The sequence below is a fragment of the Paralcaligenes ureilyticus genome, from assembly GCF_004346225.1.
Lineage (GTDB): Bacteria > Pseudomonadota > Gammaproteobacteria > Burkholderiales > Burkholderiaceae_B > Paralcaligenes > Paralcaligenes ureilyticus.
Genome location: NZ_SMAJ01000016.1, coordinates 57672 through 105934, shown reverse-complemented (window position 1 = coordinate 105934; position 48263 = coordinate 57672). Strand labels below are relative to the sequence as shown.

The 48263-nt window shown below is 56.9% G+C and carries 42 protein-coding genes and 1 pseudogene (1 of these 43 only partly in view); 21 read left to right on the top strand and 22 right to left on the bottom strand.

Annotated features, from left to right (window positions below):
• Positions 1-168: 168 nt before the first annotated feature.
• Genes EDC26_RS16760 through EDC26_RS16740 form a run of 5 tightly spaced genes read right to left on the bottom strand, consistent with a single transcriptional unit; the run spans position 169 to position 4146 of the window.
• On the bottom strand, positions 169-768 hold the full coding sequence (locus EDC26_RS16760; protein ID WP_132584737.1) for an SCO family protein: 600 nt from the start codon (positions 766-768) through the stop codon (positions 169-171).
• Positions 769-770: 2 nt separating this feature from the next.
• Positions 771-1661 carry a heme o synthase gene (gene cyoE / locus EDC26_RS16755; RefSeq protein ID WP_132584735.1) on the bottom strand — a complete coding sequence of 297 codons (891 nt, stop codon included), beginning with the start codon at positions 1659-1661 and terminating at the stop codon, positions 771-773.
• Positions 1658-2668: a COX15/CtaA family protein gene (locus tag EDC26_RS16750; RefSeq protein WP_132584761.1), complete on the bottom strand. Its 1011-nt coding sequence runs from the start codon at positions 2666-2668 to the stop codon at positions 1658-1660. The genes cyoE and EDC26_RS16750 overlap by 4 nt, the downstream gene beginning before the upstream one ends.
• A 9-nt stretch (positions 2669-2677) precedes the next feature.
• Positions 2678-3313, bottom strand: coding sequence for an SCO family protein (locus tag EDC26_RS16745; protein ID WP_132584759.1), 636 nt, complete (start codon positions 3311-3313; stop codon positions 2678-2680).
• Positions 3314-3351: 38 nt separating this feature from the next.
• Entirely contained in the window at positions 3352-4146 is a 795-nt protein-coding gene (locus tag EDC26_RS16740; protein WP_132584733.1) for an SURF1 family protein, read from the bottom strand.
• 34 nt (positions 4147-4180) lie between these two features.
• On the opposite strand from EDC26_RS16740, the gene EDC26_RS16735 reads away from it, so the two are divergent.
• Entirely contained in the window at positions 4181-4387 is a 207-nt protein-coding gene (locus EDC26_RS16735; RefSeq protein ID WP_132584731.1) for a twin transmembrane helix small protein, read from the top strand.
• 65 nt (positions 4388-4452) lie between these two features.
• On the opposite strand, the gene EDC26_RS16730 is transcribed toward EDC26_RS16735, so the two are convergent.
• The 5 genes from EDC26_RS16730 to coxB form a co-directional block, all read right to left on the bottom strand.
• Positions 4453-5331 (bottom strand): cytochrome c oxidase subunit 3, encoded by an 879-nt coding sequence (locus tag EDC26_RS16730; protein ID WP_132584729.1) that lies wholly within the window; start codon positions 5329-5331, stop codon positions 4453-4455.
• 38 nt (positions 5332-5369) lie between these two features.
• The gene (locus EDC26_RS16725) at positions 5370-5594 is read right to left on the bottom strand and encodes a DUF2970 domain-containing protein (RefSeq protein WP_132584727.1); all 225 of its coding nucleotides are present in this window, start codon (positions 5592-5594) and stop codon (positions 5370-5372) included.
• 8 nt (positions 5595-5602) lie between these two features.
• Positions 5603-5716, bottom strand: coding sequence for a hypothetical protein (locus tag EDC26_RS20610; RefSeq protein WP_132584725.1), 114 nt, complete (start codon positions 5714-5716; stop codon positions 5603-5605).
• Between the two features lie 7 nt (positions 5717-5723).
• Entirely contained in the window at positions 5724-7328 is a 1605-nt protein-coding gene (gene ctaD / locus EDC26_RS16715; RefSeq protein ID WP_132584723.1) for a cytochrome c oxidase subunit I, read from the bottom strand.
• An 89-nt stretch (positions 7329-7417) separates the two neighbouring features.
• On the bottom strand, positions 7418-8578 hold the full coding sequence (coxB, locus tag EDC26_RS16710) for a cytochrome c oxidase subunit II (protein ID WP_132584721.1): 1161 nt from the start codon (positions 8576-8578) through the stop codon (positions 7418-7420).
• A 249-nt stretch (positions 8579-8827) separates the two neighbouring features.
• Between coxB and EDC26_RS16705 the strand changes: the two genes are divergently transcribed.
• Positions 8828-9646 carry an NUDIX hydrolase gene (locus EDC26_RS16705; RefSeq protein ID WP_132584719.1) on the top strand — a complete coding sequence of 273 codons (819 nt, stop codon included), beginning with the start codon at positions 8828-8830 and terminating at the stop codon, positions 9644-9646.
• Positions 9647-9773: 127 nt separating this feature from the next.
• Here EDC26_RS16705 and EDC26_RS16700 read toward each other — a convergent pair whose 3' ends face one another.
• Positions 9774-9998, bottom strand: coding sequence for a DUF3717 domain-containing protein (locus tag EDC26_RS16700; protein ID WP_132584717.1), 225 nt, complete (start codon positions 9996-9998; stop codon positions 9774-9776).
• Between the two features lie 79 nt (positions 9999-10077).
• Here EDC26_RS16700 and EDC26_RS16695 point away from each other — a divergent pair, with 79 nt between their 5' ends.
• From EDC26_RS16695 to EDC26_RS16680, 4 genes are all read left to right on the top strand, one after another.
• Positions 10078-10866, top strand: coding sequence for a PhaM family polyhydroxyalkanoate granule multifunctional regulatory protein (locus EDC26_RS16695; RefSeq protein ID WP_132584715.1), 789 nt, complete (start codon positions 10078-10080; stop codon positions 10864-10866).
• Between the two features lie 101 nt (positions 10867-10967).
• Positions 10968-12341 carry a bifunctional UDP-N-acetylglucosamine diphosphorylase/glucosamine-1-phosphate N-acetyltransferase GlmU gene (gene glmU / locus EDC26_RS16690; RefSeq protein ID WP_132584713.1) on the top strand — a complete coding sequence of 458 codons (1374 nt, stop codon included), beginning with the start codon at positions 10968-10970 and terminating at the stop codon, positions 12339-12341.
• 2 nt (positions 12342-12343) lie between these two features.
• Positions 12344-13735 (top strand): MFS transporter, encoded by a 1392-nt coding sequence (locus EDC26_RS16685; RefSeq protein WP_243700959.1) that lies wholly within the window; start codon positions 12344-12346, stop codon positions 13733-13735.
• Positions 13736-13741: 6 nt separating this feature from the next.
• Positions 13742-14815, top strand: coding sequence for a glycosyltransferase family 4 protein (locus EDC26_RS16680; RefSeq protein ID WP_132584711.1), 1074 nt, complete (start codon positions 13742-13744; stop codon positions 14813-14815).
• Here EDC26_RS16680 and EDC26_RS16675 read toward each other — a convergent pair.
• Complete coding sequence (locus EDC26_RS16675; protein ID WP_132584709.1) at positions 14799-15287, bottom strand: Lrp/AsnC family transcriptional regulator; 489 nt, start codon at positions 15285-15287, stop codon at positions 14799-14801. The genes EDC26_RS16680 and EDC26_RS16675 overlap by 17 nt on opposite strands.
• A 386-nt stretch (positions 15288-15673) precedes the next feature.
• Here EDC26_RS16675 and glmS point away from each other — a divergent pair, with 386 nt between their 5' ends.
• A complete protein-coding gene (gene glmS, locus EDC26_RS16670; RefSeq protein ID WP_132584707.1) occupies positions 15674-17506 on the top strand; it encodes a glutamine--fructose-6-phosphate transaminase (isomerizing) in 1833 nt (610 codons plus the stop codon).
• Positions 17507-17710: 204 nt separating this feature from the next.
• On the opposite strand, the gene EDC26_RS16665 is transcribed toward glmS, so the two are convergent.
• Positions 17711-17851, bottom strand: a complete 141-nt coding sequence (locus EDC26_RS16665) for a hypothetical protein (protein ID WP_243700958.1) — start codon at positions 17849-17851, stop codon at positions 17711-17713.
• Positions 17852-19398: 1547 nt separating this feature from the next.
• Here EDC26_RS16665 and EDC26_RS16655 point away from each other — a divergent pair.
• The 4 genes from EDC26_RS16655 to EDC26_RS16640 all read left to right on the top strand — a co-directional run bounded on the left by EDC26_RS16655 (position 19399) and on the right by EDC26_RS16640 (position 22902).
• Positions 19399-20187, top strand: a complete 789-nt coding sequence (locus EDC26_RS16655) for an ABC transporter permease (RefSeq protein WP_243700957.1) — start codon at positions 19399-19401, stop codon at positions 20185-20187.
• 9 nt (positions 20188-20196) lie between these two features.
• Positions 20197-20976, top strand: coding sequence for an ABC transporter permease (locus tag EDC26_RS16650; protein WP_132584705.1), 780 nt, complete (start codon positions 20197-20199; stop codon positions 20974-20976).
• A gap of 4 nt (positions 20977-20980) precedes the next feature.
• Positions 20981-21778: an ABC transporter ATP-binding protein gene (locus EDC26_RS16645; RefSeq protein WP_132584703.1), complete on the top strand. Its 798-nt coding sequence runs from the start codon at positions 20981-20983 to the stop codon at positions 21776-21778.
• A 62-nt stretch (positions 21779-21840) separates the two neighbouring features.
• On the top strand, positions 21841-22902 hold the full coding sequence (locus EDC26_RS16640; RefSeq protein WP_132584701.1) for an ABC transporter substrate-binding protein: 1062 nt from the start codon (positions 21841-21843) through the stop codon (positions 22900-22902).
• A 209-nt stretch (positions 22903-23111) separates the two neighbouring features.
• Here the strand turns inward: EDC26_RS16640 and EDC26_RS16635 are convergent, their stop codons facing one another.
• Positions 23112-24698, bottom strand: a complete 1587-nt coding sequence (locus tag EDC26_RS16635) for an N-acyl-D-amino-acid deacylase family protein (RefSeq protein WP_132584699.1) — start codon at positions 24696-24698, stop codon at positions 23112-23114.
• Positions 24699-24844: 146 nt separating this feature from the next.
• The gene (gene pdxR / locus EDC26_RS16630; protein WP_243700956.1) at positions 24845-26341 is read right to left on the bottom strand and encodes a MocR-like pyridoxine biosynthesis transcription factor PdxR; all 1497 of its coding nucleotides are present in this window, start codon (positions 26339-26341) and stop codon (positions 24845-24847) included.
• Between the two features lie 178 nt (positions 26342-26519).
• Between pdxR and cuyA the strand changes: the two genes are divergently transcribed.
• From cuyA to EDC26_RS16600, 6 genes are all read left to right on the top strand, one after another.
• Complete coding sequence (gene cuyA / locus EDC26_RS16625) at positions 26520-27545, top strand: D-cysteate sulfo-lyase (protein ID WP_132584697.1); 1026 nt, start codon at positions 26520-26522, stop codon at positions 27543-27545.
• A gap of 1 nt (position 27546) precedes the next feature.
• Complete coding sequence (hisD, locus tag EDC26_RS16620; RefSeq protein ID WP_279432688.1) at positions 27547-28860, top strand: histidinol dehydrogenase; 1314 nt, start codon at positions 27547-27549, stop codon at positions 28858-28860.
• Positions 28853-30070: a DegT/DnrJ/EryC1/StrS family aminotransferase gene (locus EDC26_RS16615; RefSeq protein WP_132584693.1), complete on the top strand. Its 1218-nt coding sequence runs from the start codon at positions 28853-28855 to the stop codon at positions 30068-30070. Before hisD ends, EDC26_RS16615 begins: the two co-directional genes overlap by 8 nt.
• Before the next feature lie 27 nt (positions 30071-30097).
• Positions 30098-31081: a taurine ABC transporter substrate-binding protein gene (tauA, locus tag EDC26_RS16610; RefSeq protein ID WP_132584691.1), complete on the top strand. Its 984-nt coding sequence runs from the start codon at positions 30098-30100 to the stop codon at positions 31079-31081.
• 126 nt (positions 31082-31207) lie between these two features.
• Entirely contained in the window at positions 31208-32005 is a 798-nt protein-coding gene (locus EDC26_RS16605; protein WP_132584689.1) for a taurine ABC transporter ATP-binding protein, read from the top strand.
• Positions 31998-32858, top strand: a complete 861-nt coding sequence (locus EDC26_RS16600; protein ID WP_207915182.1) for an ABC transporter permease subunit — start codon at positions 31998-32000, stop codon at positions 32856-32858. The genes EDC26_RS16605 and EDC26_RS16600 overlap by 8 nt, the downstream gene beginning before the upstream one ends.
• 62 nt (positions 32859-32920) lie before the next feature.
• Here the strand turns inward: EDC26_RS16600 and EDC26_RS16595 are convergent.
• From EDC26_RS16595 to EDC26_RS16580, 3 genes and pseudogenes are all read right to left on the bottom strand, one after another.
• Positions 32921-33010 (bottom strand): annotated as a pseudogene (locus EDC26_RS16595) (cupin domain-containing protein); the annotation flags it as partial.
• A 786-nt stretch (positions 33011-33796) separates the two neighbouring features.
• Positions 33797-33976, bottom strand: a complete 180-nt coding sequence (locus EDC26_RS16585; protein WP_132584683.1) for an AbrB/MazE/SpoVT family DNA-binding domain-containing protein — start codon at positions 33974-33976, stop codon at positions 33797-33799.
• 918 nt (positions 33977-34894) lie between these two features.
• Complete coding sequence (locus EDC26_RS16580) at positions 34895-35797, bottom strand: LysR family transcriptional regulator (protein WP_132584681.1); 903 nt, start codon at positions 35795-35797, stop codon at positions 34895-34897.
• A 93-nt stretch (positions 35798-35890) separates the two neighbouring features.
• Between EDC26_RS16580 and EDC26_RS16575 the strand changes: the two genes are divergently transcribed.
• Together EDC26_RS16575 and EDC26_RS16570 are read left to right on the top strand one after the other, a co-directional pair.
• Entirely contained in the window at positions 35891-37492 is a 1602-nt protein-coding gene (locus tag EDC26_RS16575) for an NADH-quinone oxidoreductase subunit L (protein WP_243700955.1), read from the top strand.
• Positions 37489-40005 carry a YbcC family protein gene (locus EDC26_RS16570; protein ID WP_132584679.1) on the top strand — a complete coding sequence of 839 codons (2517 nt, stop codon included), beginning with the start codon at positions 37489-37491 and terminating at the stop codon, positions 40003-40005. The genes EDC26_RS16575 and EDC26_RS16570 overlap by 4 nt, the downstream gene beginning before the upstream one ends.
• Before the next feature lie 158 nt (positions 40006-40163).
• On the opposite strand, the gene EDC26_RS16560 is transcribed toward EDC26_RS16570, so the two are convergent.
• The 4 genes from EDC26_RS16560 to EDC26_RS16545 form a co-directional block, all read right to left on the bottom strand.
• Entirely contained in the window at positions 40164-43322 is a 3159-nt protein-coding gene (locus EDC26_RS16560; protein WP_132584677.1) for a multidrug efflux RND transporter permease subunit, read from the bottom strand.
• Between the two features lie 12 nt (positions 43323-43334).
• Positions 43335-44525, bottom strand: a complete 1191-nt coding sequence (locus tag EDC26_RS16555) for an efflux RND transporter periplasmic adaptor subunit (protein ID WP_132584675.1) — start codon at positions 44523-44525, stop codon at positions 43335-43337.
• Positions 44526-44528: 3 nt separating this feature from the next.
• Positions 44529-45044: a MarR family winged helix-turn-helix transcriptional regulator gene (locus tag EDC26_RS16550; protein WP_132584673.1), complete on the bottom strand. Its 516-nt coding sequence runs from the start codon at positions 45042-45044 to the stop codon at positions 44529-44531.
• 107 nt (positions 45045-45151) lie between these two features.
• The gene (locus tag EDC26_RS16545) at positions 45152-46120 is read right to left on the bottom strand and encodes a LysR family transcriptional regulator (RefSeq protein ID WP_132584671.1); all 969 of its coding nucleotides are present in this window, start codon (positions 46118-46120) and stop codon (positions 45152-45154) included.
• Between the two features lie 152 nt (positions 46121-46272).
• Here EDC26_RS16545 and EDC26_RS16540 point away from each other — a divergent pair, with 152 nt between their 5' ends.
• Positions 46273-47904: an ABC transporter substrate-binding protein gene (locus EDC26_RS16540; protein ID WP_132584669.1), complete on the top strand. Its 1632-nt coding sequence runs from the start codon at positions 46273-46275 to the stop codon at positions 47902-47904.
• A gap of 64 nt (positions 47905-47968) precedes the next feature.
• On the top strand, positions 47969-48263 hold the start of the coding sequence (locus EDC26_RS16535) for an ABC transporter permease (RefSeq protein ID WP_132584667.1). It continues 686 nt past the right edge of the window; the window shows 295 of its 981 coding nt (coding positions 1-295); it begins with the start codon at positions 47969-47971; the stop codon falls past the right edge of the window.

Genomic DNA, 48263 nt, shown 5'->3' with positions numbered 1-48263 from the left:
GGCAGACCCGGGCAGTCGGAGCGCGCAGCGCCCCGACCGCTGGACGGACCGGACGGTACCCACCCCTCGCCCTGCGGCGTCTTAACAGAATGACCCCACCCAAAACGGCTCAAAAAAAGAGCGATACAAAACGCGTTCAGTTCCGTAAACACTTCAACCGAAAACGTCCTAAAGCAGTTGCCGGATATCGTCGGCAATGACTTTGGCCGGGGCATTGCCGTTGAGCAATACCCGGGCCTCGCCCGTCTGGTCCAGGATATAAAAGGACGAGGAATGATTCATGCTGTAGCTGTCTGCCGTACCGCCCGAAGCCTTGGCATAGTAGGCCTTGAACGATTGCGCCGTTTTATGTAATTGGTCTGGCGAGCCCGTCAGCCCCACAAAGCTGGGATTGAACGCTTTCACGTAGGTGTCCATGATGGCGCCCGTGTCCCGTTCGGGATCGACCGTGATCATGACGACCTGCACCTTTTTCGCATCGCCTTTCAGCAAACTCATGGTTTGCGCCAGTTCCGCCATCGAGGTCGGGCACACATCCGGGCAATGGGTGAAGCCGAAAAACACCACCACAACCTTGCCTTTGTAATCGGCCAGCGTGCGCAGCGTGCCGCTGCTGTCGACCATCGCCATATCGCGGCCCAGGTGGGTGCCGCTGATATCGCTGCCCTGGAATTTGACGGGTTCTTTGCAGCCCGCCAGCCCCAGCGACAATAGGCCGGCGACAGCCAGCGAGATAAAGCTGCGGCGAGAAGGTAAATGGCGAGACATGGTTAGAGCAGATTAATCCAGTGATCGAGCAACAGGGCGGCGAACAGCAATGCCAGGTACAAAATGGAGTAGCGAAACAGCGAGCGCGCCAGTTCGTCGCTATAGTTCTTGTAAAGACGCCAGGCATAGGCAATGAATATACCGCTCAGGACGATGGCCGCGGCCAGATACGCCACGCCGCTCATGCGGATGACAAAGGGCATCAGCGACGCGGCAAAAAGCGCAAAGCTGTAGAGCAATATGTGCAGGCGGGTGAACTGTTTGCCGTGCGTCACGGGCAGCATGGGCAGCCCCGACTTGATGTAGTCGTTATTGCGATACAAGGCCAGCGCCCAGAAGTGCGGCGGAGTCCAGATGAAGATGATCAGCACCAGCAGCCAGGCTTCGGCCGGCGCTGCGTTGGCGACGGCCGCCCAACCCAGAAGCGGCGGCATCGCGCCCGACAGGCCGCCGATGACGATGTTTTGCGGGGTAAGAGGCTTGAGAATAATGGTGTAGATGATGGCGTAGCCCACGAAGGTGGCGAAGGTCAGCCACATGGTCAGGGGATTGACCCAGGTGTAGAGCACCATCATGCCCAGCCCGCCCAGCAGGCCCGAGAAGGACACGACCTGCAGGTTGGAAATCGTGCCGCGCGCCGTCGCCCGCCGGGCGGTGCGCAGCATGCGTGCGTCGATTTCCCGTTCGATCAGGCAGTTGATGGCAAACGCGGCCGCCGCCAGCAGCCAGATGCCCAGCGTGCCGGCCAGCACATTGACGAGCGGCGGCAAGCCGGGTGTGGCCAGGAACATGCCGATGACGGCGCAAAAAACGGCAAGCTGCGTGACCCTGGGCTTGGTCAGCACCAGGTATTGGCGAAATAGATGGGGTTGGGCGGCGGTGGCGGAGGTCATAGCGGTATTTTAGACCCTCCGGCGCGTGAAAGGCGCACCAGCAGTGTGACGCTGGCCAGCACCAGGCCCGCGGCGCCGCCATTGTGCATGACGGCGATCAGTAGCGGCCATTGGAAGAAGATGGTGGTCAGGCCCGTAAACAATTGCGCCAGCAGCAGGCCCAGCAGCAGTTGGGCGGGGCCGCGCAAGCCCGGATCGCGGCGCATTTTCCAGCCCAGCACGCCCAGATAGACAAACACCACGAAAGCAAAGTTGCGATGCGTCCAGTGTATGGCGGTCAGGGCGTATTGGGAAATCATGGCTCCCGAAGGAAGCAGGCCCAGGCCACGGATCAGTGAATAGCCGTCGCCGAAATCCATTGTGGGCAGCCATTGGCCATGACAAGTGGGAAAATCCATGCAGGCGAGCGCCGCATAGTTGGTGCTGACCCAGCCGCCCAGGGCGATTTGCGTCAACAGCAGGGCGAATCCGAACGCCATCCAGGGCCGCCAGGTGCGTGCCGCCGCAGCAACCGGAAGGTGGCTGCGCTCGCGCGCCGCCAGCCAGGTCATGATGGCAAGCAGTGTCATTCCGCCCAATAGATGGCCGGTAACGACTACGGGCATGAGTCTGTGCGTAACCGTCCAGGCGCCAAAGGCGCCTTGCAGGCAAACGGCGAAAAAGGCGACGATGGCCAGGCGCGGCGTATGGCCCAGCCGGGCGCGATAGCGCCAGGCCAGGTAGACGATGGCGATAATCATCATGCCCAGGATCGAGCCGGCGTAGCGATGAACCATTTCGATCCAGGCCTTGGAAAAACTGACCGCGCCGTAGGGCATGGCGGCCAGCGCCTTTTCGATATGGCCGCTGGCCGCCAGGGGCGTGATTTTCCCGTAACAGCCCGGCCAGTCCGGGCAGCCCAGCCCCGAATCGGTCAGGCGCACGAAGGCGCCGAACATGATCAGGTCGAGGGTCAGAAACCAGGTCATGAAGACCAGCTTGCGGTAGCGGGCGTGGATGCGGTCGATCATGATCGTTTAGCCGATGCTTGAGCGCGCAAGCAGTTTTTTGATGTCGTCGCGCACCTTGAGCGGATCGGCCTGCTCTGGGTATTGCATCATCAGGTTGCCCAGCGGATCGATGATCCACATGGGCTTTTCCAAGGCCGATTCGGCGTCTGCCGCGGCGGCGCCGGGCGTCAGGTAGGCGGCCAGCTGCTTGGGGTCGGCATGAACGATGATCGTGCCTTTGTAAGCCGCGAGTACCTGGGCTGGTATCGGCGCGTTATCGGTCACGAACCACACGCGCGTCAGGCGCTCGACTTCCTTGCCTTGGCTGGCGTGCGAATTGCGCAGGATAAACAGTTTTTTCACGCAGGACTCGGGGCAGGCACCCTGGTCTGCGCTGACCAGTATCCATTTGCCGTGCAGGCTATGCAGGTCGAACGGCTGGCCGTCGGCCGTGGTGAGCGCCAGGGCGCTGGCCGCCGGTATCGGGCGTTGCGGTTCGATCAGTGTGCCGTAGTTGCTTTGGCCATCGGGACGCAGGCCCAGAGCGGGCACATAGTAGGCGAGGAAGGCCAGAACCACGGGGGCCAGGCAAATCAGCACAATGGCGATCAGGGGGGCGATCGAGCGAGGCTTGGGCGGCTTGGGTGGCAGGGACGGGTCGATACTGGGCACGTGGATTCCTTATGGGTTATGCAGCGGGTTCACGCTTGAGCGGGGGGCGGGCGGCTTGCGCGTTTGCGCCGCAAGGCGTTCATGGCGGTCACCAGCCACGCGATGGCGGCGATGGCGGCGAAAGTAAACCATTGCATCGCGTAGCCGATATTTTCGCTGGCGTTAAGCGATGCATGAGGCCACTCGCGCCCGAATCCATCCGGGCTGTCCGAGGTTTGCTCGACGATGGTCGAAAGCAATGTTAAACCACTGGCCTGGGCGTAAGCCTTCAGGTCCAGGTTTTGCACATGGGGCAGGGTGTGATCGGCCAAAGGCAGCTGCGCGGGCAGCTTGCCCGCTGTGCTGTGTTCGATGGACCACAGTTCGAACAGGCGCGGCACGCGGTTTATCAACTGCCCGCTCAGGGTTTGGAGACCCTGCGGGCTGGGGATGGGCGCGAGCTTTTCGCCCGGGCCCAGCGGCCGTGGCACCCAGCCGCGCAGCACTACCACCGCGGTGTCCGGGCTGCCATCGAGCAGCAGCGGCGTGGCCACCCAATACCCGGTGCGGCCTTTGAAGCTGCGGTTTTCCAGCAAGACGGTCAGGTCATTGCGCCAGATGCCGCCGGCTGTTACCGGCCGCCAGTTCGTGAATTCGCTGCTGGGCGATTTGGCGCTAAGATGCAAGGGAGCGAGGCTGCGGCCGCTGTCGATAGCTTCACTTGTGGCGTGGCGCTGGGCCGCGCGCCGCAGTTGCCAGTTGCCTGCCAGTACGAAAACGATAACCATCGCACCCAGCAAAATCAGGGTGGCGAGGGTACGGGGATTGGCGTGTGAATGGGCCATATCTGCAATAATTCCAGCTTTACCGGAGGCGGCAATGCGTATCGTAGTAATCCTGGCTTTTCTGGGTATCGTGGGGAGTATGGCCTCGGCCCTGTTCTATCTGATGCGTGACAAGGGCGGCACGAACAAAACCGTTAATGCCCTGACTTTGCGGGTTGGGCTGTCGATCGCCTTGTTTCTGTTTGTGCTTTTTGCCCACTACATGGGCTGGATACAAAGCACGGGGATCAATCCGCGATGAAAGGCCGATTCAGAAAAAAGGCCGGCAAAGCCGGCCCTTTACGTTGATTTCAGGCCGCAACCGGTTTAGAACCAGTAAACGAACAGGTACAAGCCCAGCCATACCACGTCAACAAAGTGCCAGTACCAGGCTGCGCCTTCGAAGCCGAAGTGATGATCGGCCGTAAAGTGGCCTTTGATCAGTCGCAGGGTAATGACCGTCAGCATGGTGGCGCCCAGGATCACGTGAAAGCCGTGAAAGCCCGTCAGCATGTAGAACAGCGAACCGAACGCGCCCGAGTCGAAGCGCAGGTGAAGCTCCGTATAGGCATGGTGGTACTCATAAGCCTGGCAGGCCACGAACGAGAACCCCAGGGCAACGGTCAGGATCATCCAGAATATGGCTTTGCCGCGATGGCTGGCGCGCAAGGCGTGGTGGGCAATCGTCAGGGTCAGGCCCGAGGTCAGCAGCAAGGCCGTATTGATGGTGGGCAGCCAGAAAGGGCCTACCGATTCGAACGGGGTAATGGTGCCGGCCGGTCCGAAGTTGGGCCACGTGCCGGTGAAATGGGGCCACAGCAGGGTCTGGTGGTCGAGGTTGCTTAGCCACGGCGTAGTGACCTCGCGGGTGTACCACAATGAGCCGAAGAACGCGGCAAAGAACATGATCTCGGAAAAAATGAACCAGGCCATGCTCCAGCGGTAGGAGTGATCGACGCGCTGGCTGTTGATGCCGCCTTCGGATTCACCGATGGCATCGCCAAACCAGTGGAACAGCACGAAGAACAGGCTAAGTATGCCAACCAGAAATATCCAGAAGCCGGTTTGGTAGCTATTGATCCAGAGGGCCGCGCCCAGCATTACTAAAAACAGGCTGACCGCTGCCCTTACAGGGTGGGCGGAGTCTGCAGGTACGTAGTAATAGGGCGCCACCGCCGCATTGTTAGCCGAGTGACTTGCACTCATGGTGTTCTCCTGATGCGAATAGTCAAAACTGAAAAGTGTTAGAGCGCGCTCAATACCGCCCATCGGGCGAGGAAAATCAACACCCCGACGAACACGACGGTTGCAAGTGCGCCGGCAATAATGAGATGAACCGGATTAAGCGTGGCGATATCCTGCCTGTAATCCTTGCCTTTGCGCACGCCGAAAAACGCCCACGACACGGCCTTCAGTGTCTGGAAGAAATTCAGCTTGCGCTGCGAGAGTTCGCGGATATCGTCGGTCATAGTGGGGCTTAGCTCATCATCATGAGGCCGCCGCGCCAGAAGCACCAGGCGAAGATTGCGATTGCAATGATGCCCAATGCCAGGCCGGTAATGCGGTTGCGGCGGCGTTGTTCCGGAGTCATGATCATATTAATTGATGACTGGGGGGGTTACGAACGTATGGTAGGGCGCGGGTGAAGGCACCGTCCATTCCAGCGCCGTGGCGCCTTCCCATGGCTTGGCGGGGGCGATTTCACCGCGTCCGGAGAAGGCTTTAAGCGCTACGTACAGGAAAATCAGCTGCGACAGGCCGAACCAGAATGCACCGATGGTGGCAATTTGGTGGAAGTCGGTGAACTGCGCCGGGTAGTCGGCGTAACGACGCGGCATTCCGGCCAGGCCCAGAAAGTGCATGGGGAAGAACGTGACGTTAAACGAGATCATGGTCGACCAGAAGTGCCATTTGCCCAGGCGTTCGTCGTACATGCGGCCGGTCCATTTGGGCAGCCAGTAGTAAGCGCCGGCAAACATGGCAAACAGCGACCCTGCCACCAGCACATAGTGGAAGTGCGCCACAACATAGTAGGTGTCCTGCACCTGGACGTCGATCGGCGCAATGGCCAGGATCAGGCCGGTGAAGCCGCCGATGGTAAACACGAAAATAAAACCGATGGCAAACAGCATGGGGCTTTCGAATGTCATCGAGCCGCGCCACATGGTAGCCACCCAGTTGAACACCTTAACGCCGGTCGGGATCGAGATCAGCATGGTGGCGTACATGAAGTACAGCTGCGCCGTGACGGGCATGCCGGTGGTGAACATGTGGTGCGCCCAGACCAGGAACGACAGGATGGCGATCGAGGCCGTGGCGTACACCATGGATGAATAGCCGAACAGTCTTTTGCGGGCAAAGGCCGGCACGACTTCGGAGACGATGCCGAAGGCCGGCAAAATCATGATGTAGACCTCGGGGTGCCCGAAGAACCAGAATACGTGCTGGTACAGAACCGGGTCGCCCCCGCCCGCTGCATTAAAGAAGGTGGTGCCGAAGTGGCGGTCGGTCAGCAGCATGGTTACCGCGGCGGCCAGAACCGGCATGACAGCCAGCAACAGGTAGGCGGTGATCAGCCAGGTCCAGCAGAACAGCGGCATTTTCATCAACGTCATGCCGGGTGCGCGCATGTTCAGGATGGTAACGATGATGTTGATCGCGCCCATGATGGATGAAGCGCCCATCAGGTGAACCGCAAAAATCGTGAAGTCCATGCCCGGGCCCATTTGTTCGGACAGCGGTGCGTACATGGTCCATCCGGCTGCGTTGGCGCCGCCAGGAGCGAAGAACGATGCCGTCAGCAGGGTGGCCGCTACGGGCAAAAGCCAGAAGCTGAAGTTGTTCATGCGGGCGAACGCCATGTCGGAGGCGCCGATCTGCAGCGGCACCATCCAGTTGGCAAAGCCCACGAAAGCCGGCATGATCGCCCCGAAAATCATGATCAGGCCGTGCATGGAGGTGAACTGATTGAAGAGCTGCGGTTCGAAAAACTGCAGGCCCGGTTCGAACAGCTCGGTACGCAGCAGCAGGGCCAGCGTGCCGCCTTCGAGCAGCATGGTAAAGGCAAAGATCAGGTACATGGTCCCGATGTCTTTGTGGTTGGTGGCGAACAACCAGCGCCGCCAGCCGTGAGGGATGGCCGCATGGCCATGGTCTTCGTGACCGTGACTGGCTGGGATGTGATCGGCAGTAACGCTGCTCATGGTGGACTCCTTCCTGCTGAACCGGGGCGCCGTATCGAGGCGGCCCCGGCAATAAACGTGCGAATTATGTTATGCGGCCAGCCGATAGCTTAGCGCAAAGCCTTGACGTCGGATGGCTGGACTACCGGGTCCGGACCTTTTCCTGCATTGCCCCAGGCATTGCGGGTATAGGTAATGGCCGAGGCGATGTCAGTGTCGCTCAACTGGTTGCGCCACGCGGCCATGGCTGTGCCGGGGTGGCCGTTCAGTACGGTCAGTATTTGCCCTTTCATGGGAGCCAGCACGAATTTGGTGTCGCCGTCGAGCGCCGGGAAGGTGCCGGGGATGCCCTTGCCGGTGGCCTGGTGACAGGCTACGCAGTTGGCGCCAAACACTTTTTCGCCGCGCGCGAACAGCTCGTCTTTAGTCCATTTTTTGTTTGGATCCTCGGCCGCACTGGCCAGGGCTTTTTTCTGATCAGCCGCCCACTTGTCGTAGTCGGCCTGCGATACGACTTTAACCACGATGGGCATGAACGCGTGATCCTTGCCGCACAGTTCCGAGCACTGCCCGCGATAGCTGCCGACCTTTTCAGCACGGAACCAGGCGTCGCGCAGGAACCCGGGGATGGCGTCCTGCTTGACTCCAAAGTCGGGCACGGCCCAGGAGTGAACCACGTCGGCGGCAGTCAGTACCACACGTACTTTCTTGTTGACCGGCACGACCATTGGCTTGTCGACTTCCATCAGGTAAAACTGGTCTTTGGGCGCTTTGCCCTCGATTTGCTCACGTGGAGTGGACAGGTGCGAGAGGAATTGCACGCCGGTTGCCGCGCCGTCCATGTACTCATAGCCCCATTGCCATTGATAGCCGGTGACCTTGACGGTCAGATCGGCGCTGGAGGTGTCTTTCATGGCCACAACGGTACGGGTCGCCGGGAGCGCCATGCCGATGACGATGAGAAAGGGGATGATGGTCCAGGCGATTTCGATCGCCGTGTTTTCGTGGAATTTGGCCGCCACCACGCCGCGCGATTTGCGGTGCATGATGATGGAGTAGGTCATCGTCCCGAACACGCCGATGAAAATGATCGTACAGATGATGAGCATCATCCAGTGCAGCCAGACAACATCGTATGCGATTTGCGACACCCCCTCGTGGAGGTTGAGCTGATTGACCTTTGGGCCGCCGGGCATATCTTTCACTTGAGCGCTTGCAATGCTTGCCAGCAGCATTGCGCCAGTACCCAGTAACCCTCTCAACTTCTTCATGCTGACCTCGTAATACGGCGTGTCTTCGCTAACATTTGACGTGCGTCGGTCCAATGTTTGTGAAAACACATAATAATGATTGGATGGCAGGCTCGAAAAATCGTGCGCCTTAACTACCTGCTCGAATTACTTAAAGACCGCAGAATTATAGCGAACCTGGGAAGATCGTGCGTAGCGCCGGCTTGGCGTGCGCATTTCAATTCCATGTCGGTTGGACGAAGGACCGCGGGCATACACTACAATTATTGCATGAATGACTTAGACCCTGGATCGCTCACGTCGGCGATTAACCTGCGCTATCAACAGCTTGGACGCCTGGTTCAGCAATTGCCGCCTAAAGGCTCGCGGCCGCTTACCGTATCGGGGCGCGTGTCGGGATGGGTCACCGCCAAAGCGACGCGCGTCGTCGATGGACTGCCCGGTGTGCATGTGGAAGCCGAAGCCGTTCATGTTACCGCGGCGGCATCGCAGCGCATTACGCTCAAAGCCGTTTTGGAGCGCATCGCACAGACCTTGCGCGATGCCAATTGCCTGCGCGGCTGGCGCAACGAACTGATCGACGTCGTGGGCGAAGGACGTACGCTGTCTGTGATTGAGCGTGCGGCGATGCGGCCTTTGGGTTTGTTGACGCGAGCCGTGCATCTGAACGCCTGGACGCCCACCGGGAATCTCTGGATCGCGCGTCGCGCGCTCAACAAAAGCACCGATCCCGGCATGTGGGATACGCTGGTGGGAGGGCTTGTGGGCGCGGCTGAAAGCCTGGATGCATCGTTGTTGCGCGAGAGCAACGAGGAGGCGGGCCTGGCGCCGGCCGCGCTCGAGGGCCGCGATCCTTTGCGCATGATCTTACGCATGCATCGGCGCTTGCCCGAAGGCTATCAGGTCGAAGATTTGCTGGCCAGCGAATGCGTGCTGGCCGAATCCGTTCGCCCGGCCAACCAGGATGGCGAAGTCAGTGAAATCCGCAATGTGCCCGTGGCCGAAGTCTGGTCCATGATCCAGGCCGGCGAGTTCACACTGGAAGCCGAGCTGGTTATTCTGGATGGTTTGCGTCGGCGCGGTTTGTAGATATACCGTTTTGATTGTTGGCGATTTTGGCAGCCACAAGGGCTGCCACTACAAAAACGTGACGGCAGCTAATGTAGCGGCACCCCTTGTGGGTGCCATCACCCGTCGCACCACCCAACCCTCACCGCTATGCACCCTCGCGTTCTTCCCACACCGCCAACGCACCTCTAGCCGCCGCATCCAGCGCATCGCTGGCCACTTCCCGCTGCGCATTGAAAATCATCAGGGCATACGGTTCGGCCAAGGCCGAAGCCTCAGGGCACAAGGAGAGTTCTTCACCGGCCGAAGGCGAGCGGGCGCGCCAATAATTGATGGCCGATTCCAGTTCTGCGAGGGTGTATGAGGTCTTCATTCGAAATTAAGGATTAGACGCTTGAACCCAGTTCAGTTTAAGCTTGCTGGACTGACAGTTTGGCCTTTAAGGAGCCACCATGACCACGCAAAATAGTAACCCTTTTGTTCTACCCGGTCTGGGGCAGGGTGCAGACCTCGGGAAAAACCCGCTGATGGCCAGTCTTGAAATGATGCAGCAAGCCTGGCAAGGCTTGTCGGGCGCGGGCGGATTGGGCCAGTCGGCTATGGCGGCGCCCACCAGTATCGAAGACCTGGATCGCCGCATTACCGACTTGCGCGCCGTGGAAAACTGGCTGCGCATGAATCTGTCCATGTTGTCCAGCGCCATACAGGGCCTGGAAGTGCAGCGCGCCACGATCGCCACGTTGAAATCCTTCATGACGGCCTCGGGCATGGCGGCCACGCCCGATAGCCCCTCGCCTCTGGAAGTGGTGTTGGGAATCAAACCCGCCGCCGCAAATGCAGCGGCACCTGCGCAAGATGTAGCGGCACCCCTTGTGGGTGCCACCAAAACGCCGGCCAAGGACAAGACGGCTGCATCAGATCAAGCGACGTCCAACACAACCGCGACAGCCCCCAACCCCGGCTCTGCGACTCCCCCCCAACCCGATCTGGCCAGCGCACAGGCCGCAACCCAAGGCTGGTGGAACATGCTGCAAAAGCAGTTCGATACCCTGGCGGCCGCCACCACGGCCTCCATGCAAAGCGCCGAAGCTGTAGCTAAAGCGGCTACCGTAGCGCCGCGCGCCGAATCCGGTTCCAACACCCGGCCAGGCGCCCGGGCAGGGGCGGCGGCTAAAACCGCCAAAGCAGCCAAGGCAGCGCCCAGAAAACGCGCTGCCACTTCCAAAAAAACGCAATCGTAAAATTGGTAAAGTTGTCTACCTAGCTGCAAGCCCTGGCTTTAACATGCAAGGCTTGCAGCTAGGTTTTGGCCACGCGGCCCGATTATTTGACTCATCACACAATGCTAAATATCGTTATTCTGGCCGCTGGCCTTGGCAAACGCATGCAGTCCGACTTGCCCAAAGTTTTGCATCCTCTGGCAGGCAAACCGATGCTCGCGCATGTACTGGAGAACGCACGGCGTCTGAACCCGGACCGCATAGTAATTGTTGTCGGTCACGGCGCCGAGCTTGTTCAGGCCGCCTTTGCCGATCAGGCCGACCTGCAGTTTGCGCTGCAGCGGCCTCAGCAAGGTACGGGTCATGCCGTGCAGCAGGCCGTGCCGTTCCTGCTTGAACAGCGCGCGGCGCAAGACAGCACTTTGGTGCTCTATGGCGACGTGCCGTTGGTGCAGACCGAAACCTTGCGGCGCCTGCTTGATGCGCGTGCGGGGGGCATGGCCGTGCTGACCGAAACCCTGCCCGATCCCAGCGGTTACGGGCGCATCGTGCGCAATGCGCAGGGGCTGGTGCAGCGCATTGTGGAGCACAAAGACGCGAACGCACAGGAGCAGGCCATTAACGAGGTCAACACCGGTATTCTGGTGGCTCCGACGGCCGAGTTGAAAAACTGGTTGTCCCGTGTCGACAACAAGAATGCGCAGGGCGAGTATTACCTGACCGATGTGGTCGGTCTGGCCGTGCACGACGGCGTTGCCGTCAATGCCGCGCAGCCTGGTGCTTCGTGGGAGACGCTAGGGGTCAACAGCCGCGCGCAGCAGGCCGGGCTTGAGCGCATCTGGCAAAGCGAGCAGGCACGCCGCCAGCTTGAACTGGGCGTTACGCTGGCCGACCCGGCGCGCTTCGATTTGCGCGGCTCGCTGGCCTGCGGGCGCGATGTATTCATCGACGTGGGTTGCGTATTCGAAGGGCGCGTCGAACTGGCCGAAGGGGTGCGCGTCGGGCCGCACTGTGTGCTTAAAGACGCACGTATCGGCGCGGGGACGCACATCGACGCGTTCAGCCACATTCAGGACGCCGTGGTTGCCGACCAGGCGCGTATCGGCCCTTATGCGCGTTTGCGCCCGGGTGCCGATATCGGTTCGCAAGCCCATGTCGGCAATTTCGTGGAAATCAAGAAAAGCCGGCTTGGCGAAGGCTCCAAGGTCAATCACCTGTCTTATGTAGGCGATGCGCAAATCGGAGCGCGAGTCAATATCGGCGCGGGAACGATCACCTGCAATTACGATGGCGTCAACAAGTCCTTGACCGTTATTGAAGACGATGCGTTCATCGGCTCGGATTCGCAGCTTGTGGCGCCGGTGCGCGTCGGGCAGGGGGCGACGCTGGGCGCCGGCACGACGCTAACCCGCGACGCGCCCGCCGGGCAGCTTACGATTTCCCGTCCCGCCCAACAAACCATCAAAGGCTGGGTCCGTCCAGACAAGAAAACCTGACCGTGACCGACTCCACTGCTCTTCGCCAACATGTGTCGTCGCCGGCCGACGGCCTGGACGCACCCAGGCGCTACTGGGCCGTATTGACGTTGATGTCCGCCATGTCGGTGGCGACGCTGGATGCGAGTGTTGCCAACGTGGCTTTGCCCACGATCGCTCATGAGTTGTCCATCGATCCGGCGTCGGTGGTGTGGGTCGTCATTGCCTACAGCCTGATGGTCGTTGTGTCCTTGCTGCCCTTGTCGGCCGTGGCCGAGCGCATCGGCTTTCGACGCATGTTTGCGTTGGGCATTACCGTGTTCATGCTGTCTTCGCTGGCCTGCGCCTTGTCGACGTCGCTCGTCGGGCTGGTTTCCGGGCGGATTGCCCAAGGCTTCGGTGCCGCCATGCTGATGTGCCTGTTTGGCGGCCTGGTTCGCAATATTTACCCTTTGCGAAAACTGGGTTTCGGCATCAGCCTGAACGCCATGATGGTCGGAGTCATGTCGGTGCTGGGGCCTACGGTCGGCGCTTTTATCCTGAGCGTGGCCTCGTGGCCCTGGATCTTTGCGATCAATGTGCCGATTTGTCTGCTGTCTTATCTGGGGGTCCGGTTCTTGCCTGATGTGCCGCGCAATCAGGTGCGTTTCGACTGGCTGGCTTGCGGGCTGAGCGTAGTCGCTTTTGGCCTGTGCATTGTCGGCCTGGACGCGCTGGTGAAGGATCCGGTGCATGCCGCCTGGTGCCTGGCGGTAGCCGGACTGGCCGGCTGGGTGCTGCTGCGGCGTTCACGCGACCAGACGGCGCCGCTGGTGCCGCTGGACTTGCTGCGCATCAAGCCGGTGGCCTTCGCAGTCGCGGCGTCGGCCTTTTCGTTCGCGGCCCAAATGGCCTCCTTTGTGTCCTTGCCTTTTTATTTCCAGAAAGTCATGGGGCATAGTTATACCGAAGTAGGGCTGCTGCTGGGCGTCTGGTCTCTGGCGGTAGCCATTATGGCGCCTTTGGCGGGCGTCATGTCGGACAAGTTTCCGGTGGCCATTCTGTGCGCTATCGGCGCCGGTTGCATGGCGCTGGGCCTGTCGGGCACGATTATGCTGCCTTTGAATACCGGCTTGGGCTGGATCATGGCGACCATGTTTTTCGGCGGCGTGGGTTTTGGTTTTTTCCAGACCCCCAACAACCGCGCCATGCTCGCCGGCGCACCCCGCAACCGCAGCGGCGCGGCCGGCGGTATGCAGGCGACGACCCGCGTCTTCGGCCAAAGCTCGGGCACGGCGCTGGTTGCCGTTGCGTTCACGTCCAGCGCCGCGCACGGTGCCGTGCTGGGCGTCGTCGCGGCGATTGCATGTGCCCTGGCCGCGTTGTTCATCAATATCGTCCGGCATTTGAACCCGGTCGCCGATCTGGATTTATAAGGCCCCATGCGCATCCTGCAACTGAACTTCGAGAAGGGCTGGCGCGGCGGCGAGCGGCAGACGCTGCTGAGCATGCAGGAATTCCGCCGTGCCGGGCACGACGTTGTCTTGCTGGCGCGCCGTGGCGGCGAACTGGCGCAACGCGCACACGACGATGGCTTTGCCGTGCACAGTTATGCCAGCGTGGTGGGCCTGTGTCTTTTCTTGCTGCGCCGCGGGCGCCGCTTTGATGTATTGCATGCCCAAACCGCCAATACCATTACCTGGCTGGCCTTGTGCAAAAAATGGCTGCGTCGTCCGATTGTCTTTACACGACGGACTGCTTTTGATCTAGGCGAACAGGCGCGCAAGACAGTCTGGAAATGGCGCCAGGCGGACCTGTTTGCGGCTATTAGCGAAGCCGCTGCCGCCGAGCCGCGGCGCATGGGCCTGGAGGTCGCGGTAATTCCCAGCGCCATCGCCGTCCAGCCCTTCGATCTGGCGCATGCCCAGGAATTTGCCGCCCAGTTCGGTTTGGCTGGCCGGCGCGTGCTGGCCACGGCCGCGGCGCTGACGCGCGAGAAAGATCCCTGCACTTTGATTCGCGCCGTGCGTGGCCTGCGTGAGCAGCGCGACGACTTTGTGTTCATTCATTTGGGTGCAGAGGGCGACGCCGGACAGGCCGCGCGCGACCTGGTGCAAGAACTGGGCCTGCAACAACATTATCTCTTTGCCGGGTTCCAGGGTCGCGTCGAAGACCTGTATCGGCTGATGGACGTGTTTGTACTCAGTTCGCGCCACGAGGCCCTGGGCACCAGCGTGCTGGACGCGTTTTTATATTCGGTGCCGGTGGTGTCGACCAATGCGGGAGGCCTGAAGGAAATCCTGGCCGACGGGCGTGGGTTGCTGTGCGAGGTGGGTGATCATCGAGCCGTGGCTGCGGCCATCGCCCGTATGCTCGACGACGCGCCGCTGCGCTCGTCCACCATCGACCGTGCGTATGCCTATGTCCTGCAACACCATCATCCCGCGCGCATGGCCCAGCGTTACCTGATCGAATACCAGCGTTTGGTGGTGAAATCTCCTACTTGTCCAACCTGATCCGCGTCTCGAATTTACTTCGGTGGATAGAAAAAAACGTGCGTACATTGCGCACATTCGCATGCGACGTAAACACTCGGTGCGCCATGGCGTGATACGCCGGCATATCGGCCACCTGTGCCAGCACCACAAAATCCGGCCCGGGCGACACCCGGTAGCATTGCAAAATAGCCTCTTCGCCGATGATATCGGCCTCGAATTGATCCAGATATTCCGCCGTCTGCACGTCCAGCGTAATTTCGATAATGGCCGTCAGCGTATGGCCAAGCCGCGCTGGATCAAGGATGGCCACCTGCTTTTCAATCACCCCCTCGTCGGTCAATCGGCGCACCCGTCGCAGGCACGTGGGCGCCGAAGCATGCACCCGAGCTGCCAGATCCTGATTGGTTAAAGAACTGTCAACCTGCATCTGCTCCAGAATGCGCAGATCCAGTTCGTCGATGGCAATCGGTAATTTTGATGGTTTATTCATAATTGATGGGGGAATAATGGAAAATGGCGGGAGATGGCACCCACAAGGGGTGCCACTACATGATCAACCGGTACGTTTTTGTAGCGGCACCCCTTGTGGGTGCCATAATCCCCACGTCGACGCCAACCCCAACAAAAACGCACAACAACATGCCCTCGCCATTCCCTTGACCCCAAAAACTAAATCGTTAAGAATTGTCTCGGGAAAACGGCCAAGACCGCTTAATATGGATTTTTTTTTAAAAAATATAAATATATTGAAATAATATTTCCAACTATACATACGAAGAAATATAAATCCATAAACATAAAAATAAAGAAATTTAATTTCTACGCACTATGTGCACAATGACGCATCTCCAGAATTAAATCAACCGGAATAACACTATGTGTGGCATTGTTGGCGCCGTCGCGCAACGCGACATTACCCCGATTCTTCTGCAAGGCCTCAAACGGCTCGAATATCGTGGATACGACTCCTGCGGCGTCGCCGTTCACTCCGATGGCGAATTGCGTCGTGCGCGCAGCACCCAGCGCGTTGCCGAGCTTGAAAGCCAGGTCCAGCGAGAGCACCTCAGCGGCTTTACGGGCATTGCCCATACCCGATGGGCCACCCACGGCGCGCCGGCCACGCACAACGCGCATCCGCATTTCTCCGGCCAAGGCAAAGGCGTTGCGCGCATTGCGCTGGTGCATAACGGCATCATCGAAAATTACGAAGAGTTGCGCACCGAACTGCAGGCGGTCGGCTACGTGTTCGAAAGCCAGACCGATACCGAAGTCATCGCCCACCTCATCGACCACCTGTACGGCGGCGACCTGTTCGAGGCCGTACAGCAGGCCACGCGCCGTTTGAACGGCGCTTACGCCATTGCCGTGTTCTGCCGCGACGAGCCCCATCGCGTCGTGGGCGCTCGCCACGGTTCGCCGTTGGTAGTAGGGCGCGGCAAGAATGAAAACTTCCTGGCCTCCGACGCCCTGGCGTTGGCGGGCACCACCGACCAAATCATCTACTTGGAAGATGGCGACATCGTTGACTTGCAACTGGCCCGCGTCTGGATTGTGGATGTCGACGGCCATTCGGTTGAGCGCGAAGTCCACACCGTGCATATACACACCGGCGCGGCCGAGCTCGGCCCCTATCGCCACTACATGCAAAAGGAAATCTTCGAACAGCCGCGCGCCGTGGGCGATACTCTGCAGGCCATTGAAAGCATTACGCCCGAACTGTTTGGCGATGGCGCCTACAAGGTCTTCAAAAACATCGACAACCTTCTGATCCTCGCCTGCGGCACCAGCTATTACGCCGGCCTTACCGCCCGCTACTGGATCGAATCCATTGCCAAGATTCCCGTCAATGTCGAAATCGCCAGCGAATATCGCTACCGCGACAGCGTGCCCAACCCACGCACGCTGGTCGTCACCATTTCCCAATCCGGCGAAACCGCCGACACCCTGGCCGCACTTAAGCACGCGCGCGGCTTGGGCATGGAAAACACCCTGACCATCTGCAACGTCGCCACCAGTGCGATGGTGCGCGAATGCAAGCTTTCTTACATCACTCGTGCCGGCGTCGAAATCGGTGTCGCATCGACCAAAGCCTTTACCACCCAGCTGACCGCCTTGTTCCTGCTGACCCTGGCGCTCGCGCAGGCCAACGGCCGCTTAAGCGACGAGGAGGAAGCCGAGCAGCTGAAAGCCTTGCGCCACCTACCGGTAGCCATCGGCGCCGTGCTGGCCCTGGAGCCGCAAATCATGGCCTGGGCCGATCGCTTTGCCACCAAAGAAAACGCCCTGTTCCTGGGCCGCGGCATGCACTACCCCATTGCCCTGGAAGGTGCGCTGAAACTAAAAGAAATCAGCTACATCCACGCCGAAGCCTACCCCGCCGGCGAACTCAAGCACGGTCCCCTGGCGCTCGTGACCGAACACATGCCCGTGGTCACCATCGCCCCGCGCGACGGGCTGCTGGAAAAGCTTAAATCCAATATGCAAGAGGTGCACGCGCGTGGCGGCGAGCTGTATGTGTTTGCCGATGCCGACACTAAGATCGGCAGCAGCGACGGCATCCACGTGATTCGCATGCCCGAGCATTATGGAAAGCTGTCGCCGATTCTGCACACGATACCGCTGCAGTTGCTGGCGTATCACACGGCGTGCGCGAGGGGGACGGATGTGGATAAACCGAGGAACTTGGCTAAGAGCGTGACGGTGGAGTAGGGGGGGGTGATTCTTTTGACTAGACTTTGATTTACTAATATTGTGGATAATTTACACTAGGGAAAAGTCATTCTGACTAAATTTTCTCTAATATGAATAATTACGACTATTTAATGAAATCAAGAAATAGAGCTTTCCTTTGCGGCGTCCCAGCATTTAATTGAATCGTAGCTCTATTTATTTTGTAACTCATGCCGAGGTTTTTTATATTCGGCGCCTGGTGTGGGCGCCGATAGTTGTACGAGCATGCCAGTCACTAATTGCGCGGCTGACATGCTGTAGCGATTCAAACCGATGCCGGTGCACGCGCTGTTCTTTAAGCGTACGGATAGCACATTCGACCATACTATTTTGTGGTGGGTGATGCGGTGTGATGAACTCATGGCAGCGGCCGTAGCTGCACACCACTAGCATCCGCACAATATCCCTTGTTACGCCGGGAATCCTACATCGGCACCGGCATCGCCATGAACCGCTGACGTACACTCATGCTCATTTTTCCGATGGGCATATCAGCCTCGCGTGTCGATCCCCATGTGGCCAGGCAAGCGGGCTTTCCAAGACCTATTTTGCATGGCTTTAGTACCAATGGCGTGACGGCGCACGCTATCAGTAAAAACGCTGTACGACTACGATACCGAACGCCTCGAATATCTGAACGCGCGCTTTTCAGCACCGGTCTACCCCGGCGAAACGCTGTTTGTCGAAATATGGAATGGCACGGATGGTGCTGTGCATTTACAGGCCAAGGCGGCCGAGCGCGGCGTCGTAGTGTTCGTCGTAGTGTTAAGTAACGGAGTGGCCGGAATAAAAAATGAGCGGGCGCTTGCTCTCCTGGAAGAAACACACTGACGGCGTCTGCTTGTGAGATTCTACAAATCTCCGATGCGTGCAATCAGCAGAGTCCGCTGTGTCCCCGCTCATAAAAGCGCAAAGCTCGTTCGACCGCGGATTCGGTCTGAAAAGAGCCTGAAAAGCATGTCCCTGGCTTCCAAGTACTGCGTTGAATAAGTGCGATTCGAAGAACAATTTCACCTGTGCAGATTGCCCAACATCATCGCCGGTAGCCGCGTCTACTGGTTTCCCATCGACATGTTTCTCCGGACGATGTGGCAACCCTTTATAACGCCACAAAGACGACGTATTTGAGCGCTATGACTAAGGGCCAAGTTGGGGGCACACGAGATTAATGCTTGCGTAACGCGAACAGAACGCATGTGGGGAAGTCAGTTCATAGGAAAACGAGCGTAAGCAGTAAAGTTCTTTACAGCTTTTAACAAGCAAGCTGCCAACGCGTTACAGCCCTTTTCCGATATCGATCACCCTCTGTTCCGTGGTATCCAGTTGTGCAAGCGGGATTTTATTAATAAGGCCAGCGTAAGTGCATCGAAAATAGGCGGGACGGCTTTGTTTGTTGCGAAGCTGTGTCCTTATCTCGCTATTATCATTTCATCACGAGCTCTTCTGCAATGATGTGCACTTCCTGCTCAATACGGTCTATTGCAATCGATGAATAGTCGATTCGCAGGTGATTCCGCAGTTGCTCGCTGCTAGTGAAGAATACGTCTCCGGGTTCAACAACAACGCATCTTGCGTAGAGGCGCTGCGCGAGCTTTCGCGTGTTTTGGCGTTTAGGTAGAGTTGAAACGACCGAGCATCATCGGTGTGGGCTAACTGTTTCATTTTGTGGCTCATGGGGCCACCAGCGGGCAGAAAATTCCTGGTCTTATGGATAGGCCATAACTGGTATTAAGAGAAATAACGACAGTCACGTACCATGCCTCTAAAGTAAAGCGTAAAGCAAAATTTGGAGACAAAATCATGAGCGTCGTTGTATGTGATACCCACCCCGCCATTAACGCTTCACCTCACAGCGACGGCATTTGCCATCAATGACCATGGCTGCCAGGGATAGGTCTGGGCGGACGCAAGTCGGTATTGCTGTCGTGTTTACGGTGGTTGGTTCGTGGTATCTCGGTTCCAAGTATGGCTTAATCAACCCGCAGCTTTTCCCAACGCCAGAACAGTTCATTGCGGCTGGGCGTCAGTTGGCACTGGGCGAAGGCTATGCAGGAGGGCTTTTACTCCAGCATGTTTTGCAAAGTGTGAAGCTTATTTTACTGGGATTTTTTGCGGCGACCGTTATAGGCGTTCCATTGGGACTGTGGATGGGCTGGAGCAGAAAAGCTGAGGCGTTGGTGGGCCCTGTCTTTCTACTAATTAGGCCGATTCCTGCGCTAGCTTGGATCCCGCTGGCCATTGTATGGCTTGGACTGGGTGACGCCGCGAAAATTATGATTTTATTGCTTGCTGCGTTTGTACCTTCGGTTATTAATAGTTTTACGGGGGTGCGTAATATTCCTCAGGCCATAATCGAAGCAAGCCAGATGCTTGGTATTCGCGGCTGGCTCCTTGTGAAAGAAGTGATTGTGCCCGGCGCACTGCCTTCTATCTTTACGGGGGTGCGATTATCACTGCAAGTCTGTCTTACGGCTCTTGTAGCTGCAGAGCTTCTCGGTGCTCCTTTAGGCTTGGGAAAAATTCTCTATCAGGCAGGTCTGGATATCTACCCGGCGATGATTTTGGCGGGTATGGTAACCGTAGCGATTGTCGGCTTTGCGCTAACCGCAGTATTTGATTATGTTGAACGCCTTTCGATGCCCTGGCGTACACGCAACTGAGGTTTTACGATGGGTGAAAGACTTACTAAGGCCCAGACCATTGGGTTCTCTATAACAGGGATGCTGTTTTTTTTCGGTATATGGGTTTTTGCGGCTTGGGTCAAACTAGCACCACGTGAGTTTTTGCCATTCCCTTGGGATGTGGTAGGAGAAGGACTGAAGTTACTAATTATTCCATTTTCTGGTTTGACTCTGCAAGACCACTTGGCTGCTAGTATTGGACGGTTCATGAGTGGCTTCTTCTTGGCAGCCGCTGTGGGAGTTCCCCTAGGTCTGTTAATGGGTTGGTATCGTTGGCTGGACAATATAATGACGCCTTTATTTGACGGCCTGCGGTTTATTGCACCTATTGCGTGGGTACCCTTTGCGGCATTGTGGTTTGGTGCCGGAATTGGCGGCCCTACCCTGATTATCTTTGCCGGAGCTTTCCCTCCGTGCTTAATTAATGCCTATCGAGGTTCTCTCTTTGTCGAGCAAACCTTTATCGAGGCAGCGCAAGTTTACGGTGCATCGGGCATCCGCATCGTGTATGAGGTGCTTTTACCAGCTTCGCTGCCATCTATTATTGCTGGCCTGCGGGTTGGTGCAGGGGCCGGTTGGCAATCATTAATCGGTGCGGAATTGATCGCGGCCAATAGTGGTATCGGGTTAATGATGGTGCGCGCGCAAGCTGCGCTGGACACTCCGATTGTGATGGTGGGAATGATCGCCACTGGTATATTCGGCGTGCTTATTGATTTTGGCTTGGGTGGTATTGAGGGTTGGCTTAATCGCAACCGAGGCAGATAGATTCATGAGCAATATTGTTTTTTCTAATGTCTCCCGAAGTTTTCGTCGCGAAGGCAAAAATTTCCTAGCCCTAGACGACATCACTTTCTCCGTACAGGAAAAGGAGTTTGTCGCAGTAGTCGGGCCATCCGGCTGTGGCAAAACTACTTGTTTGCGCATGGCTGCTGGGCTGGAGTTTGTCAGCAATGGTAGCGTTGCAGTTGGAGGTAAGGAGGTCAAGGCTCCAGGACCGGAGCGCGCAGTGGTATTTCAGCAGTTCGCACTATTTCCATGGAAGACTGTGTCGGAGAATATTCGGTTCGGTCTTCGGTCGCTGCGTGTTCCGCGCAATGAGGCAGAAGATCGCATCCGGTGCAATATACGGCTTATGGGTTTGGAAGGCTATGAATCAGCCTATCCCCATCAGCTCTCCGGTGGTATGCAGCAACGCGTAGCGATTGCTCGTGCCTATGTGCTTAATCCCACTGTGCTTCTTATGGATGAACCCTTTGGGGCGCTCGATGCTCAAACTCGCACAGTGATGCAGGAAGAGCTGCTGCGCGTGGGGCGCGCCAATCCTCGCACTGTTATGTTTATTACACATGCCGTGGAAGAGGCCGTTTATCTGGCCGACCGTGTGGTTGTGATGACTCGTCGTCCTGGAAGAATTCGGGAAATTATTAACATTAAGTCAATTCGTGACGCCGAAGGCTGGCAGCAGTACGAGCGCATCGAAGACGTAATGGATCTTGAGTCGTTTGTGCATCTGCGAACGCAGATCTGGCGGCTGCTGCGCGAGCAAAACGAGCGGGTGGCTAATTAATCCCCAACGTTTGGGTTCTTATCATTTCAGTTGTCTTTAAAATAAATCGAGGAGAAATCTGCATGAATAAGATTATTCATTGGGTCATAGCTGTGTTTCTGACACTGACATCGTTGAGCGTCTCCGCCAAGGATTTACAAGAGGTTCGTATAGGCTCCCAGCCTGCGTTGTTTAGTACGTTACCGTTTTTAGTCGCTGAAGAGAAAGGTTGGTGGAAGGATGTGGGCCTAAAGGTGACAATCACCAACTTCCCTGCCGGCGCGCCGCAAATTGCGGCTAGTAGATCGTGGGACGTGGGTATCGTCGGGTCGGTACCGGCGGTACTAGGCGCCGCGCGGTTTGGGCTTCACACGATTGCGCTCGCCGAGGATCAATCGGCTGTCAACGCGCTCTACGTGCATGGCCCGGATAGCGATAATTACATCAGAGACCCGGCGACGATCAAGGGTAAGACGATATATCTGACCGGCAATTCTACGGGTGACCTAGCTGCCCGGTATTGTCTAAAGAAATTTGGCTTGACGAAAGACGATACGACCATACGCTCAATGGATCAAGCACAGATAGTTTCTGCAATGAGTTCTGGTAGCGTGGAGATTGGCGCACTATGGGCGCCCAACACTTACACAGTGGAAGAGAAAGCAGGCGCTAAGCTGCTATGTTCGGGAAAAGATGCTGGTGTCTTGATCCCTGGTAACGTAGTGGTACGTGCGGAGTGGGGAAACGCTCACCCGCACCGAGTAGCGGCCTTCCTTGCCGTGTATCTGCGCGCCCAGCGCTGGTTGGAGGCCAACCGGAAGGACGCGCTTGTATTGATGAAAAAATACTATGCAGCGGGCGGCGTCACCATCTCTGAGGCAGCGATGAATAAGGAGTTTGATCGTCGCCCCACTTTTAACCTTGTCCAACAACTAGCCTTGTTTAGCCGTGGCTCGCAGCCGTCGCGTGTTGACACCATCATGAATATAATTGCTTCCTTTTCGAAGGAAGTTGGCTCGTTGCGTGCGGATGAACCGCTGCCCGACCCCAAGAGCTACATCACCGACAAATACTTAAAGTTGGTCAATGGCGACCCAAAGCTGAAATCATTTGCTGACTTGAATGGTAGTGGTAAAGGTCAGTAATTTCGTCGCCATACTGCTGGATACGCACCTAGGCGTCCTGGCGTCTGGGTGCACTTTCTCGGTGCCTTTGAGCAAATGGAAGTGCCATCTCGCACCCGAGTAACTGTCTGATCACTGAGTTGACGAATGGCTTTTAAACCGTGTCCATAGGGTTAAAAATGTATATGATGATCCACGAAGGCTGGATTTATATGGTCGCCGTACTGGGCTTAATGGCGAAGTACATGCCCAGACTGTACGTCATTCCGGACTCCGTCGCGTACAGCAAAACATCCGTTAACCATCACATGAATAAACCCTTTGGGCGAACTGAGAGGTGCTAGCACAGTCGACTCATCATGCACAAGTTTTGGATTGAAGACAGTAACATCAGCGAATGCGCCGGCTCGCAGTCTCCCACGATCGACTAGCCCGAGCCTTTCGGCAGGCCGAACAGTGATGCGGTTGACTGCTTCCGTTAATGAGATTATTCCACGTTCACGCGCGTAGTGGCCAAGTAACCGGGCTGTCCATCCGTAGCCGCTGAGCGATCCAATTAGTCCCTTCAGCGGGCCACGTTGCGAAAGGGCTAATGTATCTGACATCACCATGCACTTGGCTTCACGCATGCACATGCAAATGTCGTTATCGTTGAAGCTGTGGGAGGTCCACATCATTTGCGGCAATGCCTCTCCTTCTTCCGTTAGCAGATCCAGCACCGCATCAAATGGATCCACTCCTCGCAGTTGGGCGATATCGGAGAAATTCATGCCAATCAGATCAACATTTGCCACTGAATGCAATAATACGATGTCATTCCAACGGCCTACCGTAACCAGACGCCACATTGGGCGGGGGTTCTCCTTCATACGTTTACGCAAAGCAGGGTCTTTAAGACGTTCAAGGGTTTTAGTCGTACCGCCTTCGCGTGCCCACATGGGCAGCACTGACACCATGCTTGTATGGTTCCAATCATGCGGGATAATATCAAAAGCAACGTCTACGCCTTCGCGCCCTGCGCGATATAACATTTCGAGAGTATGTTGCATGGCCATAGCGGGCGCACCAAACTTGGGCTGTATGTGCGAGATTTGAAGTTTGGCATTGGTGTGACGCGCGGTCGCAATCGCTTCAGAAAAGCCTAGGTCGTAATAAACGTCGCGATTACGGACATGAGTGGAATACAGACCATTGCGCTTGGCCGTTACCGTGGTTAGTGCCGCGATCTCTTCGAGGGGGGCCGCAATCCCGGGCCAGTATTCAAGACCAGTGGAAAATCCCCACGCTCCCTCATCGAAGGCTTCTTCGGCCAGCCGCACCATTGCGTCTATTTCGTTAGCAGTGCTCGGAGATGAGTCATTTTCCTTGATTGCGCTGTGAATTGCACCATGACCTACGAACGCCGCCACGTTGACGGCAGGGCGGGCCCTTTCGAGCTGTTCGAGATACTCTCCGAAAGAACGCCAGTTAATAGGTATGCCGACGTCGACGTAGCCAAAAAGTTGGCTACCTCCGGCCTGTCGGCCGAGCGGTGCGCAGCTAAACCCGCATTGCCCGATGACCTCGGTTGTGACGCCCTGGCAGAGCTGACTATCAGCACGCCCATCCGCTAGCAGCGTGAAGTCGGAATGGGTATGGATGTCGATGAATCCGGGTGTTACGGTTAACCCGCTTGCGTCGATACGGTTGATGGCGGTGGCGGAGGTCAAATCACCGAGTGCAGTAATTCGGTCTCCCGCAATACCGACGTCGGCCACAAAACTCGGTGCTCCAGTGCCGTCAATGATTTCACCACCTGAGATAATAGTATCGAACATGAATTAGCCTCCTTATGGTTTTTTAACGTTAGCAGTCCAATAAACGCTCAGGTAGGTCCAGATCATTTTTATTGATAAGGCCAGTGTATTGAGAATACTCAAGGCGGCTTTGGTTTCTGCGAAGCCGTGTCTCTGTCTGGCTATTATCATTTCAGCACGAGTTCTTCTGCGATGATGCGCACTCCCGGCTCAATACGGTCTATTGCAATCGATGAATAGCCGATTCGCAGGTGATTCTGCGGTTGTTCGTTGCCCGTGAAGAATACGTCTCCGGGTTCAACAACAACTCCTCTTGCGTAGAGGCGCTGCGCGAGCTTTCGTGTGTCCAGTTCTGGTGGCCCTGTGACCCATAATGCCGAGCCGCCTTGTGCGGGCACTTGCTTCAGTTCTGGCGTGTATATTTCCAAGGCTGAATGTAAAGCGGCTGCCCGATGCCGATAAGCGACATTAAGTCGGCGCATGAACGCTTCATGGTGACCGTGCGCAATGAAGCTGGCCGCCGACTGCTGATTATTGGTCGGCACATGCCGCATCATTAGCCGTCGCAGGGATCGCAGCTCGCGTATGAGTTCTGCCGGCGCTACGACAAAGCCTAGCCGTAGGCCATGGGCAAGTGTCTTCGAGAGACTGCCGACGTAGATTACGCGCTGTGCAGTGTCCAGGCTCTTGAGGGCAGGAGTCGGGTGGCCTGAAAAATTGAGTTCGCTTTCGTGATCATCCTCGATCACCACAAAGTCGTCACGCGCCGCATATGCTAGTAGCAAGCGTCGTCGCGCTAGCGACATTGTTACGGTGGTCGGGCATTGGTGGCTAGGCGTGACGTAAACATAGTCGCAGTGCGACAAGGCCGCGTTAGGCACAAGACCATCTCCATCTATGGCCAACGGTTGGACATTTTTCGACCGTAGCGAAAAATTGTTGCGAGCGTCCGGATAGCCAGGATTTTCAATGCCGATTCGGGTATTCGGACCAATCAGCAATTCGGATAATAGAAATGTCGCTTGTTGAGCCCCTGCCGTAACAAGAATTTCATCTCGTTCCACCCATATGCCGCGCGCGGGGAGCAGGCGTCGCTGGATCTGTTCGACGAGTGGTTCGTTGTCGCGATCAAGGTGGTCGGGAGCCCAGTGGCGCAAGGCGCGTGGCTGAAGGGATTCCAGTACGCATTCGCGCCAATCGCGGATCGGAAACAGGCTGGCGTCAAACTGCCCGTAGATAAAGGGAAATGGTTGTTGCTGCCAGTCGGCCGGCTTTTCTATGTTCTGTTGTTTTGACGGGGTAAGCATCAAACGGCTTTCCCAGGCAACGCTTCCTTGCTGCACCGGCTCGTCAGCTCGTTTTCGAGCACCAAGATAGGTGACCTGAGGCTGTTCAGCAACGACATAACCGCTGCGTTGCTGGCCAACGACGATGCCCTTGTCTGCGAGTGCCTGTAGTGCCAACATTACCGTGGTGCGAGATAGTCCAAGCGTCTGGGCCAGAAGGCGACTGGAGGGGAGTGTTTCGCCCGGAAGAATAAAGCCTTCTATAACGGCATGCATGAGCATGTCGCGCAACTGTCCTTGCAATGTGCTGGATTGCTTTTCGAATTGCAGGAATAGCTGTGACCACATTATGTCGATGGTGCGAGTCGACGGTTTCATTTTGTGGCTCACGAGGTTGACGACGAGCAGAAAATGCTGGCTTTATGGATAGATCATATCTGGTATTAAGAGAAACAACCACAGTCACGTACCATTTCCATATCGCCTTTACAGCCCGTACGTGATTGTCGCGTCGGCAATCGGGTAAATAGCTCTACGCAGAGCAAGGAATACAGCTATGCACTTATCGCGCTACCCACGTTTGCACTTTGCCCATCTGCCCACACCGCTGGAGCCGATGGAGCGCCTGACAAAGCATCTTGGCGGCCCTCGCCTATGGATCAAACGTGACGACTGTACCGGTCTATCGTCGGGTGGCAATAAGACTCGCAAGCTCGAATTTCTGATGGCCGATGCTATCGCACAGAAGGCGGACACGGTTATCACTCAGGGTGCCACTCAGTCAAATCATGCGCGTCAAACTGCGGCTATCGCCACCAAGCTTGGAATGAGGTGTCATATTTTGCTGGAAGACCGAACAGGATATACCGACGAGAGCTACAACCATAATGGCAATGTACTTCTGGATCAATTACACGGTGCAATAGTGTCCAGGCGCGCTGGCGGCACTGACATGGCGGCGGCAATGGAACAGCTTGCCGACGAGTTGCGTCAAAACGGTAAACACCCTTATATCGTGCCAGGCGGTGGATCGACTCCGGTGGGGGCTTTAGGTTACGTTAATGCAGCCTTGGAACTCCTTACTCAGGCTAATGATCGCGGGCTTGTGATCAGTCATCTTGTTCACGCGACCGGCAGCGCGGGTACGCAAGCAGGCCTGGTTGCCGGCTTAGTGGGATCACGCTCGAACATTCCAGTTTTAGGCATTAGCGTACGCGCTGCGCGCGAAAAGCAGGAAAACATGGTCTACGATCTTGCTTGCCGCACCACGGACTACCTTGGCCTGAAGGACATTATTCGCAGGGACGATGTGGTTGCCAATAGCGATTACGTTGGAAGTGGTTATGGCCAGCCCACCGATGGCATGGTGGAGGCCGTGAATTTGCTCGCGCAAACTGAAGGGATTCTGCTTGACCCGGTTTATTCCGGCAAGGGCATGGCAGGCTTGATCGACCTGATTCGCAAGGGCTATTTCGACAAAGAAAGGGATGTGGTTTTTTTGCATACGGGTGGAAGTGCCGCGCTGTTTGGCTACCCGGCGATGCTTGGACTATCCAATTCAATCGAGAAATCTGGAGACTAACGTGCGTTATATCAAGACGGTCGCAGCAAGCGGGCAAGTCCAGGCCGAGAACAGATTGATTCAGGAACGTGTGGAAGCGATGCTTGCGGACATAGAAAAGCGGCGTGAAAGTGCGGTTATCGACTATGCACGTCGATTAGACGGTTGGGAGGGTGATTTTGTGCTTTCTGCGTCAAAGCGCGCCGCGCTTATAGATCAAGTTCCAGAGGGATTGCGGCGAGATATTTGTTTCGCGCACAAACAGGTTGTCAGATTCGCTAATGCGCAACGCAAGAGTTTGACCGAATTCGAGATTGAAACTGAACCGGGCGTTCGACTGGGTCAACGCGTAATCCCAATAGCCGCAGCGGGGTGTTATGTCCCAGGCGGGCGGTACGCTCATGCGGCCTCGGCGATCATGAGTGTTGCTACTGCCAAGACGGCGGGTGTATCGGGTATCGTAGCTAGTTCGCCTCCCCGAGGCTCAAGCATAAATTCCGCGGTGGCTTACGCGATGGACCTTTCGGGCGCTGACATTATCCTGGAAATGGGGGGAGTACAGGCAATAGCCACGATGGCATATGGACTGTTCGGTTGCCCACAGGCCGACATTATTGTGGGTCCGGGTAATTCCTATGTGGCCGAAGCCAAGCGTATTCTATTTGGTCAGGTTGGCATTGACGTCTTCGCCGGTCCTACAGAATCGGCGATTATTGCCGATGAAACTGCTGATCCGATGACTATCGTCGTAGACCTGGTGTCCCAGGCGGAGCATGGTCCAAATTCTCCAGTCTGGCTCTTTACCACGTCTGAATCCCTGGGCAACGCGGTCGCCGCGTTGATGCCCAAGGTGGCCGCCGACATGCCCAATGCGGAAGTGGTCAATGCAGCGTGGCATGATCATGGCGTGATCATATTGTGCGAATCGCGCGAGGAGGCAGCCAAGATTAGTGATCAATATTCTCCCGAACATGTGCAGGTTATTGCGGAAGATCCGTCGTGGTGGAGGGAAAACCTGCGCAACTACGGATCCCTGTTTCTCGGCGAAGGGAGCACAGTCAGCCACGGAGACAAATGCTCAGGCACTAATCATATTCTCCCTACAAAAGGTGCGGGTCGCTATAGCGGAGGCCTGAACGTACAGAAGTTTCTCAAGGTTTTGACGTATCAGGAGCTGTCGGCCCAGGCTAATCAGGTGTTCAGTGCGGTAGGGTCGCGGATATCCCGTGCCGAGGGTATGGAGGGTCATGCGCGAGCGTGTGATTGGCGGTTGCGCAAGTATTACCCTGATATGCATTGGGATTTCAACGTCTACGAACAAAAGCGTTATGCCTGAATCGTTGGAGATCGCCGTGGAAAGCTTTGACAAATCTTTTACTCAGCAGGAGCCAATTCCTGAGGTTGGCATTGCACGTGCAATTGAGATTATGCGTGGCGGGCGGCTACACCGCTACAACGTGAATCAAGGCGAAACTTCCGAGACAACGACGCTCGAGAACAAGTTCGCAAACTATCTTGGTGTCGATTACTGTCTGGCATGTGCATCGGGCGGTTATGCAATGTTAACGGCATTGCGGGCTTTCGGACTCTGGGCTGGCGAATCGGTGCTCACCAATGCATTAACCCTCTCGCCCGTTCCTGGCGCTATCCACGCAGCTGGAGGCAAGGCGGTTTTAGTAGAGACGACAGACCAGCTCGTACTCGATCTTGACGATCTGCACCGAAAACTTGGTGAGACATCCTCCCGGCTTTTGCTGATCTCTCATATGCGCGGCCATATTGTCGATATGGATGCTCTATTGACCATTCTTGACAGGCACGGTGCGTCGTTGATTGAGGATTGTGCGCACACCATGGGAGCCTTCTGGGGGGGGCGCCCAAGCGGGACTTTCGGGATTGCCGCCTGTTTCAGCACCCAAACGTATAAACATATCAATTCGGGAGAGGGCGGTTTCTTGACCAGCAATGATCGCGATTTGATGGCGCGAGCGGTCATTTTGTCTGGCTCCTACATGCTCTATGATCAGCATACGGCGGGGCCGGCGCCAGAGGCGTACGCCGATATACGGCTCGATACGCCAAACTGCTCTGGCCGTATGGACAATCTGCGTGCAGCGATATTGTTGCCGCAATTATCCTGTTTGGATGATCGCGTTTGCCGCTGGAATGAGCGCTATCACGCCATTGAGTCCGAATTGGGCAACGTGGACGGCCTGAAGATGCCGCTACGGCCACCTCAAGAGCAGTTCGTCGGAAGCTCAATACAATTCCTTGTTCCCGGCATAAGTACATCACAGGCCAATGCATTGCTTGCGACGTGCAAGAAGCGCGGCGTTGATCTCAAGTGGTTTGGCGCAGTTGAGCCTCGAGGCTACACCAGCCATTACTCAAGCTGGCGCTATCTAAGCACGCAAACGTTGCCCCAAACAGATCGAGTACTTCACGGTCTGTTCGACATGCGTATTCCTCTTACCTTTTCTATTGATGACTGCCATCTGGTTGGGCGAATCATCAGGGAGAGCTTCAACGTTTCATTAAGTTTATAGCGTCGCATAATCAGGAGACAACACATCATGAAAACATTTATAACTAAAATCGCTATTGCACTGACATTGACAATCGGGCTCGGCGCTGCTGCAAACGCCGAAAAGGTCATCATTGGTACCTTTGGCGATCCCACTCCATCTCATGTGGCTATTGCGCAAGGCAAGTTTGTCAAGGCTACTGGCTGGAATATCGAATGGCGAAAATTTGCTTCCGGAGCGGACGTTATTGCCGCCATGGCGTCGGGTGACGTTCAACTCTCCGAGTTGGGCTCGTCGCCGTTGGCCATTGCCGCGAGCCAAGGAGTCGATGTAAAGCTGTTTTTGATTTCATTCCTTATTGGCTCTTCCGAGTCATTAATCGTTCGAAACGGCAGCGGCATCGACAAGACAGCAGACCTTAAAGGCAAACGCATTGCTGTGCCCATAGGCTCGACCTCACATTTTTCCTTGATGGGCGCATTGAGTCATTGGGGGATTAATCAGAAAGATGTGAAAATTATCGGCATGTCTCCTGATCAAATTAATGCGGCGTGGGCACAAAAAGCAATTGACGCAGCGTTTGTCTGGAATCCGGTTCAAAGTGTATTGCTGGAAAATGGCAAGCGTTTGATATCAGCGGGTGAAATAGCCAAGTGGGGCTATCCGACATTCAATGGCTGGGTAGTGAATCCAAAATTTGCCGCGAAAAACGCCAAAAGCATGGCAGCGTTCGCCAAAACCATGAACGAGGCCAACGCCGACTATTTGAATAATAAGGCGAAATGGACTGCCGATTCGACGCCGATCAAGCAAATTGCCCAGTCTACGGGTGCCCAGGCTAGCCAGGTTCCTACGATTCTGGATGGTTTTACTTTTCTAACGGCGTCCCAGCAAGGGGCGTGGCTAGATAGCCATGCAGCCGATGCATTGAAACGAACCGCAGACTTCTTGAAGGCCAACGGTCGCATCGACACGGTAAGCAAGAACTACAGTCCATTCGTTGATAGCGCTATAGCTAAATCGGTTCAATAATCTATCGTCAAAAATTGGAGGCCTGATTTCTGCTAGGGATCGGCCTTCAGCCACCCACACTTTGGATGCGTTTGACTGATCCGTTGGTGAAAGCCAGCATCCTGGTTATACAAAGAGGTTGCGGCTATGGCGGCACTGTCAATACGTGATGTTTCTTGCGTTTATCCCGCTGCCGGAAAGACGGGACAGATCCATGCCTTGCAGGGTATCAACCTGGAAATCGAACAAGGCGAATTTGTCGTGGCGTTGGGCGCATCGGGCTGCGGAAAATCGACTCTGCTCAATGTGATTGCGGGCTTCATTGCACCCACCCAAGGTACGGTTACTCTTGGGGGCGAGCCCATCAGTGGGCCAGGCGCGGATCGCTCGGTCGTTTTTCAAAAACATGCCTTACTGCCTTGGCTCAATGTGCTGGACAACGTCGCTTTTGGTCTGAAGATTCAAGGGAAAAATCGTCCTGCTCGCGAGAAAGTCGCCTGTAAGTACATCAAGTTGCTGGGGCTCGAGCAATTCGAACAGTCTGCCGTCTACATGTTGTCCGGAGGCATGCAGCAACGGGTCGGTATCGCACGGGCGCTGACCAGCGATCCCGAAATCCTTTTGATGGATGAGCCGTTGGGCGCACTTGATGCATTGACGCGCGAACGTGCGCAAGAGCTTATTCTCAAAATCTGGAACGAAACCGGAAAATTGATGTTTCTGATCACCCACAGTGTCGAGGAAGCGTTATTCATGGGAACGAGGTTGATTGTGATGTCACCTAGCCCTGGGCGAATCTCGCATGTGTTTGACCTGTCATTCAATCGTCGTTACCTGGCAACTGGTGATGCTCGCGCAGTTAAGGCCTCACCAGACTTCATCGCGTTGCGCGAAAAAATACTTCAGATCATTTTTCGGGACGATGAGGGCACCCACCATGAATAGCACCACTCGATCCAAGTCGCCTTCCGCTTTGTTGATTCTGCGGCGCGCTCGCGCCGCCAAGCCTGGCCAGATATATGGCGTGCCTGGCCAGGGCGATAGCGTTCTTATTAGCTTTCTGGTCATTATCGGGTTGATATTTTTTTGGTGGCTATTCACCACGCTGGGCTTGATCAAGCCGCTTTTCCTGCCTTCGCCTCAGGCCATTGTCGAAAAATTTCTTCACATTGCCGCTGATGGCTTTACCGGATCATCGTTGCTGGTTCATGTCCGAATTAGTATCTTTCGCGTCTTTAGCGCGTTTTTCCTGGCCTGCGTGATTGGCATCCCTTTGGGGCTTTGGATGGGTATGAGCCCCATAGCACGAGGTATTTTCGATCCGCCTATCGAGTTCTATCGACCCATACCGCCCCTGGCGTATCTTCCCCTCATGATCATTTGGTTCGGCATTGGTGAAGAATCCAAAATATTACTGATCTTTTTGTCGGTATTCGCACCTGTTGCCCTAGGCGCGAGGTCAGGCGTAAAATCCGCTGCCATTGAGCAAATACATGCTGCCTATTCGTTCGGCGCTACGCGGTGGCAAGTGACTTCCCAAATCATACTGCCTTCGGCCATGCCAGAAATCATCACGGCCATGCGGATTGGTATTGGTTTTGGCTGGACTACGCTGGTAGCAGCGGAAATGGTAGCGGCTACTGAAGGCTTGGGATATATGGTGTTGTCGGCAGCGCAATTCCTTCAGACCTCTACCGTCATTGTCGGTATTATTATCATTGCCGCAATCGCCTACACGTTCGATTTCATGATGCGGTTCGTCGAGCGCAAAGTGGTGCCGTGGAAGGGGCGAACCTAAACGCGCGACCTGACCATAGGAGTCGAGGCCCCAAACCAGCGCTGTTTTGGGCCTAACTTCAGCTACGAAACAAAAATAAAATTCTTCTGCACTGTTTCCACCACTTCCCAAGCCCCTTTTGTACCAGGTTCAATTGTGAAGATATCTCCGGCAATGGCTATTGATCGTATCCAAGAAAGAGCCATCTCTGGAGCTTATCCAATATATGGCTGACTCGTTTGGTACATCGTTTCCTGCCGTTGCATCGAGGTTCGCCCGTCTCAGCGACATACCCTGTGCCTTCGTCACAATGGAACTCGGTGCAGTGCGGTAAGGCATACATTTGCGTCAGTGCTAGTCAAAACTACGCCACACACTCAGGTCAGAGACATGCTCGGGCACATCTGAATCCATACGACTAGTCTTTATTTAGGCACGGAGAAGGAGGAGGGAGGTTCCCATTTCAACTGAACTGAAAGTTGGTCCAATCGCATCAAGCCTGCGGCCTGACTCAAGTTACCAAGGTCGCACTTAAATCATTTGGTTTCTCGGTCATTGCATGCCATCTATGCACGTGAATCGTTGGCTAACAGCGTGAGCAGAAGCTCTGACAGGTTCGGATCGCATTGCCAATCACTAGAAGCAGGCTAATTATTCTCTCGCTCTCTTGCGGTAGTCTTGTTGAATAAGGATTTTAGGGCTGGCTAGTTCTTCTTTAAAGTATACGTAAGGCCGAACCTGCCGCTAGTCCAAGGAAAAGCAAGAGCATGGGTATGAGTACAAAAATCATTTCGGCCTCACTCGATAGTCGGTATCGATGATGTTGGTCGTCTTCGGGCTGCGCCGAGTCTCCCCACGAGGATTGAATTTTCTCTGGGCCGATTCGCTGCCGAAATACAAGCTGATCACACCATACGCGACCATAATTGAGCCGACAATGATAATAAATAGCTCATGACTCATTCTACTGGCCTCGGTTGTTCACGCTCGTCCATGAAGTCTGGCGACACGCCCGGCAGAGCAAACCATTCATCCCATGAGCTTTTCTTAAAGGCCTTTGCGGTTGTGGGCTTGTTGTATAGGCGGATAAATGCTGCGACGCCCAAAGCCAACACGAGCAGTGGTGCAATGATTTTCATGCTTGCCTCCAGTTCGAGGCATTTGGTTCAGTATGTTTTACTCTGGATCGCCACAGTTTTGATAAGGAGTTAGCTAATCGGCGAGTCGGGCAAGAGCCCAAAGGTTCCTCCCATCATAATTGTTAGTGACTATCGTACGAGGGCCAAATGACTCGCAAAATGGAATAATTCAACAGAATCGAAGCGTTCCAAGTTGGCGTCAAAAATGACAGCGAATGACTATACGATGGTTAATTTCGTAGGCGATGGATTGCTCAAGAATTTAAGACACTTGCCAGCCTCACCCAACGCGGTCTCCTATTTTCTGCAATATTTTGATGCACCGCTAATGTGTTATCGTTTTCCCCACAATCAAAATTTATCACCGAGACAACATCTTCCAACGTTGAGCGATCTACTGCGCCTGATTATTCATTGTCCGGGCGAACTTTGACTCAAACTTTCTTCGGCTAACGTTGTATGTTGTTGTTCGAGCGAACTTTAACCTCGTGAATTCGAATCATTGAAACCAAATAAAATCAATGACTCGGATCGACGCCCCCCGAGCGAACTTTATTGTGTCTCTTCATTGCTGAAGACTGAAAATAAAGTCTGTCGGGAGGTAATAAAGTCTGTTCGATGCTATATTCCAGTAACGTCGTTTAAAATTATTTAAATTAAATGCAATTAATCATTAAATACGTTTAATTCGCTTTTCGTACGATTTTGGCAATAAGAGGCTGTCCTTTTCCTGATCCCGCTTCATGAAAGGGGCTTGTTGGGTGCTTTGTGCGGTAAAGTTACTGGTGAGCTCCTCGTGGAATGCATATCACGGACGGTGTCACGAGCCGCGCCTAAGCGTCGCATGGAGAACGCTCTGCGAACGAATCTGCTGCACCGTCAAGTGGCGGCCAGCTAAAGTACTTATAGGAGGCTGCGTCAGGTAAAGGCGTCTGCAGCCGCCGCGCGCAACAGCAGCTGGTTGAGCGGGCCCACTGGCTGACGGTGTTGGGCCGTGATGGCGTAAAAATGTTCGGTGAGCTGTGAGGACTGGCCAACGTGCACCAGCTCGCCTGAGCGCAGCTCATCCTGCACCACCACTTCCGGCAGCACCGTGATCCAGCCACTGTCGCGCGCGACCAGTCGCAACATCGTCATGTCGTCAATCTCGGCACGCAGTCTTGGCTGCACCCCAGCCGAAAAACACAAGGCATCGAACTGTGCGCGCACGCTGTGGCGCAGGCTTGGCATGGCCATTTCGACTGCATCAAGGTCTTGTGGGACTCGCAACGTAGTGCCCGACCAACGGTCGGCCCGGCCAACCAGTGAGATGACCTGACTGCCGAGAAATCGCGAAGACACCGGATGGGCAGGATCGGAAAGGACTGGCTCGTTGGCGAGCACCACGTCCAGTTGATGGCGCAATAGGCGTTCCACCAGCGTTTGCAACGATCCCGAGTCCACGGAAAGAACGACTGTCGGGTCGCGGAACAAGGAGCGCAACCAGTTGACCTGAAAGTTGCGTGACATGGTCGAAACGCTTCCCACACGTACGTGGGTCGTGCCTTCGTCGCGACCTTCGAGCCACCCAAGCATCTGTTCACCCAGGCCGAAGATGCTGTCGGCGTAGGCAAAGACCTGCTGGCCCGTCGCGGTGAGCTCCAGGCGCCGTCCGCGGCGGTCGAACAAAGGCTTGCCCAGGCGGTTCTCCAGTTGTTTGATTTGCGTGGAGAGGGCGGACTGGGAAGTATGGATCTGTTCAGCCGCGTGCGTGAGAGATCCCTTCTTGGCTACACGCCAGAAGTAAAACAAGTGCTTGAAATTAAGCTGATTTATATCCATCGTTCTATTTTAGAGAACTATTCCATATTATAAATGTAATTTACAGAACATATAAAAACTTGAAGAATAGGCTCGTTGCTTTTGGGAGGGTGTGTGTTGAATTTGTCGTACGAACTGAATTTCGCGTTTGCGCTGGCGCCTGCCGTGCTGATGTCGGTTGCGGCATTGTGGGCGTGGTGTAGCCACGTGCCCGTGCAGCGCATGTGGCGGAGGTTCAACGCGCTCGCGCTCACCGCATTGGCCTTTTCGCTGGTCGGGCTCGCTTCGCAGTTGGCGCTTGTGTCAGCATACAGCACAGCGGCGCCGGGCATGGAGGGCTGGTTTGCCGCGAATCAGTTCGGCGCCTGGGTAAGCCTCCTGGTGCAATTGCTCGGTGCTGCCATTGGCATCTATTCATCCAATCATTTAAAGGGTGAGCCGCGCCAGCCGGTGTACATTGCTGCCCTGGCCGCTGTGCTGGCCGCTGTGCATTTTCTGTTGCTGGCCAACCACTGGATCGTCCTGATTGCTGCGTGGACGGCCATCCAATACGCGATGCGCTACCTGTTGTGCTTCTACAAGGACCGGCCGTTTGCGTTACTGGCGGCGCACAAAAAAATGGTGACGGATTGTGTGGCCGACTTGCTCCTGATTGCCGCAGCGATTCTTGCGTGGTCGCAGGTGGGCAGCGGGTCGTTGTCTGCCTTGTGGGCGTATATCGCGGATGGCCATGCTTCCGCGACCCTCGCCTGGAGCGGAATCTGCCTGGTACTGGCAGTTATCGCGCGCACGGCACTGATGCCGGTGCATGGCTGGCTGGTACAGGTGATGGAAGCACCGACGCCGGTGTCGGCACTGCTGCATGCCGGGGTGGTCAACCTGGGGGGGTACGTGTTGGTGTTGTTTGCACCCTTGCTTGGCGTGTCGCTCGCCGCGCGTTGGCTGCTGGTGGTATTTGGGCTGGTTTCAGCGATGGTGGCGGGGTTGGTGCTGCTAACGCGCGTCAGCCAGAAAGTACACTTGGCGTGGTCTACGATCGCTCAGATGGGTTTCATGCTGCTCGAGTGCGGCCTGGGTCTGTACCTCTTTGCGGCGTTGCACCTGTTGGGCCATTCGCTTTACAAGGCTCACAACTTTTTGAACGCCTCCAGTATCGTCAGGGAGTGCGATCGCAAGCTCATCACGGGCACGGTCCGGAATTTGGGCTTGAGCATGGTCGTCGCGGTGCCCGTCGCGCTTGTCATCGTGTTTGCCCTTCAGTCTGTGATGGGCAATCACGCATGGCCGTGGTGGTGGAGTGCGGTGCTGGCGCTCGCGTGGGCGCCGATCCTGTGGGTGCCGAAGGCGGAACCAGGTCGCTCTGAGGTAGTGCCCGTGCGGATGGCGACGGCGTTGGCGACTGCTGCCTTCCTGACGCTCGCCGCCGGCATCATGGAGCGTGCGCCGATTGGTGCAGGTAATGATCCGCTGACCGCCGCCGGCGTCGTCGCCTTGATCGGAATGGGCGCGATGTACCTTGGGATGACGGTGTTCCAGCTCTGGCCGCAATCGGTCGTTACCGTGCGCCGCTGGGTGTACGCTGGCTTTTATATGGATGAAGGCTACACCCACTGGGTGTTGAGGCTGTGGCCTGCCCGTTGGGCCGGAGCCGGCCGCGAAGTCAAGCTGGCTCCCTGGAGCCTCCGCGAATCTGCCTGGGGGCGGTCCGAATCATGAGTTCGGTCATGCCTGCTACAACCTCTGTGAATGAATCGGCCGCGACGACCGCTGGCCCTGACGATGAGACCCTGCAAAGTGTCGCAGCGCGCGCGTGTTCCAGCATCATGCCTGCCTGGCCGCTGGATCAGGCCGTGGCGGTCAACCCACACTGGCGGCGCATTGGCATGCCGATCCGCCGCGTGGCGGCGCGTCTGGCGGTACTTGGCGACTTTCGCGTGTTTCCTGCGCGAGATTACATCAGGCAGGAGTGGGATGCAGGCCGCATTACGCGCGCGGATCTGGATGCCGCGCTGAAAATCCACACCGCACATGAAGCCTGTGCGATGACGGCCGAGCACTGGGTTGCCGAGCTGGCGAGCGCGCCCCGTGTACGCCGCGAGCCGTTGTTGGTGGATCTGCTCGACGACGCGGTGCAGAAGAACAAACGCTGGCCGTGGCGGGCAGCCCTCGTGTTCCAGATGAGCCAGACCTGTGCGACCTACTTCGACCGCCATCAGGCAGACTGGCGCGCTTCGGGCAGTCCCAGCCTGTACGGTTTCTGGCGCGAGAGCATGATCGGCGACCATGGCCTGAGCTCAAGGCTGGGCCTGCCCGGGTTTATGAAACAGTTGCGTAAACTGCCGTTGCGGGCAGAGGAGGCGATGCGTTGGGCGCTGACCGAGCTTTCGCTGGAGGAGCCGGTTTGGGAGGACTACTTCAAGGCGTTGCTGTTGTCGATCAATGGCTGGGCCTCGTGGTGCGCATACATTGGCTGGCAGAAGATACCCGCCGGGCAGAATGATCCGCGCCTGTGCGAGCTGCTTGCTTGTCGGATCGCGTGGGAGGCGTTGCTTGCCTGCTCCGTGCCGTCTGCTGCGCGGCGTGACGCGATTGTTGCGCTTGGCGCAAACTGGCGGGATTTCGACCGGCGTGTCGCAGAAGCGGATTCGGCGCTGGTGGTGGACGAACTATGGCAACAGGCCCTCGAAACGAGCTTCCAGCGCGGGTTCGCACGCACGCTGCGCACACCGGTGCCGTCAGATGCAACGCAGGCGCCAGAGGTTCAGGCCGTTTTTTGCATTGATACGCGCAGCGAGCTCATGCGGCGTTCGCTGGAAGCCGTATGGTGCGGTGTCCAGACGCGTGCGTTCGCGGGCTTCTTCGGTATCCCTATTCATTACAATCCGCTGGGTACCGACATTCACCGGCCGCAGTTGCCTGGGATAGCCTATCCGAGTATCGCGGTGCAGGATGTCGTGACGGCATCGGGGCGCGCCACCACCGATGGTGCGAGATCGGTGCGGGTCCGGTCGGCACGCTGGAAGCGGCTGGCGCGGCTTGACCAGTGGCTGGGCGCCGTGCGCTGGCCGAATGCGACCTTTTCCTTTGTCGAAGCGTTTGGCGTTGGCTATCTCGGCAAGATTGTGCGTTGGATCAGGCCACCGGTGACGCCGCGTGTCAGTGTGGATCACATTGGCTTGCCTGTTGCCATTCAGGAACAGTGCCGGCCGATGATTACGGAGCTCGACGTCGAAAAGCAGGTGGAGCTGGCCGCAGGCGTCTTGCACACTATGGGGCTCGATGGCCGCCTGGCACCACTGGTCATATTGTGTGGCCACACTGGGCAAAGCACCAACAACGCGCATGCATCGACCCTCGACTGCGGGGCCTGCTACGGCCGGCCTGGAGAAGCCAATGCACGTGCGCTGGCACACTTACTGAACGATCCGCGGGTGCGTGAAGGTTTGCACCAGCGCGGGCTCAACGTTCCACCTGATACCTTCTTTATTGGGGCATTGCACAACACGACCACCGACGAAGTGACTGGCTTCGACCTTGATCTCCTGCCGCCGACAGCGCAGGTCCGTTGGAAGAAGATGGAACAGGTCTTTGCGCAGGCGGGCGATCGTATTCGTCGTGAGCGTGCGCCGGCACTGTGGATGGACGCGAACCTTGCACCCGACGCGTTGCTGAAATCTTTCCGGCGCAGAGCCAATGACGGTTCACAGACCCGGCCGGAGTGGGGGCTCACCCGCAACGCCGCGTTCATCATCGGTCCGCGTGACCGCAGTCGTGGCAGAGTGCTTAATCGCGCCTACCTTCACGACTACGACGCTCGTTTCGATGCGGACGGCAGCGTGCTCGAGAAGCTGATGATGGGACCGATGCTGGTCACTCACTGGCTGTCCTGGCAGTACCACGCTTCGACCTGCGATCCGTTGCACTATGGTTCAGGCAACAAGGTGCTGCACAACGTCGTGGATGGCCATGTCGGGGTATTTGAAGGCAATGGCGGTGACCTTCGCATCGGCCTGCCCAAGCAGTCCTTGCACAACGGCGATGGCTGGTATCACCAGCCCGTTCGCTTGACAGTTGTGATCGATGCGCCTGCGGCCTCGATCGAAAGCGTCATGGCGCGTAACGCTGTGCTGGGCCAATTGTGCGATAACGGCTGGATGTTGTTGTGGCGTTACGAGGGAAAAGAGCTGCAGCGCTACAAGCGTGGCCTCTGGCTGCCTCTTGAGGTCTGACCCTGCCCGGTTTTCACGTACAGCGAGAAGATCAAGCTCTTCGGGCGCGGCTCGCACGGCAAGTGTCGCCGCTGTTGGTGTGCATGCATGGATTGGTTTTTACGCTGACATGACCTTGCGGACCGTCGAAGCGCCATTCGTCTTTGGTGGGCCAATAGCTAGATGAGATCACCGCGTGCCCGGCTAGTTCGTTCCGCTACTCTCACTTCATCAAGCTTGTCGCCGGCGATCCGGCGCACGACCACGTAAAACACCGGAATCAGGAGCAGTCCGAAAATCGTGGCGAACAGCATGCCACCTATCACGCCGGTGCCAATGGCATGGCGCGCGTTGGCACCGGCTCCTGTGGAAATAAAGAGCGGAAACACACCAAGAATGAACGCGAACGAGGTCATCAGAATAGGGCGGAAGCGCAACCGCGCCGCAGTCAGGATCGCTTCGCGCAAGGTCTTCCCTTCCCCCTGCGCCGCAACCGCGTACTCGATGATCAGGATGGCGTTCTTCGCAGCCAGGCCGATCACGGTCACCAGGCCGATCTTGAAGAATACGTCGTTGGAAAGGCCGCGTCCCATCGTGAATAGCACCGTGCCAAGCAGCGTAAGCGGCACGATCAGCAGCACTGAGACCGGAACCGACCAACTTTCATACAGGGCTGCGAGCGCCAGAAACACCACCAGGATGGACAAAGCCATCAGCATGGGGGCACCGCTGCTCGACGCAGCTTCCTGGAACGACTCGCCGGCCCAGTCAAAGCCAAAGCCATGCGGCAGGTCGTGCGCCACGATGTTCTGCATCGCATCCATCGCCTGGCCCGATGCAAAGCCGGCGGCGGCGTCACCCACGACCTCAATCGCCGGATTTCCGTTGAAACGTGCGAGCGATGGTGAAACGAGGTCCCAGTGGCTTTTGATCACGCTGGAAATCGGAATCATCGCCGGCGTGCCGTCGGGATTCTTCCGCGTGCTGCTCGGCGTGTAGAAATCGTTGAACGCCGAGCGGCTCATGCGGTAGGGCGCAGCCGCCTGCAGCATCACGAACTTGACACGCCCTTCGGCAAACATCTGGCCGACCTGGGTGGGCGCGAGCATCAAACTGGCCGCATTGGCCACGTCGGTAGCCGAGAGCCCCATCGAGGCCGCCTGCACGCGATCGATATTGAAATCGAGCTGCGGCGCCGGTGGCAACTGGTTGGGCCGCACGTTGACCAGGACCTTGTCACCCTTGGCTTTGGCCAGCGCCGTCTCGAGCGCCTGGTTGAGCGCGGTGCGCCCAAGGCCGCCGGTGTCTTCCAGGTACATGTCGAAACCCCCAAACTGGCCGAGGCCGTGCACCGTGGGCAGGTTGACGACGACGATGGACGCATCGCGGATGTCTTTGTGCAGTTGCTTGTTCAACCGTGGAATCAACTGCTCCGCAGTGAGCTTGCGCTTGCTCCAGTCCGTCAACTGAATGAACGCCATGCCATTGTTTTCACCCGAGCCGACCGGGCTGAAGCCGACGATCTGCATCATGTGCTCGATCTCGGGATCCTTCTGGAGCACGCCCCATACCTGACTCATCACCGCTTCGCTGCGTTGCTTGGTCGCTCCCGGTGGCAATTGCACCATGGCCAGCAAGTAGCCCTGATCCTCCTGCGGCACAAAACTGCCCGGCAGCCTGGCGTAGAGGAATCCGGCCATCACCGCCACCACGAGGAACACCACCATCCAGCGCGGAGCATGGCGCACGGCGTGTGCCACGTGGCCGACGTAGGTGTGATGTGTCCAGCCAAGCATGTCGTTGAACTTGCGAAACAAAACATTCTTTTTGCGCTCGTGTTCCGGCTTCAGGTATTTCGCGCACAGTGCCGGCGTGAAAGTCAGTGCGAGGAACGCCGAGAAGAACATTGACACCGCGATCGTCAGGGCGAATTGGCGGTAGATGATGCCGGTCGAGCCCGACTGCAGCGCCGAAGGCACGAATACTGCCAGCAGCACCGCCGTGATGGCAACCACGGCGCCCGAGATTTCCTTCATGCCCTTGCGCGCGGCCTCCTTGGGCGACAACCCCTGCTCGGTCATGATGCGCTCGATGTTCTCGATCACTACGATCGCGTCGTCCACAACGATACCGATGGCCATCACCATGCCGAACAGACTGAGCTGGTTAATGGTGAACCCGAGCGCATCCATGCCGATGAACGCCCCGAGCAGTGCCACCGGGATCACGATGGCAGGAATGAGGGTGGCGCGGAAGTTCTGGAGGAAGATCAGCATCACCAGAAACACCAGCACTAAGGCCTCGACCAGTGTCGTCAGCACGTCCTGGATCGAAATCGTGATGAAGGTTGTGGTGTCGTAGGGAACGAACCAGCTCACCCCTTCCGGAAAGCCCACCTGCAGCTTCGCCATCTCGGCGCGTACCGCCTTCGCGACGGTGAGGCCGTTGGCGCCGGGCAAAGTCTGGATAGCGAATGCACCGATCGGCTTGCCGTCGTAGATGGTGTCGAAGCCGTAGTTTCTCGGCCCAAAGTCCGCAGTCGCGATATCCCCGAGTTTCACCACGGTGCCATCGGGATTGGCACGCAGGATAATGTTGAGGAATTGCCCGGGCGTCGAAAACAGGTTCTCTCCGGTCACGTTGGCGGTGAAGCCCCAGCCCTTGACTGCCGGGTCCGCGCCCAGCGTGCCGGCCGCCACTTGAATGTTCTGCTCTTTCAACGCGTTGATTACGTCGGTCGCCGACAGGCCGTAGCCATGCATCTTCTCCGGATTCAACCAGATCCGCATTGCATATTCGGCACCGAACTGATTTGTGGCCCCGACGCCGGGTATGCGTGAGATGGGGTTGAGCACTTGCGAAGCGACGATGTCGTTCAGGCGGTCCCGGCCGATGGCGGGGTTGTCCGAGCTCAATGCAACGGCCATCAACGTGTCGGGGTTGGCCTTGGCGACAACGATGCCTTGTGCAAGCACTTCTGGTGGCAACAGCGGCTCGGCCCGCGACACCTGGTTCTGCGTTTGTACCGCAGCGATATCGGGGTTGGTGCCGGGCTTGAAGGTCAGGGTAATGGCCACGCGGCCGCTGGAGCTCGTGGACGAATTGAAGTACAGCAGGTTGTCGATGCCGGTGAGCTGCTGCTCGATCACTTCGGTCACCGAGCCTTCGGCGGTGCTGGAACTGGCGCCGGGATAGTGGGCGACAATCGAAACCTGCGGCGGTGCGATATTCGGATACGACTGCACGCCGAGGTCGTCGATCGCGAGCACGCCGCCAAGCGTAATCAGGATCGCGATTACCCAGGCAAAAATGGGCCGGTCGATAAAGAAATTCGACATGTGGAAATTCCGTTACTCGCCGTCGGTGGCTTTGGCGGATGCGACAGCAGCGCCCGTTGTTTTTGCAGTCGATGCGGGCGGCTGCCAAGGCTCTGTCTTGGCTTGTGCACCAAGCTGTACCATCTGCAACCCCGAAACGATCACCTGGTCGCCCGCGCTGAGGCCGGACGTGACGACCCAGTCAACCCCCTGCGTGCCATTCGTCGTCACGTTGCGGTGCGTAACCTTGCTGTCCTTGCCGACCACCAGCACATAGGTGCCCGTGATGTCGCGCTGCACTGCGGGTTGCGGAATCAGGAACGCGTTGTGGCGCTCACCCAGCGCCAATTGCAGGGTGACGTAAGTTCCCGGAAGCAGCCTGAACTTCGGGTTCGGCAACAGCGCGCGCAAAGTGACCGATCCGGTGGAGGGATCGACCGTGGGTGCAGAAAAATCCACCGTGCCGGGCACGGCGTAGGGCGTGCCGTCGGGCAGCGTGACCTTGACCGTGGTCTTGTTGGGCGCAGTGAGCTGGATGTCGCCACGTTCTGCGGCCCTCTGCAACTCGTTGAGATCGTTTACGCCGATAGCGAAGTTGACGTACAGCGGGTCCAGTTGGCTCACCGTCGTGAGCAAGGTCGCAGAGCCCTGGCCCACGAGCGCACCCTCGGTGACCTGCTGTTGGCCGGCACGGCCGGCTATGGGCGAGGTGACATGGGCGTAACCCAGATTGATGCGTGCTGTTTGCACACCGGCCTGATCGACCTCAACCGTCGCTGCCTCCTGCCGCACCAGGAACTTCTGGTCGGAGTAAATTTGTTCGGCAATCGCTTTTTGTTGGTTCAGCCGTTGGTAACGCGCGAGGTTCACCCGCGCCTGGCCGAGGTTCGCCTGGTCTTTTGCGAGTTGCGCCGTGGCACTGGCCAGCGCCGCTTTCAGGGGTGCCGGATCAATCTCGAACAGCAACTGTCCTTTCTTCACTTCGCTGCCTTCGACGTAAGCACGCTTGAGCAGCACGCCTGCGACTCGGGCATTCACGTCGGCACTACGGAATGCGGACAGACGACCCACCAAATTCTTGACGAGAGGCACGTTCTCCACGTGCGTGGTCACCACTCCAACCAGCGGAGGCGGTGGCGTCGGCGCCGGATCCTTGCTTTCGCCGCAGGCTGTCAACAGCAGTGCCAGGCACCAGGGGGCGGTACGCAGAATAAAATTTTTCATGAGTTAGGAATCGACCACGGTATCCATCGACTTGACAAGTAGGCGCAACAGACGCTGCAACTCACACTTGTCGGCCGCGCTGAAGCAGGAAAACGCCGCGCGCAATGGCGGAAAAAACCTGGGCAAAAGCTCGAGGACGAACTGGAGGCCGGCCTGTGTGATTCTCAATTCGACCCGACGCCGATCCTCGGCGCAGTTGGCACGCGCCACCAGTCCGCGCTTGACGAGTAAGTCCGTAATACGGGTGACGTTGGCCGGAGTTTGCGCAAGATAAGCGGATAACTCATCCGGGAAAACGGGGTTATCCGTATTGCCAAATAAATACATCAGCGCGCGAAAGTCGCTCTGGTGCATGTCGTACGGACTTAGCGCCGCATCCGACAAATTGGTCAACCCCTTCGCGGCCAAATTCAGCCAACCGGCCAGCGTCGCGTCTTGCAGCGGGAAACCCGCCACACTGCGTGCGACGAGATCCAGACTGGCCTCCATCTTCTGCATGTGCAGCGCCGAATTGCTCATTGTTTAGCTTGTGAATATTTAGCTAACGAAATGTTAGCACGATGAACAATCTATGTGTTGCTCAAGTCTGTTGAACGTTGGCTCCGATCCGCGGCATCCCACTCGACTCATTTTCTTCGTTTGCGTGGGGAGTCCGTATGGGAGGCGGATATTTGCGACAGCAATGGGGTGACAGTGTCTCTCGCGGTCGCACGATAGCCTTTAAACCACGTCCGAAACTGTCGCACAAACCGCTCATTCAACTGTGAAGGTACCTTATTCGCGGGATGGTACATGTAGACTTCAAAGCTCACCGTAGGCAAGAACGGGCGGATGGCCACCCGAGTCAGGTCAGCCATCGTCGCTGCGGCCTCGTCAATGATCGCCACGCCGGCGCCCCGTGCGACAAGCGCTAACGCCACTGCGGATTGCGGCGTTGTCAAAGAGATGTCGCGGTCTATCGCTTGCCTATCGAATACAGCTTCCACCCGGGAGCGCGCACCATCAATCTCGGCTAATGAGATGAATGGCTGACCGTGGAGATCCTCCGCGCGTATGACCTTATTTGCAGCGAGCGCGTGGCCAATTGGCAGCGCGCAAACTCCAACGAGGCTTCCCAGCGCCTCCACGTGAACGCCGGGACGGGGCGCGAGGATCATTGATATTCCGATATCTGCCTGGCCGTCCGCTGTCCAGTCAATCACCCGAGGAGATGTTTGCGCGTGCAACGCGATTGTGATCTTGCTCGATTCACGAGTGAATTGAGCGACAAAGTCGGCCATCAGCGTCTGGGCGAAGCTCGGGGAAGCGACTACTGTGAGCCGGCCGCGTCGCATGTCACGCACGTCTCTGGCAGCTTCTTTCAACTCGATGACGCCACGCCACGCTCGGTCTATCGAACCAATAAGGGCTTGCGCTTCTGATGTCGGCACCAGGCGCCCACCGCGCTGTTCGAATAGCACTAAGTTGAGCTCATTTTGCAACTGGGTGAGTTGCTTTGTCATTGCCGGCTGAGATATCTTGAGCGAGTGAGCGGCTGCTGTAACTGTCCCGCATTCCATCATTGCCTTGAAGACCTCAATGAGTCGGAATTTCATAGTTTTGCCTTTTCAAGTGTTAGGGCTTTGAGTCGACTATAACTCACAGTTATGGATTGATAACGTTGCGTCTTGCGGCGTAGACATGTCACACCCTCAACCGTAGACTTGTCGCATATCGGGCTTGGGCCTGACTAACTGAAGGAGCGGGCATGGATCGTCGTGAATTCGTAAAAAGCGCAGCAGCTCTTGCCGCAACCGCCGTTAGTGGCATCGGGCATGCGCGACAAATCGGAGCGCCAGTGGCGAAGCGTTCTATTTTGACCTGTACCGCGCAGTTCGACCCAGCCCGTCCAGAAATTGCGCGACTTGTGGCACAGTCCTGCAAGTCTATCGGGTGGGAAGTTGAGGCCAATCCAATCGATTACAACCAAGGCATCCAAAAAGTCATCATGGAGCATGACTTCGAGATGTTCCTGGTCAATCTCACAGGCACGTCGATCCGCATCGATCCCGACTTCTTTATTCGCGGCGTTCACTACTCCGGGGAGTACAAGCCCGGCGGCTTCAACTGGATGGGCTACAAGAACGGCCGCTTGGATACGCTAGCGATCGCCCAGAGCCACACGATGAACATCGAGGATCGCAAGAAACTGGTGTTCGAAGCGCAAGAGATCATCTTCAAAGACCAACCAGGCACCGTGCTGGTCTATCCGCAGATCACGATGGCTTACCGTTCGGACAAACTCAAAGGCCTGGTTCCGCAGATCGGCGAAGGTATCGGTGGCTTTTGGTCTGACGTTAACATGGAAGCGGTAGGTGACGGGCTTTCTCGCACCGGCGCGAGCACAGACGTGAAACACCTGAACCCACTCGCCGTTGTTGATTCGACTGAATTCGCGGAACTCGCCATCATCTATGACCGGCTCTTTCGCATCGGGCCGGGCGGCAAACCCGTACCTTGGGCGGCCACTGGCATGAAGATGATCGATGACAAGACGATCGACCTGACGATTCGCTCGGACATGCGCTGGCATGACGGCAAGCCGGTCACGGTCGAGGATGTCCAGTTCAGCTTTAAATATTATAAAAAGTGGAAGGCACCGTTTTTCCTGACTGCGCTCAACAACGTCGTCGCGGTGGAATTGCCTAGCGCTAATACAGTGCGCATTCGGCTCGAGGATCCATCGGCGCCGTTCGTCTCCAATGTGCTGGCGGCGATGTCTATCATCCCGAAACACATATGGGAAGGCATCCCGGAAAACGCGAACGTTGATGACCCGCTTAAGTTACCCAACGATAAGCCGGTCGGCAGCGGACCTTTCAAGGTTGACTACTGGCGTCGCGGCTCGGAAATTAAGTTCAGCGCGTTCCGCGAGCACTTTAACCCGCCCAAGTGCGCTGGCATGATTCGCATCGTTTACGGCAGCCAAGACGCGCTGGCCGCCGCCATCGAGAGGGGTGAATGCGACCGCACGCGCTATATCCTGTCGCCAGCCCTTGTCGATCGCTTGAAGGCCGTAAAGAACGTGGTTGCAAAGGGGTATCGCAGCCACGGTCTCTATCACCTTTCGTACAACAACAAGATCAAGCCTTTCGACGATCCAGCCTTCCGTCAGGCGCTCAATCATGTGATGCCGCGCAAGATGATTTCGGAGCTGGTCCTGCTTGGCTATGCCGACCCCGGCGCATCAATTATCTCGCCCGTTAATGAATTTTGGCACAACCCTGCCGTCACCGTTCCAGCCGAGGACGTGAAGACGGCGCGCGATATTCTTGCGAAGGCCGGCTATGGATGGAGCCCGCAGGGTCGACTGCTACACCGGCGCGGGGAGGGTCAGTGAAACACGGCGCATTGCGAGCTGCTAACGCCCGCATTAGAAACCTGCTCCTTCACGGGATCACCCAATGACAGCGTACGTGACGCGCCGTTTCTTATCGGCAATGCTTACGCTGTTGGGCGTGGCAGTGATTCTCTTCATCCTGTTCCGGATGATGCCGGGTGACCCGACTGCGCAGGTCATCAGCCCCGCCCTCGACGAGGCTGCACAGATCCGGCTAAAGCATGCCTTTGGACTGGATCTTCCAATGTGGCAGCAGTTCATCATCTACCTGAAGAACTTGGTTACTTTCGAGTGGGGGCGGTCTTTCACGAGCGGCCAGCCGGTCGCGAATCTGCTGGGCCACTGGCTATTCAACACTT

Bases quoted from the DNA above. Each gene is read 5' to 3' on its own strand.
- EDC26_RS16555 (WP_132584675.1), bottom strand. From the start codon at position 44,525: ATGAAAAATTTTATTCTGCGTACCGCCCCCTGGTGCCTGGCACTGCTG.
- ctaD (WP_132584723.1), bottom strand. From the start codon at position 7,328: ATGAGCAGCGTTACTGCCGATCACATCCCAGCCAGTCACGGTCACGAA.
- EDC26_RS16705 (WP_132584719.1), top strand. From the start codon at position 8,828: ATGAATGACTTAGACCCTGGATCGCTCACGTCGGCGATTAACCTGCGC.
- EDC26_RS16645 (WP_132584703.1), top strand. From the start codon at position 20,981: ATGAGCAATATTGTTTTTTCTAATGTCTCCCGAAGTTTTCGTCGCGAA.
- glmU (WP_132584713.1), top strand. From the start codon at position 10,968: ATGCTAAATATCGTTATTCTGGCCGCTGGCCTTGGCAAACGCATGCAG.
- EDC26_RS16540 (WP_132584669.1), top strand. From the start codon at position 46,273: ATGGATCGTCGTGAATTCGTAAAAAGCGCAGCAGCTCTTGCCGCAACC.
- pdxR (WP_243700956.1), bottom strand. From the start codon at position 26,341: ATGAAACCGTCGACTCGCACCATCGACATAATGTGGTCACAGCTATTC.
- EDC26_RS16695 (WP_132584715.1), top strand. From the start codon at position 10,078: ATGACCACGCAAAATAGTAACCCTTTTGTTCTACCCGGTCTGGGGCAG.
- EDC26_RS16760 (WP_132584737.1), bottom strand. From the start codon at position 768: ATGTCTCGCCATTTACCTTCTCGCCGCAGCTTTATCTCGCTGGCTGTC.
- EDC26_RS16605 (WP_132584689.1), top strand. From the start codon at position 31,208: ATGGCGGCACTGTCAATACGTGATGTTTCTTGCGTTTATCCCGCTGCC.
- tauA (WP_132584691.1), top strand. From the start codon at position 30,098: ATGAAAACATTTATAACTAAAATCGCTATTGCACTGACATTGACAATC.
- cyoE (WP_132584735.1), bottom strand. From the start codon at position 1,661: ATGACCTCCGCCACCGCCGCCCAACCCCATCTATTTCGCCAATACCTG.
- EDC26_RS16550 (WP_132584673.1), bottom strand. From the start codon at position 45,044: ATGAGCAATTCGGCGCTGCACATGCAGAAGATGGAGGCCAGTCTGGAT.
- EDC26_RS16580 (WP_132584681.1), bottom strand. From the start codon at position 35,797: ATGGATATAAATCAGCTTAATTTCAAGCACTTGTTTTACTTCTGGCGT.
- EDC26_RS16680 (WP_132584711.1), top strand. From the start codon at position 13,742: ATGCGCATCCTGCAACTGAACTTCGAGAAGGGCTGGCGCGGCGGCGAG.
- EDC26_RS16600 (WP_207915182.1), top strand. From the start codon at position 31,998: ATGAATAGCACCACTCGATCCAAGTCGCCTTCCGCTTTGTTGATTCTG.
- EDC26_RS16615 (WP_132584693.1), top strand. From the start codon at position 28,853: ATGCCTGAATCGTTGGAGATCGCCGTGGAAAGCTTTGACAAATCTTTT.
- EDC26_RS16725 (WP_132584727.1), bottom strand. From the start codon at position 5,594: ATGACCGACGATATCCGCGAACTCTCGCAGCGCAAGCTGAATTTCTTC.
- EDC26_RS16560 (WP_132584677.1), bottom strand. From the start codon at position 43,322: ATGTCGAATTTCTTTATCGACCGGCCCATTTTTGCCTGGGTAATCGCG.
- EDC26_RS16675 (WP_132584709.1), bottom strand. From the start codon at position 15,287: ATGAATAAACCATCAAAATTACCGATTGCCATCGACGAACTGGATCTG.
- EDC26_RS16665 (WP_243700958.1), bottom strand. From the start codon at position 17,851: ATGGTCGAATGTGCTATCCGTACGCTTAAAGAACAGCGCGTGCACCGG.
- EDC26_RS16655 (WP_243700957.1), top strand. From the start codon at position 19,399: ATGACCATGGCTGCCAGGGATAGGTCTGGGCGGACGCAAGTCGGTATT.
- EDC26_RS16700 (WP_132584717.1), bottom strand. From the start codon at position 9,998: ATGAAGACCTCATACACCCTCGCAGAACTGGAATCGGCCATCAATTAT.
- EDC26_RS16650 (WP_132584705.1), top strand. From the start codon at position 20,197: ATGGGTGAAAGACTTACTAAGGCCCAGACCATTGGGTTCTCTATAACA.
- EDC26_RS16585 (WP_132584683.1), bottom strand. From the start codon at position 33,976: ATGAAAATCATTGCACCACTGCTCGTGTTGGCTTTGGGCGTCGCAGCA.
- EDC26_RS16635 (WP_132584699.1), bottom strand. From the start codon at position 24,698: ATGTTCGATACTATTATCTCAGGTGGTGAAATCATTGACGGCACTGGA.
- EDC26_RS16735 (WP_132584731.1), top strand. From the start codon at position 4,181: ATGCGTATCGTAGTAATCCTGGCTTTTCTGGGTATCGTGGGGAGTATG.
- EDC26_RS16545 (WP_132584671.1), bottom strand. From the start codon at position 46,120: ATGAAATTCCGACTCATTGAGGTCTTCAAGGCAATGATGGAATGCGGG.
- EDC26_RS16730 (WP_132584729.1), bottom strand. From the start codon at position 5,331: ATGAGTGCAAGTCACTCGGCTAACAATGCGGCGGTGGCGCCCTATTAC.
- cuyA (WP_132584697.1), top strand. From the start codon at position 26,520: ATGCACTTATCGCGCTACCCACGTTTGCACTTTGCCCATCTGCCCACA.
- EDC26_RS16640 (WP_132584701.1), top strand. From the start codon at position 21,841: ATGAATAAGATTATTCATTGGGTCATAGCTGTGTTTCTGACACTGACA.
- EDC26_RS20610 (WP_132584725.1), bottom strand. From the start codon at position 5,716: ATGACTCCGGAACAACGCCGCCGCAACCGCATTACCGGCCTGGCATTG.
- glmS (WP_132584707.1), top strand. From the start codon at position 15,674: ATGTGTGGCATTGTTGGCGCCGTCGCGCAACGCGACATTACCCCGATT.
- coxB (WP_132584721.1), bottom strand. From the start codon at position 8,578: ATGAAGAAGTTGAGAGGGTTACTGGGTACTGGCGCAATGCTGCTGGCA.
- EDC26_RS16740 (WP_132584733.1), bottom strand. From the start codon at position 4,146: ATGGCCCATTCACACGCCAATCCCCGTACCCTCGCCACCCTGATTTTG.
- EDC26_RS16570 (WP_132584679.1), top strand. From the start codon at position 37,489: ATGAGTTCGGTCATGCCTGCTACAACCTCTGTGAATGAATCGGCCGCG.